Genomic DNA, 57101 nt, shown 5'->3' with positions numbered 1-57101 from the left:
TTTGGCAATATCTTAATTCTTGCCCTAGAAGGTCTTATTGTATTTATTCAATCGCTTAGACTTGAGTATTATGAAATGTTTAGTAAGTATTATAGTGGGGATGGCGTATTATTTAAAGCCGACAAAATTTATTAATAAGGAGTTTAATTATGGAAAAAATTATTATTTTAGGAGTTTTAACTGTATTTTCAATGGTAGTTTCAGGTTTTTATTTTATATATAAGGGGACAGACAAGAACAGAAAGTTTGCTCGTGCCTTTATGAAATTAAACCTCTTTGTTTTCGCACCAGTTTTCGTATTTGGTCTTATATCTCTAGTTCCACAAATGGCATCAGCTGCAGCTGCTCCAACAGGTGGTAACGGACTTGGATTCTTAGCAGCAGGTCTTTCAACTGGTCTTGCTTCACTAGGTGCTGGTGTTGCCGTTTCTAATGTAGGTTCTGCAGCAATTGGAGCTGTATCAGAAGACCCTAACATTCTTGGTAAATCAATGATTTATCTAGGACTTGCAGAAGGTATCGCTATTTATGGTCTTATCATTTCAATTATGATTCTTGGAAGACTATAATGAGATCAATTCTTTTAACATCAAACGACGATATTATTAACGGCCTTCGCCTAGCTGGCGTAAGGTCTGTTAAATGTAATAACAGATCTGAACTTTTAAAAAATTTTAAATCTTACACCAAAGAAGAGGGTATAGGAATAATTATCTTAACTTATTCTTCCTTTAAGGAAATAAAAGAGGAAGTCCTAGACTTTAAATTATCTGGAGCCCTTCCCCTAGTGGTAACTATCCCAGACCTTGATGGCAAGATGGAAGATGACTTTATTTTAAAATATGTCAGAGAATCTGTTGGTGTGAAAGCTGTAGGTGATTAAATGATTTTACTTGAAAACAAAATTGCCATATTCAACAAAATTGTTTTTCTAAAGCAAAAAGAAGAGTGTGAAAAGAGAATTAAGGAAGAAAAAGAAAAGGCAGCTAAGATTCTTGAAGACAAGATAAAATCTCTTGAAGAAGATGAAAAGGCCTATGTTGATAGAAGAGTTAACCTTGCTAAGAGAAGGGGCTATGAACTTATTGCCTCTGTCGAAGAGCAAAAAAGGGTTCTCTTCCTTGAAGAAGATGAAAAACTTTTAAATGAACTTCTAGAAACTCTTTCAGAAAGACTCTTAGAATTTACAAAGACAGATGAATATGTAGAAAAAGAAGCTGAATGCTTTAGAAATATTTTAGATGAAATAGACGAAAAGGCCATCTACCTTTATGTTAAGGACGATGAGAAAAAAGAACTAGTAGACAAGTTTAAAGAAATTGCAAAGGAAAAGGGAGTTGAACTTAAGTTAGACCAGCTATTTGAATACCACTTAGGTGGCTTCATTGTGTCTGATATCAATCGAACTTACAACATCAACCTTTCTCTAAAGAATAAACTTGATGACATGAAATATGAAATTGGATCAACACTACATGAAAAATTAAAGGAAAGGGGTGAAGTCATTGGAAAGAGCAACAATTAAATCAGTTGACGGACCTGTTGTAATTGGTAAGAACATGGCTGACTACAAGATTAGAGAAATGGTCCTAGTTGGCGAAAAGAAATTAATTGGCGAAGTTATTTCTATTGATGGAGACCTTGGAACAGTTCAAGTTTATGAAGAAACTGAAGGTTTAAAACGTGATGAAGATATTATTTCCACTGGAGCACCACTTTCTGTTAAGCTTGGACCTGGTATGATAAGAGGTATCTTTGACGGTATTGAGAGACCTCTTGAAGTTATAAAAGAAAAACACGGTTCCTTTATGCCAGAAGGTATTGGACTTATTTCCCTTGATGAAGAAAAACTTTGGGATGTAAGCTTTAAGGTTAAACTTCACGACAAGGTCCATGGAGGACAAATATTTGCAGAAGTTCCTGAAACTGATATCATAACTCACAAGGTCATGATTCCACCAGAAGTATCTGGTGAAGTTGTAGAGATCCTTGAAGATGGCAAATACAATATTGAAACAGTTCTTTTAAAAGTTAAGGACGAATTTGGAAAGATTAATGAAGTAAAAATGTATCAAAACTGGCCAGTAAGAATTCCAAGACCAGTTAAGGAAAGACTTCCCATTGACAAGTTACTTGTAACAGGTCAAAGGGTCTTCGACGTATTCTTCCCAATTGCAAAGGGAGGAACTACTGCTGTCCCAGGAGGATTTGGTACTGGTAAGACAATGACTCAACACCAAATTGCAAAGTATTGCGATGCCGATATCATTATCTACATTGGTTGTGGTGAACGTGGTAATGAAATGACAGAGGTTTTGGAAGACTTTCCAAAGCTAATTGACCCTAACACTGGCAAGGCTCTTATGGACAGGACAATCCTTATAGCCAACACATCAAACATGCCAGTAGCTGCTCGTGAAGCATCAATTTATACGGGTGTAACTATGGCAGAATACTTTAGAGACATGGGCTATCACGTTGCACTCATGGGGGACTCCACTTCTCGTTGGGCAGAAGCCCTTCGTGAAATCTCTGGTCGTCTTGAAGAAATGCCAGCTGAAGAAGGTTACCCTGCTTATCTTCCTTCAAGAATTGCAGGCTTTTATGAAAGAGCTGGTTATGTAAATACCCTATCAGGAACTGAAGGGTCAGTAACACTTATTGGTGCAGTTTCACCAGCAGGTGGTGACTTCTCTGAACCAGTTACAGAAAACACTAAGAGGTTCGTAAATGTATTCTTGGCACTTGACAAGGAACTAGCCTACTCAAGACACTATCCAGCTATTAACTGGATGAACTCTTACTCAGGTTACATTCCACTTCTTAAAAATTACTACGACATGAGACTTGATGGTGACTTACCAGATTTAAGAATCAAATACCTTGACCTCCTTCACAAGGAAGCCAAGTTAAATGAAATTGTAATGCTTGTTGGTGAAGATGTTCTTCCTGACGAAGAAAGACTTGTCCTAGAAATTTGTCGTGTTGTTAAGGTTGGATTCCTACAACAAAATGCCTTTAACCCAATTGACACCTTTGTGCCACTTGAAAAGCAATTTGAAATGTTAAAGACTATAGACAACTTATATGAAAAGGGAAAGGAAGCCCTAAAGCTAAGGATTCCTATTTCTGTAATCAAGAACGACAAACTTTATGGAAAAGTAATCAACATGAAGTACGATATAGAAAACGAAAACTTAAAGAAATTTGTAAGCTTGAACAATGAAATTAACGACTTCTATGGAGAGCTTGCCTCAACTTATGGTGATGTAGAATGAAAAAAGAATATTTAACACTTGATAGAATTGAAGGATCCCTACTAGAACTTTCAAATCTTCACAGAGTTAGCTACGGTGAAGTTGTAAAAATTATTTCAAAAGACGGCAAGAGATCTGAAATTGGTCAAGTTATAAAAATAGATGAAGACAGGGCAGTTGTCCAAGTATTTGGCAACAACCTTGGTGTATCAACAAAAAATACAAAGGTAGAATTTTCAGCCCATCCTTTTGAAATACCTCTTTCATCAGACATCTTAGGAAGGGTATTTAATGGTACAGCAGTCCCAATTGACAAGGGCGGTGCCATTTATTCAAAGGATGTTTACAACATAAATGGTAGACCAATTAACCCATCAGCAAGAGAGTACCCAAGAAACTTTATCCAAACAGGTATCTCTTCTATTGATGGACTTATGACCCTAATTAGGGGACAAAAACTTCCAATCTTTTCTGGATCAGGACTTCCTCACAACGAAGTTGCTGCTCAAATTGTAAGACAAGCTAAGATAGCAGATGAGGGTGGAAAGGATAACTTTGCCATTGTCTTTGCAGCAATTGGTGTAAAGCATGACGAAGCTGACTTCTTTAGAGAAAGTTTTAAAAACTCTGGTGTAATCGACAAGGTTGTAATGTATATCAACTATGCCGACGACCCAATCATGGAAAGACTTATTGCACCTAAGTGTGCCCTTACTGCTGCAGAATACCTTGCCTTTGAAAAGAATATGCAAGTTCTTGTAATAATGACAGACATCACTTCTTATGCAGAAGCCCTAAGAGAAGTTTCATCTTCAAGAGAAGAAGTTCCATCAAGAAAGGGCTATCCAGGTCACCTTTATTCTGATTTGGCAGCTCTTTATGAAAGAGCAGGTATGATTAAGGACAGCGAAGGATCTGTGACTCTTATCCCAATACTAACAATGCCTAACGATGATATCACCCACCCAATCCCTGACCTTACAGGTTACATCACCGAAGGTCAAATTGTAGTAAGTCGTGACCTCTTCTCCAAGGGAGTTTATCCACCAATTAATGTTCTTCCATCCCTATCAAGACTTATGAAGGACGGCATTGGTGAAGGTTACACAAGGGAGGACCATCCAGACCTATCTTCACAACTTTTTGCATCCTATTCAAAGGTACAAGAGACTAGAGCCCTTGCTCAAATTATTGGTGAAGATGATATATCTGAGGACGAAAAATTAATTTTAAAATTTGGCGACGAGTTTGAAAAGAGATTTTTAAGTCAAGATCAAAATGAAAACAGAGATATTAAAGAAACCCTAGATTTAGGTTGGGAACTACTAAAGATTCTTCCAGCTCAAATGATTGATAGAATTGATCCTAAGTTAAAAGAAAAATATCTAGGTGATAATAATGGCGATTAAGGTAACTCCTACTAAGGCAAATTTAATTGCATCAAAGAATGCCCTTGTTCTTGCTGAGAAGGGTTACGACCTTCTTGACAAGAAGAGGACAGTCCTTATTAAGGAAATGATGGACTTAAATAAAAATGCCAAGGTCTTGCAAGACGAGATAGAAGAAAAGTTTGAAAAGTCTTACTCTGAACTTGTAATGGCAACTATATCCATGGGGGCATTATCCCTCAAGGACATGGGAGAGTCAGCTCCCCTTGAAAATGACTATGAAATTATTTCTCGTTCGGTCATGGGGCTTGAGCTTCCAAAAATAAAATATGAAAAGCCTAGCGCTAGGGCAGACTATTCCCTCCACCAATCTAACGCAGCCTTTGACAGGGCAAAGATAAATATTGCAGAAATTCTTCCTGTTATCTATGAGCTTGCAGAGATAGAAACTTCTGTCTTTAGGCTTGCCAATGAAATCAAGAAGACTGCTAAGAGGGCCAACGCCCTTGACAAGATTCAAATCCCTAGGTACAAGCATATCATTAGGGAGATTGAAGATATCTTGGCAGAAAAGGAAAGGGAAGACTTCTTTAGACTTAAGAAGGTAAAGAATAAAAAGAATAAAAAGAATAAAAAAAATAAAGATAATAAAGAGAACAAATAAAAAGACCCAAGTTGAAAATAAATTCAGCTTGGGTTTTTTGTATGACTTGAAAAAAGTGGATGCCTCAAGGGCATCCTAATTTTTTGAAAATTTTTATAAATCTCTCACTCTTAACTCATTGGAAAGAAAATATTAATTATCTGTGGCAAGAAAACCATCATCACAGTAGCAGTTGGTTGTGTAGCCGCATAGAAAGATGAAACCTTGTCGTCCCCATTAGTAACTTGGAGTAGGGCTCCAAGAGATGGGGCAGAGGTCATTGATCCTGTAGTAGCACCAAGAGCTGCAAAGAGTGGAAGCTTGAAGACCTTGTAGGAAATAAAAAGTGAAATTAAAGCAGGCACAAGTGTTAGGATAACTCCTGCAAAAAATAATTTTATTCCATACTGACTTACAACTTCTACAAAACCTGTTCCAGCACTTACTCCTGATTCCAACAAGAAGAAGGCAAGACCTAGGTCACGAACAAAGGCAAGTCTGTCGTTAGAAACAACTAAGTTAATCCTGCCAAGTCTTCCATAATGACCAAGGACGAGTCCTGCGATAAGAGAGCCGCCACCAGCACCAAGTGAAATGCTAACATTTCCTATGGGAATTTTTATAGAACCAAGTAGAATTCCTAGTGTGGAAGCTAAGGCTATTGCAAAAAGTCCATTCTTTTCAAAATCAATTAAGTTTCCAAAATCTTTTTTTACAGTATTTGCATTATCTTTTGGAAGAATTAATTTTTTATTTTCTTCTTCCACGTCAACCTTTAATAATCGTGGTATAAGTTGAACAATAAGTACAACTCCAACAACACCAAAGGCATAGGCAATCCCGTAGCCAACGCCAGGCAAGTTTGATGTAGTAAGGCTCTTTACAGTTCCAAGCATTGATGTTGAAGTCATAGCTCCAGTTGCAAGTCCCATGGATAGGGCGAGATCAATGTCAAAGAACTTAGAGACTAGGACAATTAAAACTCCTCCAATGGCAACAGTTATAAATGAAATTGCCAAAAAGGAAAGACCGTTTTTCTTTATATTAGCCATAAAGCTTGGACCAGCCATGAGGCCAATAGGTGCAAGGAAAAGTACAAGGCCTAGGCTTGCTAAAAACTTTGGGACTTCAAATCCAAAGTGACCAAAGAAGAGTGCCACAATTAAAATTGCTGATGCACCAAACTTTAATCCGAAAAAGTTAATATGACCAAGGGCATATCCCAAGACCATGATCAAAAATATAATTAATAATTCCTTCATATAATACCTCCTTATATTCTTCCCTTGATAAGGCTCTGAAAATTCAATGTAAAGTAAGCTAATAGAGATAAAATCTGTTTTAAGAAAATTAAAAAAATATTATCATAAACTATCTAAGGAAGAAGATAAAAAAAGTGATACCCAAGATAAAAATTTTTATTTATTAATTTAATAAAAAGTCTTGCAAAAATAAAAGGGCTTGTATATAATAACTAGTGTATTAAGGAGTTGATACAACAATACAAAAAAACAAATCTCTTGTATTGGTAAAAAACTAATTAAGACAAAAGACAAAAGACAAAAGACAAGAGACAAGAGACAAGAGTTTAAGATTAAAATATTAATAAAATTTTACTTAATATAAAATGGATAGGTCGATTAAAAATTATTAATAAGCCAATCCCAGGAGGAGGTAAACATGGAATTTGATAACAACAGACCCATCTACATCCAGCTCCTAGAAGATTTTAAATTAAAAATTTCAAGTGGAGAGTGGAAGAGTGGAGAAAAAATGGAAACTGTTAGAAATCTTGCCCAAAGTTATGGAGTTAATCCCAACACAGTCCAAAGGGCCTTGCAAGAACTTGAGAGAGAGGGTCTTGCCAAGTCAAATAGGACTAGCGGCAGATTTATAACAGATGACGAAGAGCTAATAGAAGAAATTGCAAAGGGTGCCTTTTATAGGTCCTGCGACGACTTAATTGGAGTTGCAGGAGAACTCAAGATGACAAAGGAAAAATCACTGGAACTTTTAGACAAATATTGGAGGGAAGTATGAGCAAGCTAGAGATAAAAAATTTAAATATGGGCTATAAGAACAAGGTCCTTGACGACCTAAACCTAGAACTCGATAAGGGACAAATTGTTGGCCTAGTTGGACCCAATGGTGCAGGTAAGTCAACCCTACTTAGGATCCTTGCAGGATTAGAAAAAACTTACAAGGGAAGTGTGGTAATTGATGGAGAAGAAATTTCTTATAAGACAGCAGAAATTTTATCTTATCAACCAGACAAGTTTGCTCTTAGCGATAAACTTTCTGTAAAGGAAGTTGTTAGAACTTACAAAAAATTCTTCAAGGACTTTGACGAAGAAAAGTTTTATAGGATTTATGAAGAATTTAAACTTCCACAAGGAGCCAAGGTCAAAGAAATGAGTAAGGGTATGAGAGAAAAAATGCAAATTGCTCTTAGTCTTTCAAGAAAGGCAGAGATCTTCCTCTTAGACGAACCAATTTCTGGAGTTGACCCTTCAGCTAGAAAGGCAATCATCCAAACTATTTTAAATAATTTTGAAGAAGATTCTCTAATTATCGTATCGACTCATTTGATAAATCAAATCGAGCCACTACTTGACAGGGTCCTCTTCCTTTCAGAAGGCAAGATTAGTCTTAACAAGACAGTAGATGAAATAAGAAGTGAAAAAAATATGAGTATAGAAGACTACTTTACGGAGGTATTTTAATGGGAAAATTACTTGGACATCAAATAAGAAATCACTTTAGAAATAATTGGTTTATACCAGTTTTACCAGTTGCTCTAATTCTCTTTGGAGTGCTATTTTCAAATGTTAATAATAAAATTGGTGTCAGTGCAGTTGCAATAGGCATGATGGCGCTAATGTTTGGCTACTTTGCAGCAGCTATAACAGTAATAGTTGGCGACTACAATATGTTCTTTGGCGACAGCGCCCTATTTTATGAATCAACACCAATAAGTCCATCAGCAAAAACTTTTTCAAGATTTTTATATTATCTTATAATGTTTACAATCTATTCACTTTATGTGGCATTAATTTGTTTCCTATTTATGACTGCACCTTCTGTTGATGGTGGAGTAATAAATATATCTTGGGCAGATATAAATGAGCTAATAAATGAAGTTGGAGTAAGAAATATATTAATAGGTGTTGCTTGGGTTCTAATTGCTTTATTTAACAATATAATTAGCATAATCTTTGCAGTTACCCTTGGTGGTGGCAAAAAACTTAGAAGATTTGGACTAGGCGGACCGGTCCTTGTATATATAGGACTAGGAATGATAGAAGGAGCAGTTATCTATGTATTAGATAAATTTGACTTGTTTACAAATATAGAACTCTTCCTAAACAATGGAGATGTGTTCATGAGGGGGATGGGAATAGGAATACTAATCCCAATGATTTTAGAAACAATAGCCTTATTCGCTGGAGTTTATTATATGCATAAGAAGAGGATTTCAGTAAGTTAAAGAAAATGGTTCGTGGGCTTCCCACGGGCCTTTTTTTATTACGATAAAGTTTTTATTTTTTTAAAAACAGAATCTAAAAATTTATTTTTCATTAAGGCATAATTAACTTCTAATTAGATGAAAAAATATTCTCAATGAATTATAATTATTTAGAGGTGTTTTATGATTACGAAGAAAGCCCACGCTAAGTTAAACTTGTCTCTCGACGTAACAGGCAAGAGAGAAAATGGCTACCACGACATCAAAACTTTAATGGTGATGACAGACCTTTATGACGAGATGAAATTTTCTAAGAGCGACAAGCTTGAAATTCTTGGAGACTTTGATTTTGATATGAAGGAAAATTTTATCTACAAGGCCTACCTTGCACTAAGAGACTACGTTGCTAAGGACCTTCCCTTTAAAGTTGAAATAGAAAAAAATATTCCCATGGCAGGGGGACTTGCTGGAGGAACTTCTAACGGAGCTGGGACTTTTTACGCCTTAAATGATTTGTACGATTTAAAAATTCCAAAGAAAGATTTAATAAAACTATCATCAAGTCTTGGGGCAGACTTTACATATATGATGACTGGAGGTACTAAGCTTGCCTCTGGTATAGGAGAAATTTTAGAAGAAGTAAGGCCAATTGAACTTGACAATGTCCTAGTAGTCAATCCTGGCTACGGAGTCTCCACTAAGGAAGTCTACGAAAGTATTAAGATAGAGGAAAAGAGAATAGACTTTGATGAAGTTCTACAAGCTCTCTATGATTTAGACATAAAAAGATTAAATAAATTTTTAGAAAACAAGATGGAAAATGTGGTTTTTGAAAAACACAGGGATCTCTTAGAGATAAAAAACAAGATGAGAGAATTTAATTCTGCCTCCCTCATGAGTGGAAGTGGGGCAACAATTTTTGGAATTTTTGAAAATAAAAATGACTTAGAAGATGCCTACAGGCATTTCAAAAAAACTTATGACAAGACCTTTAAGCTGAAAGTGGGTGAGAAATTTGGCAGTTTTTGATACAGGTCCAGGCATAGTTGGACTTTACGAAGTTCATAGGGACTACTTAAATTATTATGTCGATGATAAATTTGAATACTATGGACTTTATAGACGAGAAGCAGTTAATGAAAGGATAGAATTTTTAGAAAAGTCCTTTAAAAAGGCAAAAAAAATAATAGTCATGGACTTCGATGCCATTGACTACTTTAAAAATTCTACAAGAGCCTTTTATGGAGAGGAAGCCTTAAAGAAAAATTTAAAGGATAAAAAAATTCTCTGCCTTGGATCAAAGTTAACTTGCCAGGAAGAGACTTTAAAAATTTTTACAGATTCACCAGTAGAGTATCGTGATGTTCCACTTTTGATTAATGGTGCCAACGACGGAGTTGCTGATGACATCATGATGATGATTTCTGATGAGTACTTTAAAGACTTTGACTTTTCAAAATACCAGATGATTTTTCTTGCCTCAAGTGGGCTCCACTTGAAGAAAAACTTTTTCATAAATTATTTTGCAAAGAAGGTCTTGGAGATAGAAATTTATTCCAATGTCGATGGAATTTTGGAAGATTATACTTATAAGAAGGAAAATTATATTAGGGATTATTTTTATGTGACAGGCTCTAAGAGTGGCTTTTACTCAAGGGCAGAGAAGTATCTCAGGGAAAGAGGACTTCTTAAAGAGAGAGAATTCTTAAATGTTTCGAGACTTTTTAAAAAAGGGCAATAAAAAAAGTCCCATCACTGGGACTAAATATGTAGCCATGCACCCAAAGTCGAAAGTTAACCTCACACGTTACCCTTACAGTTAGCTCAGATTAGGCGACCCTTGCGGCACACAAAAGATCTTGCTTAGTGCTGCTTCGATCAAGATCTGACACGGTTCACAAGTTTCTGTTGCGCAGGACCCAATCGTCAACACCACTTATAAGGGGCAGACTGCAAAATTAAAATCCTCTAATGGGAATTCAGCCCTGCTGTAGCGAATCGCAGGTACAGGACATCGCTAATTTCCCGCTTAGCATGGCGATGGCGGAGAGAGGGGGATTCGAACCCCCGATACACTTTCGTGTATACTCGCTTTCCAGGCGGGCTCCTTCAACCTCTCGGACATCTCTCCACGGTCTAGAAATTTATTGTACAGTAGAAAATTAATAATGTCAAGAATAAGGTGATAAATTGAAAACTAAGGATATTGTATTAAAAGAATTAGAAAGAAATAGGGCATCCTATATTTCAGGTCAAGAATTAGCAGAAAAACTAAATATTTCAAGGACTGCAATTTGGAAGGCTATTAACAATTTAAAGGAAGAGGGATTTCAAATAGAATCACAGACAAAGCTGGGTTACAAGTTAATAAAAAGTGACGACAAACTTTCTGATGAGGGAATAAGAAAGGGACTTAGAGAAGAATTAAAGGACATTGACATTATTGTATTTGACGAAATAGATTCTACAAACACAGAAGCCAAAAGAAGGCTTTACTCCTCAGATGTCAAGGACTTCACAGTAATAGTTTCCGATATGCAAAAGGGCGGAAGAGGAAGAACAGGTAAGTCCTTTGCATCTCCAAGGAGAAGTGGAGTTTACTTTAGTATAGTTCTTCATCCAAGAGACTTTTTTGACTTTTCCTACTTCGATTTAATTACAGTTAAGGCTGCAGTTTCTGTTGCTCAGGGAATCAAAGAAGCCACAGGCAAGCAAGCGGAAATAAAATGGGTCAATGATCTTTTTATTGATGGCAAAAAAATTTGTGGAATCCTATCAGAACTTGATGCGGACTTTGAATCAAGAAGTGTAAAATCTGTTATTGTTGGAATTGGAATAAATGTAAATGAGCCAAAGGACGATAGCTTTAAGGACTTAAAAAATATTGCTGGCTACATTGGAACTGATGTAATAAGAAATGAAATTCTTTCAGCAATTTTAAATGCCTTTTATGAAAATAATTATAATAAGTCCGACGAAGAAATTATAAAATACTATAAAGACCATTCACTTGTCATTGGCAGGGATTTGACCTTTGAACTCAACGGCAAAAAATATTCTGCTGTGGGCTATGACATCAATGAAAAGGGCAACCTAATTGTGGATACAGGAGAGGAAAAAATCACTCTTTCCAGTGGAGAAGTTTCTATAAAGGGAAACTTTTATAAATAGGTCCTAACTTTTAAAGTCTTTGTAATTATAGTATAATTAAGAGAAGTTAGGAGAAGAGATGAAGAGGCCTTTAAGTAAGAAGATAGATGAAGTAAAAAACAAAATATCCTTTGGTATGCCAGGTCATAAGGGAAAAGATTTTTTTGACTTGGATGTAAAAAGAGACTTAACAGAAATTTATGGAACAGATAACTTGCTCAATCCATCGGGAGTCATTGAAGACCTCCACAGAGAAATTAGCAAGCTCTTTGGCTCAAAGGAATCCTTTATTACTACTAATGGGTCAACAGGAGCCCTTCACATTGCCATGGCAATGGCAACTAGACCAGGGGACAAGGTTTTGATTCAAAGAAACACTCACAAGTCTATCTACAATGGTCTTCTTCTTAACGACTTGGACCCAATTTATCTAAATACAATTTACGACAAAGGCCGTGCCATGTATTTTGGCATTGACTTAGATGAACTTAGGGAAAAAATAGAGGAAAATAATATTGCTGCCTGCGTCTTGGTTTCTCCAAACTATTTTGGTGGAATTTTGAGGCTGAGGGAAATAATTGAAATCTTACATGAGAAAGATATTCCAGTAATTGTTGATGAGGCCCACGGTGCCCACCTCTATTTTTCAGACTTGAAAAAATATTCTGCCCTTGATGCAGGTGCAGACCTTGTAATAAATTCAACCCACAAGATGATTCCATCTCTTACTCAGGCTGCCCTTATCCACAGGGGGACAGATAGGTTTTCTCATGAAGACCTCTTGAAGTATGTAAATATTTATAACACAACTTCGCCATCCTACTTGGTCATGCTTTCAATTGAAGCAGGCCTCGACTATATGGATAGGGAAGGAAGAAGCGAATTAATAAAGAGATGTAAAGATATGGAAGGTCTTAAAGACGCAATAAATTATGACCTAGACCTAAGCCATGAGTCCATTGTTGCCAATGATCCCATGAAGTTTTTATTTAGGATACCTGGCATGACTGGAGAAGAAGTGGTTGAGGACTTTATTATAAATAAGGACATAAGGCTTGAGATGGGTGACCTTTATTATGCCCTTGGAATTATTTCTCCCATTAACACAAGTAGGGAGATAGAAGAGCTTAAGGAAGCAATTTTGTCCTATGAAGATGGGGAGTATAAAAAAATTATCCCACAAGATTTTCCTATCCCAGATAAGAAACTCTTGCCAAGAGAGGCCTTCTTAAGCCATGGAGAGAGAATTTCTTATAAGGATGCAAAAGGCAGGATTTCCAAAGAAATTATTGGAGCCTACCCACCGGGAGTACCCTTGGTGTCCTTTGGGGAAGTCATAAGTGAAGAAATAATTAATAAAATAGATGAATTTTTAGCAGAAGGAATAGAAGTCATTGGACTTTTAGAAGATGAGATTGAGGTAGTTAAATGAGCGCTTTTATAACTTTTGAAGGTCCAGACGGATCTGGTAAATCTACAATTTGCAACCTAGTGTATGACGAACTAATAAAAAATAATATAAAAACTATAAAGACTAGGGAGCCAGGTGGAACTAGGATTTCAGAAAAAATTAGAGACATAATTCTGGATAAGGACTTAAAGGAAATGGACATGAGGACAGAAGCCCTACTTTATTCTGCTTCAAGAGCCCAACATACTTACGAAAAAATTATTCCTGCCCTAGAGGATGGAGTGACTGTCCTATGTGAAAGGTATGTCCTTTCATCCCTTGCCTATCAAGGTCATGCAAGAGGGCAAGACCTTGAAGACATTAGGGCAATAAACGACTTTGCAACTGGTGGCAAAAAGCCAGACATTGTCTTTATATTTAGGACTAATAATTCTACTTTGACAAGGAAGGACCAAGCATGCTACGACAGGTTAGAATGTGAGGGAGATGACTTCCACAAGAAGGTCAGGGACTACTATAACAATTTAGAAAAAGAAGAAAATTATTATTTTATAGATGTAAATCAGACTATAGAAGAAGTCTTCGGCGACTGTATGAAGATTCTTAAAGAAAGGAAGATTTTGTGAAACTTGTAATCGCAATTGTCCAAGATGAGGACAGCGAAAATCTAATAAGAAGTCTCAATGAAAATAATTTTAAGGTTACTAAGATTAGTTCCACTGGTGGATTTCTAAAGGCTGGAAATGTCACTATCCTTTCAGGTATAGAAGATGAAGAGCTTGACAAGTTTATGGTAATCCTAGAAGAGAACTCCAAGACAAGAGAAGTTAAGAGGACTATCCAACCAGTAAATATTCCTGGTCAAGCTATGATCCCAGTGCCAATCACAGTTAAGGTTGGGGGAGCGACAATTTTTGTAACTGATGTAGTGGATTTCAAAAGGTTTTAGGTGATAATATGAAAATGATGATTGCAATAGTGCAAGAAAAATACACTGATGCACTTATAGATAGATTTTTAGATGAAGATATTTATGTAACTAGACTTTCTTCAACTGGTGGATTTTTTAAAGCTGGTAACACAACTCTTCTTTTAGGATGTAAAGAAAGTGAAATTGACCAGATTTATGAAATCTTTAAAGAAGAAACAGAAGCCGAAGATGTTCACATGGAAGAAGGGGACTTCAAGGTTTCTGGAGCTACAATTTTTGTAGTTGATTTGGAAGACTCAAAGAGAATTTAATGTTTTTAGAAAATAAGTCCGTAATAAATAGCCTAGAGGGAGACCTTATCAACAAATCCTATAGTCACGCCTATCTTTTCTCTGGCAGCAAGGGTATAGGTAAATTTTCCCACGCCAAAAATTTTGCCAGATCCATCCTAAAGGAGACACCTGAAGGAATAAGATTTTTTAGTGGGATTGATGACTTTGAAGATGCAGACCTCTTTGTGGTGCAAAAAAAGGACACAATTAAGAAACAAGATATAGAAGAGATAATCGAAAATTCATTTTCAAAACCCTTTTCTGGAAGCCACAAGATTGTTATTATTGATGACTTCGACAGGGTTACAGCTGAGGGACAGAATGCTCTCTTAAAGACTTTGGAAGAGCCCATGGACTACTTAATTTTAATTTTAATTTCAAGCAACATGAGAAATATTCTTCCAACAATTATTTCAAGGTGCAGGATTTTAAAATTTCAAGATCTGACACAAGATAGGCTTGAGGAATTTTTACTTTCAAGGAAGCTTTCTCCTAGGAATGCCAAACTTTTCTCTAGGCTTTCTAATGGAGATGTGAGTCTTGCCATAAAATATTCTGAAGATCCTGAACTCCTATCAAAGAGAGAAGATATAATTAATATGACTGATAGGATTATTAGGAAGACAGAATTTATTTTTGATGAAATGAAGTTTTTTAAAGACAAGAAGGATGACTTCAAGGATATTTTAAATTTCATGATAATTTGGTATCTTGACTTAGTTTATATGAAAAGTGGCAGAGAGGATTTTGTTGTGAACATAGATAAGTTAGACCTCTTGAAGCTACAAGACCTTTCCATTGATAGGGCAATTCATTCTTATGATGCACTTATAAATGCCCTGGGACGTAAGGAAAAAAATGTGAATTTCGATTTAAATATAGAAAAGCTTTTAATAGATTTAGGGGGAGTTAGATGATAGAAATAGCTGGAGTAAGGTTCAAGAGAACTGGAAAAATCTATTACTTCGATCCCATTGATATAGATTTAAAAATTGGAGATTATGTAATTGTTGAAACTGTGAGGGGCCTTGAGTTTGGAGCAGTTGAACTTATAAAAGAAGTAGAAGAGGAAAGCATTAAGGGAGAGCTTAAACCTGTGCTTCGTCTTGCAAGTGAAGAAGATAAAAATATCAATGTGGAAAATAGAAATAAGGCCAAGGAAGCAATAATAATCTGCGATCAAAAGGTGGAAGAACATGGACTTGACATGAAGTTAATATCCTGTGAATATACCTTCGACAGGTCCAAATTATTATTTTATTTCACAGCTGATGGAAGGGTTGACTTTAGGGACCTTGTTAGAGACCTTGCGGCAATCTTTAAGACAAGAATAGAACTTAGACAAATTGGAGTTCGTGATGAGGCTAAATTTGTTGGCGGTCTTGGATGTTGTGGCAGACCAACTTGCTGTTCAACTTTCTTAAGTGAGTTCTCGCCAGTTTCAATTAAGATGGCAAAGGACCAAAATTTAAGTCTTAACCCAACAAAAATTTCTGGAATTTGCGGCAGGCTTATGTGTTGCCTAAAATATGAACAAGATGGCTACGAATGTATTAACAAGAGGATGCCAAGACTTGGAGAAATTGTCAAGACAGAAAGAGGAAAGGGTACAGTTGTCTCAACTTATACAATACAAGAACTTGTAAAGGTTATGTTTGAAGTTGATGATGAGAAGGAAACTGTCTATATGGAACTTTCTGAAGTCAAGAGGACTCGTGAGTTTAACAGGTCCTTTATAGATGGATCAAGATCACTTAATGTTGAAGAGTACGACGAAAGAGAATTAGTAGAATTAGAGAGGGATTAGGGATAGGATAAGGTCTTATCCCCTTTGTTATGAAAATAAATAATTTTTTAGTTAAAATTTCAAATAAAATAAATAGTTTTTTTAAGAGACATTTTGGCAGGGCCAATGGCTTTGCTTTTATAATGGTGGCAATAATATCTTTGTTTTCTGCCACCTTTTTTTATTACTATATATCCGATTTTAATATTCCAAAGAGCTTGGCCTTCTTAGGTCTTTCAGTCCTATTTTATCTTGCCTATTTCATTCTTTGGCAACTTTTAAAAATTGGATTCTTACTTATAAAGAGAGTGAGGGCAAAGAACCTTGCCATCTACTCCATACTACTTTGGGGCTTGAAGTATTTTTATGACCAGTGCCTCTACTATGTGGACATGGATTATTTTGAAATAATTTTTATTGCCACAGCTTTTATAGTTCTTGTAACTTTTTCAAAGTCCTTAATTTCTTTTACAAGGAACAAGAAAAAGTTGGCACTTTTATTTTTACTTCCAAGTGGAATAATTTTGGCCGCTGCAATTTATTTTATGGTCTTCCCAGGTTTTAATTCTGGAGAAATTTATAAATTTGATGGTGAAAAAAATAAAATTGCTGGAAGAAGTGAAAAGTATAAGGTTGAAGTAATTGACTATGAAGCCAAGCCAGTAGACTTAAGAGACTTTGTATCCTATTCTGGTAGTACAAAAAAAGTCAGGGACAAGTTCTTTGGCAAGGGGCTTAACAAAACAGAAGTCAAGGGAAGGATCTACGCACCTAAGGACTTAGAAAAGGCTCCAGTTTTATTTGTGGTCCATGGCAACCACAGGTTCACAACAAAAAACTATCTTGGCTACGACTACCTAGGTCATTATCTTGCAAAGAGGGGAATAGCCATGGTCTCTGTTGACATGAATATGTTAAATGGATTTATGAATTTTGGACTTGGCAATGAAAATGATGCAAGAGCAGTCCTCCTACTTGAGAATATGGAAAATATCTTTAAGAGGAATAGGACTAAGGACAGCGTCCTTTACAATAGGTTTGACAAGGATAATATTGCCCTCATGGGTCACTCAAGAGGTGGCGAGGCAGCAGCCATTGCCTACAACTTTAACGAACTTAAACTTCACCCAGACAATGGCAAGCTCACTCACAAGTATGACTTTGACATCAAGGGGATAATTACTGTTGCACCAACCTACAACCAATACCAACCAGGTGGTAAGAATTTAATTTTAAGAGATGTAAATTATTTGACCATTGGGGGAACAAATGATGCCGACGTAGATGGCTTCGAGGGCATGCTCCTTTATGACAATGTAATCTTTTCTGGCGAAAAGGACAATTTCAAGGCTGGAGTTTATGTTGGCTATGCCAACCATGGCAACTTCAACAAGCTTTGGGGAGACTTTGACTCCGACCCAGGCGAAGGATTTTTCTTAAATAGGAAGGAGCTACTCGATGGTAAGAAGCAAAGAGAAATTCTTTCAGCTTACAGCTTTAACTTCTTGGAAAATGTATTTGGCAGAACCTACAACAGAGAAATCTTTAAGGAAGGACCTTATAATTATGGAGACCTTCCAGAGACAAACTACTACACAAGATACATGGATTCCAATTTCATAAAGCTTGCAGACTTTGAAGAGGACTACGACATAACTACAACATCAATTCCTGGTGGAATCGTAAACTTTTCTAACTTGGCAAAAATTTATGAAGACAGTCACGAATATGGAGAAAAAAATTCTAAGACCACAGGAGTTTTTATTGATGCCAATGAAAATTCAAATTATTCTTTGAGGTTCACAGAAAAAATTCCTAGTGGCAGATTTTTACAATTTGATATAGAAAATTTAAACTTCGAAGACATTGAAGGAGATATAGATTTAGAGATCCAAGACACTTGGGGTAATGCTTCTACCCTAAGCCTTAGTGATTATAAAAAGCTTATACCAATGACAAAGTCCTACCTCTATAAAATTGATTATCTTGAGGATGATTACTACAAGAGGTTTGGACCTCAAACCCTTATAATTCCATTAGAGGACTTTAAAAATCAAAATAATAATTTGAATTTAGACGAGATAAACAAGATCGAATTTAAATTCAAGGATAATATAAAAATTTCTATAGACAACCTAGGAATTTTAAAATAAATTGTTTAGGAATCTATTTGTGGGGTAACTTAAAGTTAAGAGCGATGAGCATATAAAGAAAATAAAAAGCTGGGAGGTTTTTAATTATGGAAAGTAAACTAATAAAAGGACTAATTGATCAATACAATTTTGAAGTAGAATCAGGATATATTTATTATTCTATGGCAAACTATGTTAAAGATAAGGGCATGGACGGTTTCGCTCACTTCTTTGACAAACAAGCTGAAGAAGAATTTGAACACGCTGAAAAATTAAGACAATTCTTATTTGCAATTGATGTAAGACCTGATCTTGAAGGTATTAAAAAACCAGAAACTGAATTTGGTACATTTACAGAAACATTCAAGACTGCATTAGAACACGAAAAAGAAGTTACAAAGAGAATTAACAATCTTTACGATCTTTCAGTAAAGGAAAATGACCACAGAGTTACTTCACTTCTACAATGGTATGTTGACGAACAAGTTGAAGAAGAAGATCACTTCAGAGGACTTATCGAAAGACTTGAAAGAATTAACGAAAGCTGGTCTGGACTTTATATCTTCGACGCAGAACTTGGAAGAAGATAATTTAAAATTTATTTTAAGAGATACCCTTAGGGGTATCTTTTTTTTTTTTTTTATAAAAATTTAAATTATCAGCAAATAAGATTTTTAGATTTTGGCTTGAATTCTAGGGCAAAGGAGAAAAAAATAAGGGCACAGAAATAAGGTTAACTATAAAAAATATATAGTTGACAAACGAAAAGCAAAATGTTAACTTATTTAAAGTAATTTATTTACTAATAAAATTTTTGGAGGTTAATGTGAAAAATTTAAAAGCGAGAGACCTAGTTATGTGTTCGCTTTTTGTTGCCCTTATTGTTGTGGGAACTTTTATTAGGGTGCCCATTCCAGTCTTACCCTTTACCCTGCAACTTTTATTTACCATGTTGGCAGGGCTTTTGTTGGGACCAGAGCTTGGTGCAACAGCAGTTGTTGTTTACATAATTTTGGGTCTTATGGGTCTACCAGTCTTTACTGAAGGCGGTGGTCTTGCCTATATATTTAAGCCATCCTTTGGTTACATAATAGGCTTTGCCGTTGGCGCTTATGTCACAGGAAAGATTGCAAACAAGGATAAGAGACCTGACATGAAGAGACTTCTTAAGGCAAATTTTGCTGGCCTTGCCGTAGTTTATAGTCTTGGCATGATTTATTACTATTTAATCAGCAATTTTTATCTTGAATCACCTATTGGAGTTAAGGCAATTATAATTTATTGCTTCTTACTTGCAATCCCAGGGGACATAGTTTTGTGCTTCTTAGGTGCCTTCCTTGGTAAGAGATTAATTCCAATTTTTAACAAGTCCTATAATTAAAGGAGAAGAAATGAGTAAGAATATTTTTGTAACAGGAACAGGAACTGAAATTGGAAAGACCTACGTGGCAGGACTTCTTGTGAAGAAGCTTCACGAGGCAGGAGAAAAATCAGCCTACTACAAGGCTGCCATGAGTGGAAACGACAAGGATGCTGATGGAAATCTCATACCTGGTGATGCAAAATTTGTAAAAGAACTAGCAGGTATAGACCAAAATCTTAATGAGATGTGTCCCTACATTTATGAGAGGGCCTACTCTCCTCACTTGGCAGCTCAAATCGAGGGCAATCCTGTGAATCTTGACTATGTAGTGGAAAAGCTTAGGGACTTAGAGAAAAAGTACGACTACATTACTCTTGAAGGCTCTGGCGGGATTCTTTGTCCACTAAGATTTGATGATGAAGAAATTTATTTAGAGGACTTTGTAAAGAAGGCAAAGCTTTCTTCTATCATTGTTGCCGATGCAGGCCTTGGAACTATAAATAATCTTGTCTTGACGGCCTTTTACATGAAGGAAAAGGGAATGAAGATCAAGGGAATAATTTTTAACAACTTTATCCCAGGAGATGTGATGCAAGAGGACAACATAAAAATGTGCCAGCACATGTCAGGTCTTAAAGTCCTAGCCTGCGTAAAGAAGGGGGACAAGGATTTGGATATAGATATTGATAAGCTGAAAGAGATTTATGAATAGGAGTTACTATATAAAATGATTTGGTATCCATACGAACAGTTAAAGACCATGAAGCCACCCTACAAGGTCGTAGATGCAAAGGGAGTTTATCTTTACACTGAGGACAAGGAAATGATTGACTCAGTTTCATCTTGGTGGTCTACAATTTACGGCTACAAAAATGAAAAAATAAATGAAGCCCTTATAGGTCAAGTGAAGAAGTTTTCTCATGTAATGTTGGGAGGTTTAACTCACGAGCCAGTAGAAAGACTTTCCAACCAATTAAAGGACTTCTTGCCAGGGGACTTGGACTATCCCTTCTTCTCTGACTCGGGATCTGTGGCAGTGGAAGTTGCTCTAAAGATGGCCCTTCAATACTACATGAACAAGGGAGAAGCTGGCAGGACCATGATACTTGCCTTAACTCATGCCTACCATGGGGACACCTTCAAGACTATGGAAGTTGGCGACGATGAAGACTACCATTTTGTCCTAGAAGCCTATGGCAAGAGCAAGTATGTTGTAAATATTCCAACTGAAATACAGGCCCTTGAAGATGCCTTTGAAAAATATGGGGACAAGTTAAACTCCTTTATAGTTGAGCCACTTTTACAAGGTGCTGGTGGAATGAGGATGTATGACATTTCTTTTTTAGAAAGAGCAAGGGAACTTTGCGATGAGCATAATGTCCTACTTATCTTTGACGAAGTCGCAACAGGATTTGGAAGAACTGGTAACAGGTTTGTAGCAGACTTAGTCCTACCAGACATAATATGCTTGGGAAAGGCCCTTACAGGGGGTTACCTTGGCCATGCTGCCACAGTTGCAAACAAGAAGGTCTTTGATGCCTTTTACGATGATAACCCAAGGCATGCCCTCATGCATGGACCAACCTTTATGGGAAATCCCCTAGCCTGTACCGTTGCATCGAAGTGTCTTGAAATCTTCCAAGAAGAGGACTTCATGAGTAAGATAAAGAGGATTGAAGAAATTGAAAGAGAAGAAATGGAAGGCTTCACTCATGACAAGATTGAGGAAGTTAGGATCATGGGAGCTTGCGTCTGCATTGAAGTAAAGGATGGCAAGGACATAGAAGGCTTCCAAGAGTTCGCCTACGAAAGGGGAGTCTTTGCAAGGCCCTTTGTGAAATACATTTACTCTATGGTTCCCTATGTAATTAGTGAAGAGGAACTTAGAAAAGTAATGAGGACTATGAAGGAATGGTTTGAGAATAAATAAAATTTTGCCCTGGTTTCAGGGCTTTTTCTTTTGGAGAATTTTAAGCTATAATTTACTTATAACAATTGGAAAGGAATAAAGATGATAAGGGCAATATTATTTGACAAGGATGGAACCCTCCTCCAGTTTACTGAAGGCTGGGTTGATTCCATTGTGGGATTTTTAGAAGATAAAATTTTAGATGATAATAAGAAGAGGGAAGCCTTTAGGGAAATTGGTATAAGGGAAGATGGTGGAGTGGAAGAAAATTCTATTCTCTCATCGGAGACTGCTATGGACCTGGCAATAATTTTTTCCAAGTATCTTGATGAGGACCTAGATGAAATTTATAGGGATTTAGACGACCACTTATTAAGGTATTTAAAAGAAAATAATAAATTTATTAGGGAGACCTGCGACTTGAGGAAACTTTTTGAAGCTTTAAGAGATAGAGGGATCCTAATAGGGATTTTCACGTCGGATAATTATAGACAGGCCAAGTATTCTATGGAATACTTAGGTCTTGACTCCTTTATAGATTTTTATGCAGCTGCAGATATTTATAAGAAGAAGCCAAACAAGGAGAGCCTAGAAGTTTTTAAAAAGAAATATTCACTTGAGGACCAAGAAATAATTATTGTCGGGGACTCAAGAGTTGATATGGTTTTTGGTGAGGACACAGTAAAGGTTGGTGTCCTATGTGGGACTGGATCAAGAGAAATGCTCTCCAAGTACACAGAAAATATAATAGATGATCCAAGCCAAGTTTTGAAATTATTATAAGCTTGTAAAACATTTCTATCTTAAAAAATTAAAATTAAAAAAGCTCAAGGAATTTGGGCAAAAAAAGAAGGGCTCCAAGAGCCCTTTTATAATATTTAAATTTATTAAATAATTATTCTTCTTCTTTTTCTTCAGTTTCAGAAACAGTAGGAACTTCTGCAGAAACTTCTTCTGCTTCTTCTTCTGGTTCTTTTTCTTCTGTTGGTTCAACAAGAGTTGCAACAGCTTCATCAGCTTCAAGGTGTTCAATCTTAATGTTTTCGTCACCGAAAATGTCAAGGTCAGCAATTGTTTTAGTTTCACCAATTTGCATTTCAACAACATTTACAATAGCTTCTGATGGAAGATATTTTGGAAGACAAGTTACAGTAACTTCGTTTAGTACTTGGATTAATGAAGATGGTTGAACCTTAACTTCGTCTCTACCTTCAAGAACGATAGGTACTTCAACAGAAATTTCTGTGTTCATGTCGATTTCATATAGGTCAAAGTGAACCATAGCATTTTTAATGTGGTGCATTTGAACTTCTTTGAAAAGAACAGAAGTAGTTTCTCCATCGATGTCGATATCGAAAATGTTTGAATAACCTTCTTGGCTATAAGCCTTTAAAAGATCTTTTTCAAGACCGCTTACCATTCTTGCTTCCTTACCCTTTGAGTAAAGAACTCCTGGGATTTCACCATTAGCTCTTAGTTTATCAACCTTGTTTTTACCCTTAGCATCTCTTTTGTTTAAAACTAATTTCATATATACCTCCAAAAATTATTTTATAATACCTGAACCAAGACAAACATCGCCTTGATAAAAAACACACACTTGACCAGGTGTGACACCCTTAAGTGGTTTTTTCAGTTTAACAACATATTTATCATTTTGTTTTTCCAATGTGGCAGCCTGATCACTGGCCCTGTATCTTATTTTAACAGATAAATCCACTGGAAGAGAAGGATTTTCTGTAATCCAGAAAATATCTTCAACTTCAAATTCATCCTTGTAAAGAACTGGGTTGTTAATCCCTTGAGCCACAATTAAAAGATTGTTTTTTAAATCCTTATCGGCAACGAAGAAGGGTTCTCCACTTCCAACGCCACCAATGCCAATTCCACGCCTTTGACCAATAGTGTAGTGCATAAGGCCAGAGTGTTCTCCCAATACCTTGCCCTTTTCGTCCACAATTTTACCAGGCTTAGTAAATAGGAATTGATCTAAAAACTCATTGAAATCTCTTTCGCCAATGAAACAGATTCCAGTAGAATCCTTCTTAGAAGCAGTTGAGAGTTCATATTTTTCTGCGATGCGCCTTACTTCATCCTTAGTTAAATCACCAACAGGGAAGAGAGTTTTTTCAAGTGCTTCCGACTTAACTCTTGATAAAAAGTAGGACTGGTCCTTATTATTATCTAAACCCTTTAAGAGGTAAGTCTTGCCGTGGACTTTTTTAGTCCTGGCGTAGTGACCCATAGCAATATAATCAGCATCAAAATCCATTGCGTAGTCAAGGAAGGCCTTGAATTTTATTTCAGTATTGCACATAACATCTGGATTTGGAGTTCTGCCTTTTTTATATTCACTTAGAAAATAAGAAAAAACCCTATCTCTATACTCTTTTTCAAAGTTGACAGTAAAATATTTAATGCCAAGTTGAGAGCATACAGAGACAACATCTATATAATCTTCTCTAGCAGTGCACATGCCATCATCTTCTGCCCAGTTCCTCATAAAGACTGCTGTAACATCGTAGCCAGCTTCCTTTAAGAGAATTGCGGAAACAGATGAATCCACACCGCCACTCATTCCAAGAATGACTTTTTTCTTTTCTTGCATCAATACCTCCAATCCACTCAATAACAATACATAATTATACAATAGTTGTTTGGAAAAATCCACCTTTATTTAAGAAAATACGAGTTTGTAAGACTTTTGAAGAGAAAATAAAAAATATTTCTTGTAAAAATTTAGTCTATAAAAATTCTTGTCCTCTTTGTAAATTTTTATTAAAAATCTTTTGGAGAAAATTTAAAAATAATGGAGAAATTTTATTGACAAAGTTTTTACTATGGAGTAAAATTATAGATTTATTTGACAGATATAGCTTTTTAATGTATAATAAGTTAATATTAAAGCTCTGGAAGGAATGGGTGTCGAATGAATCAAATGCAAATTATCAAGAGAGAACTTGAGAACCACATTGGAAAGAAAGTTATTGTAAGGGCCAACAAGGGCAGGAAAAAAATTGTAACTAGGAAGGGAATCCTAAAGGCAACTTACCCAAGTCTATTCGTACTTGAGGTTTTTAATGGAGAAGAATTAGTGACTGCAAGCTACACTTATTCTGACGTATTGACATCAACAGTTCAAGTTACAGTTTTAGATGAAGATGTGACATATAAAGATGCAAAGATGATATCATAAAATCTTTTTTATATACTTAGATTTGTGGCAGGTGTTAAGACACCTGTTTTTTTATTGTAGAAATTTAATTAATGCTAAGTAATTATAAAAAGGATTATAATTTTTAGCTTAATAGGTCTCATAAAGTCGTAAATTTTTATGACTTTATAATTTTCTATTAAGATATAAATCTTTGTGAAGTTAGGATTTTTTATAAAGTAATAAAGGCTTGTAACTCTATAGATTTTTATAAAGTAGTAAGCATTTATTAATTTGTAGAAAAATGAAAATTGTAGAAAAGAAATTATAAAATAGATTTAAAAAAAATTTTTGAATTTTAAGAGGATAAAAATTTTATTTAACTAAGATGAAATAAAAGTAGAATTTGTTAAACTAAATTTATAAAAAACAAAGTTATAAGTTTGAATTAGATATTAAATATGTAAGAAGTGAATAAACATAAAAGAAGCCACCCCTAAGGGTGGCAAAATTTTTATATATTATTCAGTTGCAAAGTTGTCGAAGTAACCTTGGATAAAGATGACTGGAGTACCCTTGTCACCTGATCCACTTGTAAGGTCGCAAAGACTTCCAAGTAAGTCAGTGATTCTTCTAGGAGTAGTTCCTAGTGTTTCGTCTTTTCCAACAAGGTCTTTTTGCTTGTGAGAAATTTTTTCTTTCATTGCAGCAGTTGCGTGTTCAGTGTCCATATCCTTTAGGTCAGTGTCTGCAATGTATTTGATTTTAAGTTCGCTTGGTTGACCAGCAAGTCCATCTGTGTGAGCAGGTGATACAACTGGGTCTGCAAGTTCCCAAATTTTTCCAACTGGATCTTTGAAGGCACCATCGCCATAAATCATAACTTCAACTTGCTTGTTGTATTTTTCAATTAGTTTCTTTTGAACTTCCTTTACAAAAACTTCTCCATCTCTAGGGAAAAGTTTTAATCTAGTGTCAGATGCGAAGTTTGATCCAAGTAGACCGAATTCTTCGTTGTAGCCACTTCCATTAATGGATTCGTTTAATATATCGTCAAGACCAAGAACAACTTTTGCTCCTTCGTCTTTTAAAAGTCTTTTTATTGAAAATCTTGTGTGAGTTGATCCAATAAGAACTTCGTCTGTGTAATTTAGAATAGTCTTAGGATCATTTGAGAAGTGGATTTCACAATTGCCACCACAAATTTCTTTGTAAAGAGTTACATAATCAATTCCTGTGAATTCATGCTTAACTTCTTCGCCAAAGATTCTTCTATAATCTTTTTCTTCTAGGACATCTGCAAATGGATTTATTTTTGCTTCGTAAAGAAGGCTTGGATCCATTAGTGAATTTCCAACTTCATCAGATGGGTAGGAGAAGAGAAAATGTATTTTCTTTCCTGATTTTGCAATACCCCTTAGGATTGTTGAAAATCTGTTACGGCTAAGAATTGGGAATACTATTCCAATTTCCTTGTCGAACTTTTTGTTAATGTCTTCTGCTATGTCATCAATAGTAACATAGTTGTTTTGAGCTCTTGCAACTAAAGATTCTGTTACTGCAACAATATCCTTGTCCCTCACAGAAATATTTTCTGATTCGAGAGCCTTACCTAGGGAATCAACGACAATATCAACTAGATTGTCTCCACTTTTTACAATAGGTGTACGGATTCCACGTACTACTGTACCAATGTATCTTTGCATAATTCCTCCTACATTTAAATAAATTACTTTTTTACTTCAAAATTATACACGAAGGCTATAAAAATGTAAATTATTTTTTTAAAAAATTTTACAAATTTGTAATTAGCCTTTAAAAATATTACTATATCAAGGGTTTATTGGGAAAATTAATAAATTCACTGTACATTTGTAACCACTTTGTAATATAATTGATTAAGATTATAGAAAGGTGTTTTTATGATAAAATTTGAAAATGTTTATAAAGAATACAACAATGGCGTAGCTGCACTTTCAAATATAAATATTGAAGTGCCTCGCGGCGATTTTGTTTTCTTAGTTGGCCCATCTGGGGCTGGTAAGTCTACAATGATTAAGCTTCTAATAAGAGAAGAGAGGGCTAATCGTGGTAAGATTTTTATCGGCGATGATGAAATAACTAAAATTTCAAAATATATGATTCCTAAACTTAGGAGAAATATATCTGTTGTCTTCCAAGACTTTAGACTTTTAGAAAAAAAGACTGTCTTCGAGAATGTGGCATTTGCCCTAGAAATTCTTGGAGAATCAAAAAAAGAAATAAATAAAAAAGTTGAGTATGCTCTCGACCTTGTTAACTTAAGTGACAAGGTAAAGGACTATCCTTCAGAGCTATCTGGTGGAGAGTCACAAAGGGTTGCCATTGCAAGGGCAATTGTAAATGATGCTCCTTATCTAGTTTGTGATGAGCCAACAGGTAATCTTGACGAGTCTACTGCTTGGGACATTATGTCTGCCCTAAAAAATATTAACGATGCAGGCAAGACAATTATAATGGCAACTCACGCAGTTAATATTGTAGACAAGTTTAACAAAAGGGTAGTTACCCTAGACAATGGTTCCATTGTTTCAGATATAAGAGAAGGAGGTTACTATGAAGGTAATAAGACAGCTCTCTAATCTTGTGAGAGAAGCCTTCTCAAGCTTGTGGAGAAACAAGACCATGTCCTTTACTTCTGTAATTTCCATTACAGCTATGCTTACACTTTTTGGTGTAGTTATGCTTATGGTTTTGAATTTAAACGGAATGGTATTTCAAACTGGAGAGAAGTTAGACAAGGTTGTATTTTTCTTAAAGGACGATGCAAAGCCTAAGGATGTAAACGCCTTTATTGATGAGCTTGATGAAAACAAAAAGGTAAAAAAAGTTGCCTATGTTTCTAAGGAAGAAGCCCTAGAGGAATTCAAAGAAGGTTTTGGAGAAAACTCCTCAATCCTAGATAATATTCCTGGTGGAAATCCACTTCCAGCTTCTATAACTGTTGAAATGAAAGAACTTTCCTATGGAAAGGAAATTGAAGACAAGTACAAGGATCTTCCAATTGTTGAGGACCACAATTATTACTATGACTTTGTAACTCAAATGATGAAAATTCAAAATGGAGTTAAGTATGTGGGAGCCGCAATTGTTTTAATCTTAGTTTTGATTTCTGTTTTAATTATTCACAACACAATTAAGATTGCCATTTCAAACAAGGAAAAGGAAATAAACATAATGAAGTATGTTGGAGCAACTAATACTTATATAAGGGGACCCTTCTTAATAAATGGAATTATTTTTGGAATTCTTGGTTCAGCCATATCAGGTTTCTTGACGCTGAGACTTTATGGAATAATTTTTGATAGGTTAAATCCACAACTCCATGAGATCACAGGAGTGGATATGTTAACTGCAGCATCTGTTAGGACAGACTTATATATTGTGTTTTTATGCATTGGTGTTGGAATTGGATTTTTTGGATCCCTATTCTCAACTAAGAAGTTTTTAGATGTGTAGGTGAAAGAATGTATAGTAAGAAAAAGATTCTTGCAATTTGCCTGGCTGCCATAATGGCTGCTCCAAGTGCAAGTTTTGCAAAGTCTTCTAAGACTCTAACTATTGAAAAAAATAAAAAAATTCAACAAAAAAAACAAATCAATTCAAAAATGAAGGAGCAAAAGACTAATATTTCTAATACAGAAACAGAGAAGAAATCTGTTTCTGATGAAATAGAAACTCTAGATGCCAAGATTCTAGAGAAGTCTAACAAGATTCAATCTCTTGAAAAAGAAATAAATAAACTAAACCAAGATATTGCAGAGAATCAAAGAAAGTTGCAAGAAGCTCAGGAAAATCTTGAGGCCAATACAAAGTCCCTAAGATCAAGACTAAGGGAAATGTATAAGAGAGGTAATATCACCTACATTGAAGTTTTGTTAAATTCTAAGGATATTGAAGAATTACTTAGAAATAACGCAATTATTTCTTCTATCGCAAGGGCTGATAGGGAATTAATTGAGTACATCAAAACACAAATCGACACAATAAAAAAGACAGAAGAAAAATTAAAGATAGATAGGGAAAGACTTTCTGTTAGCAAGGCTGCTGTTGAGTCTGAAAGACAAGGATATCAAGATGCAGTTAATGCAAAGAATGAGTACATGAAAGTTCTTGAAAAAAATATTGATGCCTATAAAATAGAGTTTGAAAAAGCTCAATCAGATTGGCAAAACCTAGATATAGAAATTTTAAAACTTCAAAAGGAAATTGAAGTTCAAAAGAAAAAGGAAGAAGAAGCAAAGGCAAGAGCTCAAAGGGCTTCAGCTAATAGGACAAATAGGGTTAATAGCAACATAAGTGTTGCATCAAGGCCAAGAGATGGACAAGCTTACACTTGGCCAGTGCCAGGTCACTATTCAATATCTTCACCTTTTGGATACAGGACTCACCCAATCCTAGGTTATTCTAAGTTCCACTCAGGTATTGATATACCAGCACCAAGTGGAACACCTATAGTTGCAGCTAAGTCAGGTACAGTAATTTTATCAAGACTTATGAGTGGTTATGGAAATGTAATAATGATAGATCACGGCGATACAGTAACAGTTTACGCTCACTGTTCAGCACTTAACAAGTCAGTAGGCGACTCCGTATCAGCAGGAGATGTTGTAGCCTTTATTGGTACAACAGGTTTATCAACAGGACCGCACCTTCACTTTGAAGTTAGGGTTAATGGATCACCAGTAAATCCATTGGGATATGTATAATGAAAAATAATAAATTATTAAAAGTAGCAGCAGTTGTTATCTTAATATTGACAACTGCTGTTGTTACGAGAATATACACAGTAAAAAGTATTTTAGCTACAAATGAAAATTTTGGTAAGGTAGTCTTACTTGAAAAGTATTTAAAAGAAAACTATCTCTACAATAAGGACATAAAAGAAGAAAAACTTGAAGAAGGAATCCTAAAGGGTTTAGTTGCAGGACTTGAAGATCCTTATTCGCAATATCTCACAAAAGATGAGATGAAAAAATTGTCAGAGCAAACCACAGGCAAGTTCCAAGGTATTGGAGTTATAATTTCTCCTGCAGAAGATGGAACTGTAACTGTAGTATCTCCAATAAAGGGTTCACCAGCTGATAGGGCTGGCATTGAGTCTGGCGACAAGATTTTAAAAATCAATGGTAAGGACTTCTCTGCAGATAAAATTGACCAAGCATCAAAGGAGATGCGTGGAGAATCAGGAACAAGTGTAAAGATTTTAATTTTAAAAAAGAAAAATCTAAAGACAAAAGAAGTTGAGATTAAAAGAGAAGAGATAAAAATCGATTCTGTCTTAAAAAATAAAATTGGAGACTATGGCTACATTGGCATAACAATGTTTGACGAAGAGACAGGTAAGGACTTCAAAAAAGTTTTAAGAGAACTCACCGATGAAGGAGTTAAGGGAATAGTCCTAGACATGAGGGGAAACCCTGGTGGAGTTGTAGACTCCTCTTATGAGATTGGAGATGAAATCCTTCCAAAGGCAAGCTTTGTAACCTTGAAGAACAACAAGGGAGAAGTCATAGAAGACTACAAAACTGACGACAAGTACAACGACATCAAGATGGTAGTCCTCGTTAATGAAGGGTCAGCTTCAGCATCAGAAATTTTGGCAGGAGCAATAAGCGACCTTCACAGGGCAAAAATTGTTGGCAAGAAAACCTATGGCAAGGGAGTAGTTCAAAATGTAATAGCCTTGCCAGAAGGAGACGGATTAAAACTCACAACGTCAGAATACTTCACACCAAGTGGCGACTCAATAAATAAATTGGGAATAAAACCCGACGTAGAAGTAGACCTTTCAGAAAATGTGAAGGGGATTGGAGTGGACTATCTCAAAACAGACACACAACTTCAAAAAGCCCTAGAGATTTTAAAAGAAAAATAAAACTTATTAAGAAATTAAAGCAGCCGAGAGAAGGGCTGCTTTTTTCATGAAAATTATTATAAAAAGGTTTTTATAATTTTATATTTTTTGATAAAGTTTTATTTTTAGATTAGCTTTTGTAAAGCAGAGCTTTACGAAACGATATTGGAGGGGCTTAGGGGCATCGTGAGGCCCCTTGCCCCTCCAAACCACCCCTTCACCCCACGTACGTTGAGTCCAAAAAAATCGGTCATGCTAAATTTTCAAAACTCATTCGCTTCGCGAATTCAAACAGTTGAAAATTTTTAACGCATAACCGATTTTTTTGCTCATTAGATGCACTCGATTAGCTCACGGCTTATGGAATAAGTTGTAATTCTTTATGAAGTGATTGCATCTTATAACCTCGAAACTAAGTATGAAGTTGTAGTTCCTTATGAAGCTATGAAAAGTTACAAGTTCACAAATAAATAGAAACTTTTAAAAAGAAAAAGCTTAATCTTCACTAATTAAGTTTTTTTGATGTAAAAGTTTTAATTTGTTGTTAGGTATTATTAAGTAAACTAACATAAGTTTGAAATTCTGTAGAGGTAAAATCGTAGACTAAGGTTGAAAAACCCCGTAAGGCAAGACAGCCGTTAAGAAATTCAACTGTTTGAGTTAAGCGATTGAGTGCATGAGTAATTAAGACGTGATTTTATTGGGTTAATAATTTTTTAAATTTTAAAAGTGTAGCTTAACGAGTTTTGAATTTTAGGCTGTCTGCCGCTCGGGGTTGTTGGCAAAGGCCCCTGCCAGGTCGTTGAAGGTGTTGGGGGAGGCCCGGAGGGGGAAGGACCAATCGAAAGGTCCTAACCCCCTCCGGATAAAGAATAGTAAAGCATAGCTTTACAAAAACTAACTAAAGACAAAAACTTTTTAATCCTCTATTGAAGATCTAAAAGAGGATATCAATTCTCTTTTTCTTTTCCCATCTTTCAATGATATAATTAACTTAGTATTTAATTGAGGTGTTCTATGTTATTTGATATAAATGAAAATTTGGGAGATTTTTTCTACGATGAGCCTATGAAGAACCACACTTCTTTTTGTGTTGGTGGTCCTGCTAAGCTTCTCATTAAGCCTAGGGATGAAGAGGCTCTTGTGGAAATTTTAAAATCTATTAGAAAAAATAATTACAAGTATTATATTCTTGGTAACTGCACTAACATCATCGTAAGGGACAAGGGCTTTGACGGTATTATCATCAAGCTTAAAAACAAGTTAAATGATGTTAAAAAAGTTTCTAACAAGGAAATTTATGCAGGTACTGGGGCAAGCATGAAAAAAATCAGCGAGTTCGCCATGGAAAACTCTCTTACTGGTCTTGAGTTTGCTCACGGCATTCCAGGTTCTCTCGGTGGTGCAATTGTTATGAATGCTGGCGCCTACGATGGGGAAATAAAAAATGTTGTAAAGAGCGTCAGACTTCTTGATGAAAATCTAAGTGTCATTGAAGTTCCTGGCGATGAGATGAATTTTTCTTACAGGCATTCTCTTGTCCAAGAGAGGGACTTAATTGTACTTGGAGCTACCTTCTCTCTTGAAGATGGAGATAAGAATGAAATAAGAGAAAAGTACGAGGACTTTGACCAAAGAAGGGCTGACAAGCAACCTCTTGATATGCCTTCTGCTGGATCCACTTTTAAGAGACCTACAGGTTATTTTGCAGGGAAGTTAATTGATGATTCTGGACTAAGAGGCTTTACTCACAAGGGAGCAGGCATTAGCGAAAAACACTGTGGCTTCGTTGTAAACAAGAACAAGGCTTCAGCCCAAGATGTACTTGAAACTATTGAAATAGTTCAAAAAGTTGTTCACGATAAGTTTGACGTGACTTTGGAGAGAGAAGTTAAAATTATTGGTGACTAAGTTTCTTTAAGTTGGTGATGAAATGGAAATTATAATTATTACTGGAATGAGTGGATCGGGTAAGTCTTACGCCCTTGATGTCTTTGAGGACCTTGGCTACTATGCCATGGATAATCTTGCACCAGCCCTTTTGCCGAAGTTTTGTAACATTGCCCTTGATGCTAAGAGTAAAAATTTTGAAAAGGTAGCTGCTGTTGTAGACATGAGGAGTGGTGAGCTCTTTAATGACTTTTATTCTGCCTACGAAGAACTAAAGGGGATGAATTTAAAGATCAGGCTCTTGTTCCTCTATGCTGATATGGAAACTATTATTGCAAGATACAAGGAACTTAGAAGGCCCCACCCTATGAATAGGTCCATTGTTGATGGTTATAATTTTGAGGAAGCAACTCTTTCAAAGATTAAGGAGAGTGCCGACTTCGTCATTGACACCACTGGGCTTTCCACAAAAAATTTGAGGAAGCAACTCATGGCCTTTGTTTCTTATGACGAGAAGGACAACTTTGCCATTGAGGTCACAAGTTTTGGTTTTAAGTCTGGAATTTTAAAGGACGCTGATCTTGTCTTTGATGTGAGGTTTTTGCCAAATCCTTTTTATATTAAGGAACTTAAAGATTTAAATGGAAATACCGAGGAAGTAAAGTCCTTTGTAATGAAGTGGGATGTCACAAGAGAATTTATAGATAAGACTGTAGACCTCTTGAAGTTTTTGATTCCCAACTACATGGCAGAGCAAAAGAGAGTCCTTACAATTGGGATAGGTTGCACTGGAGGCTTCCACAGGTCTGTTGCAATAGCTGAAGAGATAGGAAGGATACTTAAGGAAGAGTACAAGTCCACCTATGTAACCCACAGGGATATGGAGAAAAATTTATGGAAAAAAAGATAGCAGTCCTAGGTGGAGGTACAGGCATCTCCACTATTTTGCGTGGACTAAAAGATTTTACTACAAACATTTCTGCTGTTGTCTCCATGTCTGATGATGGTGGTGGAAGTGGAATCCTAAGAGAAGAACTAAATATTCTTCCACCAGGTGATGTGAGAAGGTGCCTCATTGCCCTTTCCAACACCGACAAGACTATGAGGGACTTGTTGAGCTACAGGTTTAAGTCAGGATCCTTAAAGGATCAAAATGTGGGAAATATTTTGATTGCAGCCCTCACTGATATTTTTGGGTCCTTTGACAAGGCCCTTCTTGAAATGTCTAGTGTCTTTAATGTAACGGGCAAGGTAATTCCAGTGACTCTCGATGAAACTCATCTTGTTGCAGAGTTCGAGTCCAAGGACAAGGTTGTGGGAGAGTCCTACATTCCAAAAATGTGCTACAGGTTAAATACAAAAATTGAGAAGATGTCTATGATTCCTCACTATCCGAGAGCAAATGAAGATGCTCTTGAAGCAATCCTATCATCTGACGTGGTTATAATTGGACCAGGCTCTTTATACACTTCTATTATTCCAAACTTTTTAGTTGGGGGAGTTAATGAAGCCTTAAGAGATACTAAGGCTAGAGTAATTTACATTGCCAATGCCATGACACAAAAGGGCGAGACAAAAAATTATTCCTTGAAGGACCACTTTGAGGCGATCTTAAGACACTCCAACTATGAGTTTATTGATGAAGTCATAGCCAATGACCTTAGGGCAACAGATGAAATTTATAAGTACTACTACAACAAGGATGAATCCACACCAATCTTTGCCACTGAAGAAGATAAAAAATATTTTAAAGAAAAAAATGTCCTGCTCACAGAGGGCGAGTTTATAGAAATTAAGGACGGCTTTATAAGACATGACGGTGACAAGATAGGGGCCAGCATTTTTAGAAGTCCTTTCTTGTAAAAAAAATTTAAAGATGATATTATTTATTTGTTATAAAGGAGTATGAAATGAGGAAATATAGAAAGACAGAACATATAGAAAACTTCCTTCGCTCAACCTATGTTGGCGACCCGCTTTTCTCTAATATCTTTTTGTATAATGACTCTCTTCCAGAGATAAATTATGATGAAATTGATACAAGTCTTAATTTTTTAAATAAAAAAGTAAAGTTTCCATTGATGATTAACGCCATGACTGGTGGATCTGATCTTTCAGAGGAAATAAATAGGTCTCTTGCAAATGTAGCAGCAGAATATGACCTACCCATGGCAGTTGGATCACAAACCATTGCCCTAGAAGACAAGGACTCAAGAAAGTCCTTTGAAATTGTAAGAGAAATAATAAAAGATGGAATTGTAATCTCGAACCTATCTGGATTTGCTAGCACTGAAGATGCAAAGTTAGCAGTTGACCTCTTGAGGGCAGATGCAATTCAAATCCACTTAAACCCAGCCCAAGAACTTGTTCAAGTTGAAGGCGAAAGAAACTTTTGTGGCATCTTAAATAATATAGAAAAAATTGTAAATACTTCTGAAGTGCCTGTAATAGTAAAAGAAGTTGGCTTTGGAATGTCACAAAAAACTGTGAAGAAGCTTCACGATGTTGGAGTTAAGTATGTAGACATATCAGGCTTCGGTGGTTCAAACTTTTTTGAAATTGAAAACCTAAGAGAACCCAATGCCGACATCTCAGATTTATTTTCTTGGGGAATTCCAACAGCCTTAAGTCTTATTGAAGCAAAGAAGCTTGCCTACGATGACATGCATATAATAGCATCAGGCGGAATAAAAACTTCTGTTGACATAGTAAAGAGCCTTTGCATAGGAGCAGACATGACTGCTATTAGCGGCGAAATTCTTTCCTACATCGTTCGTGGTGGATATGAATACACCTTAAGATACATTGACGGACTAATGGAAAAGACAAAGATGCTAATGATGTTAAATGGAGCAAAAAATATTTCTGAACTTCAAAAAGTTGACTACAAGGTGACTGGAAAACTAAGAGAATTATTGGAGGACTAAATGAAATTTATAAAAAAAGAAGAATTTAAAGATTCAAATTGGTCTGCAGGAGTTACTACAGAAGTTTTTATCTACCCAGAAGGAGCAAGTGTTGGCGAAAAGAACTTTGACTTTAGGATTTCTACAGCAACTTGCAAGGATAAGGAATCAGTTTACACACCCTACACAGGTTTTTACAGATATATCACACCAATTGACAATGTGATGAATATTGAAAGTGATGGGAATAAATTCACATTAGATCCCTTTGAAGTTTTATTTTTTGACGGAGACCACTCCACAAAATCATCAGGCGATGTGAGAGACTTCAACTTAATTTATAAAAAGGGACAAGAAGCCAAGATGTTTTCCTTAAATATAAATAACTTTGATTTTAAGGCAGACAAGAGGGCAGTAATCTTTAATTACGATTCAGAACTTAAAGTTCAAGACAAGAACTTTGAAAAATTCTCAGCCATCTATCTTGAAGAAGAAAAAATAAATATAGAAGGCAAGGGAAGAATAATAATTTGCGAATTTTAAAAATTTAGAAAAAAAGAAACTGTGAGTAAAATCACAGTTTTTTTAATGCAAATTTTTATTTAGTTTCTTACTAGTAAGTGGTCGCCTACTAAGGCAGTCCTAAAAGTCTTGTAAAAGTCCTCGTCGAGGTAGATTTCGTATGTCTTGTCATCAAGTTTTTGACAAATGCTTTTTACATTTTCATATTTAAGTCCAAAGCCAAGAGCTAGCAGGAAGTCTTCTTCATTTAATCTTCTTCCAGCCCTTAATCCTTCTTCAACTTTTTCTAATTCTCTAAATTTTTTGTTTCCAAGGTCTGTCATCTTGGAGAAGGATTTTATTAAGGATGCGTAAAAGAATAGTGAGAAGACTATGCTTGCAATTCCAAAAAATTTTTCGTTATAAACTGTTACGATCCCCACAAAAAATAAAATTGAAAAAATCACAAAGGATATAAAAATCTTTAGGGTATTTTTTTCTATTGTGAAAAGTTTTTTCTTCACCATTTCATCTTCTAGGAAGTAGATAAAGTCATTGAACTTCTTGTTGTAGTTATCTGCTTCAGTCCTTCTCAGCTTATCCATTTGTCTTGTGGAAATTGAATCTCCATCTCCAAGAGAAAAAAGAGTTTCAAAAAGTTTTCTTTCTCCATTATCAAGTCTTGATGAATTTAAGTTTTTTAATATATATTCGACTTTATCCTCTCCTATTTTGTTCGTGTAAATATTTTTTTCCATTTCAATATCCCCATGAGCCTTGGCCTTTAGAATCATAGCAATGATGGGGTTGTAGATAAAGTTTGGGCCCTTGTAAAGGTAGGCCTTTTCATAATAATTTAAATCGACGTCTTTATCATTCTCATATGTTTTTTTCTTATTGAGTAGGTAAAACATAAAGAAGGATAGGACAAAAATCAAAACATTTATAATAAAAAAGTATGTAGTTGAGAAGTTCATTTTTAATTCCATTTAATCACCTATCTCTATTATATACAAAAATATATTTTTGGGTATAATAAGAATTGGAGGGATAGAATGTACGATATTATAATAATTGGTGGAGGTCCAGCAGGTTTAACTGCAGGTCTTTATGCAGCAAGAAGTAAAAAGAAAACTTTAATCATAGAAAAGGGCATTGAAGGCGGCCAAATCGCCGAAACTACTCAGGTGGAAAACTATCCAGGCATTGATTCCATAGATGGTGTTGAACTTGGCAAGAGAATGGCAGACCAAGCTAAGAAGTTTGGTGCAGAAATCATCATGGACCAAGTTGAAGATATGGAACTTGATGGAGAAGTGAAAAAGATCAAGGGCTATGTTGATTCTTATGAAGCCAAGGCTGTCATTATTGCAACTGGTGCATCTCCAAGAGAGATTGGTGCACCTGGAGAAAAGGAATACAAGGGACGTGGCGTAAGCTATTGTTCAACTTGTGATGCAGCTTTTTATGAAGATGAAACTGTTTATGTAGTTGGCGGCGGCGACTCTGCTGTTCAAGAAGCACTTTTCATTACAAACTTTGCAAAGAAAGTTTACATTATCCACAGAAGAGACGAGCTAAGGGCATCAAAGGTTCTTCAAGAGCAAGCCTTTAACAACGACAAAATTGATTTCATCTGGAACACAACTGTTAAGGAAATCAAGGGAGACAAGATTGTCAATGAAATGATCCTTCATGATACTAAGACAGGTGAAGATAGGTCAATTAAATCTGATGAACCTTTTGGAATTTTTGTATTCATTGGTTATATCCCAAGCACTGAAATGTTTGAAGGTAAGGTTGAACTTACAGAGGATAAATACATTAAGACTGATGATGAAATGAGGACTAATGTACCAGGCGTTTTTGCAGCTGGAGACATTAGGAAGAAAAGTGTTCGTCAAGTTGTTAACGCAGCAGGCGATGGTGCAGTTGCAGCAATGAATGCTCAAAAATATATTGACGAAGTTGAAGGAAATCTTTACGAAGGTTTTAAAGAAAACTAAAAATTATCATGCAATAAAAAAGCATTGGTTGAGAAAGTTCAATCAATGCTTTTATTTTATGAAATTTTATTTTCTCCAATCCAGTCAACCTTTATGGTGTAGCCAACCATTAAGACGACACCAATAAGCCAGGAGATGGGGTAAAGTCTGTAGACATTTTCTATAGTGTGATAATGTGGGATGACAAACTTTGCTGCCATTATCCTAAATAAACAAAGTGACAACAAAAGAATTATCATTGGTGGAACAGTTTTGCCAGTCCCCCTCACTGTGCCAGCAAGTGAATGCAAGATGGCAAGAAGGAAGTAGAAGGGACACAAGAATCTACTTGCAAGAACACCAGCTTCTATTACTTTTAAATCCTTTGTGAAGAGGCCAATTAGTTTTGGTGCAAAATGGTAAAGAAGGCTGCCGCTTATGAGAGTGTAGAGGACTGTCATTATAAGTGTAGTCCACATGCCCTTCTTAATCCTTTCCATTTGTCCTCCTCCATAATTTTGTCCAACAAAAGTTGTAATTGCCATGCTAAGACTTAAGACAGGCAAGATGTTAAAGCCGTCGATTTTTATAAAGGCACCAAAGCCTGCCATGGGTAGGGCGCCAAAGACATTGACAGAGGACTGCATGATTACGTTGGAAAGAGAAATAACTGTGTTTTGAATAGCAGTTGGAATTCCAACTTTTAAAATCCTCATCGCCATGTCTTTGTGAATTTTTAATTTTGAAAGACGGACCCTGTAAATCTCTGGAACCCTAATTAAAAATAAGAGGGCAAGTAGGGCTGAAAGGGCCTGACTAATATTTGTCGCAATGGCAGCTCCCTCAACACCAAGTCCAAATTCTTTAATAAATAAAAAGTCCAAGACCACATTAGTTGCAGAGGCAATACCGAGATACAAGAGGGACCTCTTTGAATTTCCTACAGCGTTTAAGATTCCAGCTTCCATATTGTAAATAATATTGAAGACAAGTCCAAAGGAAAAAATTCTAAGATAAGTAATGGATTCTTCCATAACTTCTGCTGGCGTATCCATTTGCTCCAAGAGCCAAGGGGCAAAGACGTATCCCATAAGAGAAATTAAAAGTCCAAGGATTATTGCTATAGCAAGAGAAGTGTGTACGGCAAGCTTCATTTCCTTTTGATTGGCTCCACCCATAGATTGAGAAACTAAAATTCCACAGCCCACAGCAATCCCCTGACTAAAAGAAATCAAAAGATTAATAAGAGGGGTGCTAGATCCAACTGCTGCTAAGGCATACCTTCCAAGGTAATTACCAACAATCATTGAGTCAATGGTGTTGTAGGTTTGTTGGAGAATATTTCCAAGAATTAGGGGAAGGGCGAAGAGCAAGATGGTCCTCCAAATAGATCCCGAAGTCATTAAATTTTTTTCAACATTTGATATTGATTTACTTTTCAATTTTAAATCATCCCAATTAATTTTCTTTATAGTTATAAGTTCATTAATAAATAATATTGTACTTTATATAGGAAGAAATTACAAAATTGGATTAAAATGGAGAAAAGAATTATAATTTTATATGTAATATTTATAAGCAAAATAAAAAATGATAAGTAATGGGATAGAAAAATAAAATTTTTCGCAAGTCTGTCAAAATTTTTAAGCTTGATATATTAACTGTAAGTATTATAATAGATTGTGAACTTTTTAACTAAGATGTGATTATATGAATAAAACTTTAAATATTTGTGAACAATTTTATAAGACTAAGGAGATTTCCTTTGAAGATTTTTCTTACCTGATGAAATTAGATGGCGAAGAGGCTGAAGTCCTCCATGCTTTTGCCAGGGACCTGGCTGTGAAAAATTTTGGTAAGGAGATTTACATCAGGGGCTTAATCGAGGTCTCCACTTATTGTAAAAATAATTGCTATTATTGTGGACTTAGGTTTGCCAATAATAATGCCAAACGAGTTAGGCTTAGCAAGGAAGAAATCTTGGACCTTGCAAAGCACTCAGTAGACCTGGGAATAAAAACTATTGTTATGCAGGGTGGCGAAGATGATTTCTATAGCCTTGAATACCTGAAGGAGATTATTGGCGAAATCAAAGAAAAATTTTCTGATGTCGCCATAACACTCTCTCTTGGTGAAAGAGATTTTAAGGATTTTGAAGTTCTGAAAAATATGGGGGCTGACAGGTATCTCTTGCGTCATGAAACTTATTCTAAGTCTCACTATGAAAGACTTCATCCAAGCTCGATGAGTTTTCAACACAGGATAGATTCAATTTTAAAATTAAAAGAGCTTGGTTTTCAAACTGGTTGTGGCATGATGGTGGGCTCTCCCTATCAAGAACTTGAAAATTTATATGAAGATTTAAAATTTATCTTAAAGTTAAAGCCTGAGATGGTGGGGATTGGTCCCTTTATACCTCAGCATGACACTCCCTTTAGGGACTTTGAAGCTGGTAAGCTAAGAGATGTTCTGAATATTTTATCTATTGTAAGGATTGCAGACGAGAAACTTCTCTTGCCATCAACGACGGCTCTTGGGAGTATTGATGACTTTGGACGAGAAAAGGGGATCTTGGCAGGGGCCAATGTGCTTATGCCTAATGTTGGTGCAGAGAAACTTAGAAAGAACTATAAGCTTTACGACAATAAAATCGGTACAGAGTTACAAAACTCGGACGACTTTATGGGACTAGAGAAAAAACTAGAGAAGATTGGATATAAGATTTCCAGATCTAGAGGAGATTATAAGTAAGGATAAAGGAAGAAGGAAGAAAATGTACAAGGTAGATTCAAAAATTGCAGAAGAATTTATAAACCATCAAGAGATTTTAGATACTCTTGACTATGCAGAAGAAAATAAAAATAACAAGGAACTCTTAGACGATGTTCTTGAAAAGGCAAAGAAGGAAAAGGGACTAGGCCACAGGGAGGCTGCCCTACTTTTGTTAGCTGAAGATAAGCATTACCAAGAAGAAATTTATAAGCTTGCAAAGAAAATCAAAGAAGACCACTATGGCAATAGGATAGTTTTATTTGCACCACTTTATCTTTCTAACTACTGCATAAATGGTTGTGTTTATTGCCCTTATCATGCAAAGAATAAATCCATAAGAAGGAAAAAATTAACTCAAGAAGAAATTAGGAATGAAGTAATTGCCCTTCAAGACATGGGCCACAAGAGACTTGCTCTTGAACTGGGAGAAGACCCAGTAAACAATACAATGGAGTATATCTTAGAATCAATTAAGACAATTTATTCTATTAAGCATGAAAATGGACAAATAAGAAGGGTCAACATTAACATTGCCGCAACAACAGTGGAAAATTATAAAAAATTAAAGGATGCAGAAATTGGGACCTACATCCTCTTCCAAGAAACCTACAACAAGAAGTCCTATGAAGAACTGCACCCAACAGGACCAAAGCACAATTACGCCTACCATACTGAAGCTATGGACAGGGCAATGGAAGCAGGCATCGACGATGTTGGGATTGGAGTTTTGTTTGGACTTGAAACTTATAAGTATGAATTAGTTGGACTCTTAATGCACGCAGAACATTTGGAAGCAAGATTTGGAGTTGGACCTCACACAATTTCTGTTCCTAGGATCCAACCTGCAGATGATATTGATCCAGGCGACTTTAAAAATGAACTTGCTGATGATATTTTTGAAAAACTTATTGCCCTAATTAGGGTTTCAGTACCTTACACTGGCATGATTATTTCAACAAGAGAGTCACAAAAAGTTAGGGAACGTGCCTTAGAGCTTGGTGTAAGTCAAATTTCTGGTGGTTCAAGAACTTCTGTTGGTGGTTACGTTGAAGAAGAAAAGGAAGAAGACAACTCTGCCCAATTTGATGTCGCAGACCACAGGACTCTTGAAGAAGTTATTGACTGGCTAATAGAACTAGGTTACATCCCAAGTTTTTGCACAGCGTGTTATAGGGAAGGAAGGACTGGCGACAGGTTCATGCAACTTTGCAAGTCAGGACAAATTTTAAATTGTTGTCAACCCAATGCCCTTATGACTTTGAAGGAGTACATGTTAGATTATGGGAATGAAAAGACAAGAGAACTTAGCGAAGATTTAATTGCAAGAGAGCTTGAAAAAATTCCCAATGAAATTGTAAAGAAGAAGGCAAAAGAATATATCTACGAAATGGAAAAAGTTGGAAAGAGAGATTTTAGATTTTAATGGAACTTAACAAAACGAATTCTGGTAACAGGATACACATTGGATTTTTTGGCAAGGTGAATTCGGGCAAGAGCTCAATAATAAATGAATTTTCAGGCCGAGACATCTCCATTGTTTCAAATCAAGAGGGGACTACAACAGACCCAGTTTACAAGTCCATGGAGATAAAAAGCTTGGGACCTTGCCTTTTAATGGACACGCCAGGCATAGGCGACGAAACAGTTCTTGGACAAAAGAGGATGAAGAGGACCGATGAAGTAATTTCGAAAACTGACATCGGAGTCCTAGTTGTATCAGATACTAACACAGAGCCTGAAAGGGAAATGTTAAAAAAATTTAAGGACACTCCCATTCTTGTTTTAATAAATAAAATTGATATCTTGTCAGAAGATGAAATTAAAAAAATAAGAGAGGACTTTTCTTCTTATAAAGTAATAGAAGTTTCTGCCTTAGAAAAAATTGGTTTTGATAAACTCTTAGAAGAACTTTTGAAGTTCACACCAAAGAAAGAAGAAAGACTTTTTGATGGAATGGTGGAAGGAAAAGACCTAGTTTTATTAGTAATACCACAAGATATTGCTGCACCAAAAAATAGGCTCATCCTTCCACAAGTTCAAGCAATTCGTGAACTCCTCGATAGGAATGCCCTAGTTTCCATGGTTAAGCTTGAAGAACTTACTGACATCCTAGGACTTTTAAATAAAAAACCAGACCTAATAGTTGCAGACTCATCTGTCTTCTTAGAAGTTTATGAAAAAATCCCAAGAGACGTTAAGCTTACATCTTTTTCAGTCTTGTTTGCAAAACTAAAGGGCGACATTGATGAATATGTTAGGGGAGTAGAAGCTCTTAAAAAAATAAATGAAAATTCAAAAATATTAATAGCAGAGTGCTGCACCCATGCCCCAGCAGAAGAAGACATTGGAAGGATAAAAATTCCCAACATGATAAGAAAGAAGGTTGGCCAAGGCTTGCAAGTTGACGTGAGCTCAGGATCAGTCTTCCCAGAAAACATTTCGGACTACGACCTCATAATTCAATGCGGCGGCTGCATGCTAAATGCAAAAAATATTAGAAGTAGAATAGAAGACGCAAAAGGAAAAAGCATCCCAATAACAAACTACGGAATAGTTATAGCATATTTCAAGGGGATTCTGGATAAAATAAATTATTAAAAATTGAATATGAATTATAAAGGAGCTGTGTCACCACAGCTTTTTTATTTGCTTTTATAAGCTAGATATCGAAAAATTTAATTTATTGAGTTATAATATAAATAGAGTCAACAGTCTATTCATGATTCTTTCTCAATGAGGGCTTAAGCTTTTAAGCTCGTCTAAAACTTTTCTTGCGGTTTCGCAAATTTTTCATTTATTTTAATTTTGGATACTTGTCTTTATTTTTATAGGTAAGAGATATTTATCTGTAGTTAGCTACAAAAAATTATTTATTTTTAAGTTCATTTTTAACTTAATAAAGAAACATCTTAAAACAAATAACTTATGAATATTTAAGGAGTTTTAATTTTGAAAAAAGATTTAAAAAGCATTTTGGAGAATGCGTTTAAAGACAAATTCTATTATTTACCAGATGATAATAGGTATGCAAAAATTGGCCATGGATATTTTTGGATTAATGAAGGTGAAGTTGAGCAGCATCAACCATATATTGATATCGACTTTGGTGATATCTATGCCATAGAAATAAGTGAAGAAGACTTTAATGAAGCCTTAGAAAAAAGCAGGAGGAAAGTTAAGGGGTACAAGTGATGATTGATTTACTAAGGGCATTATTTATCGCAGCAAGAGCTCACAAGGGTCAAAAAGATAAAGGTGGCAAATCCTACATTTTTCATCCTATAAATGTTTCCTTGAATGTTAAGGGAAAAGACGAAAAGATTGTCGCCCTTCTTCACGACGTAATTGAAGACACATCCTATACTATTGATGATTTGAAATTTTTGACAAAAGACCAGAAAGAGGCTCTTTTGCTTTTAACTCATGATAAAGAAACGCCCTACATGACGTACATTGAGTTCATCAAGAAAAATAAAATTGCAAGCAGGGTCAAACTTGCTGATCTTGATCAAAACATGAATTTAAACAGACTTAAGATAGTTACGGAAAAAGATTTGGAGAGGTTGGAAAAGTACAAGAAGGCTAGAGACTTATTAAGGGAAGGATTGGTAAAAAATGAATAGGGAATATCTTTTAATTAGAATTGCATGTGGAGACACAAGTGCTGAGGCAAATAATATTGTCCTAACTCCAGAAGACAAAAAAGCTATTGAATGGTATAGAGATGAAGCTGAGAAGGCAAAAGAAGAAGGAAGAAGTATTGTCTTTTACGCACCCGATGAGGATTGATTATAATGAAATAAAAAGAGAAAAATTATTTTAAAAGAACCCCAGACTTAGGTCTGGGGTTTTCTCATCTTATTTTGCGATTTAATTTTCTTCTTTCAACTTGTCTTTTTCGAAATCCCATTCACCGCTTATGTCTGCGTACCTAACAAAGATAGATGCTATGGCAAAGAGGGCGAGGATGCCTTGATACCACAAGAAGGGGATTAGTTCCATTGGCGAAACAGCGTTGGCGCCGAGCTCTTTAGTGAGTCCTGCTGCAATTAGGATTTGTGCTCCGTAAGGTATTATCCCTTGCATGACACATGAGAAGGTATCTAAGAGGGCAGCCGATCTTCTTGGGTCAATCTTAAAGTCATTTGAAATTTCCTTTGCCACTGGTCCATCGATTATTATTGCAACTGTGTTGTTGGCAGTTGCAGAGTCAGTCAATAGGGTTAGGAGGGCAATAGAAACTTCTGCAGATTTTTGTCCTTTTGCAAAACCTCTTATCTTTTGAACTAGCCATTCTATTCCACCATTTTTGGAAACCATATAAGAAAGTCCACCTGTAAGCATTGACAATAAAAATATTTCAAACATGCCCGAAAAACCTGTGAAGATGTTTTGAGCAAAGGTCATGAGGTCAAGTCCTCCTATTGCTATTCCGATTATTCCCGATAAAATTATTCCACTTGTTAGAACTAAGAACACATTCATACCTGCAATTGCTGAAATAAGTACAAATAGGTAGGGGATAATTAAGATTGGGTTGTAGGGACGATCTTCTAGTGCAGGTAGAACTTCTGGCTTTCCAACGATTAACAAAATTACAAAAGTTATTATTGCTGCAGGTAGGGCCATCTTTATGTTGGCTCTAAACTTGTCCTTCATATCTACATTTTGAGTTCTTGTGGCAGCTATTGTTGTATCAGAAATAACTGAAAGGTTGTCGCCAAACATTGCACCACCAACGAGTGATCCCAAGACTAAGGCCATTGGGAGGTTTCCTTTTTGAGCAAGTCCAACTGCTATGGGTCCAACTGTTGAGATAGTTCCTACAGAAGTTCCTGTCGATATCGAAATGAAGCAGCCTATTAAGAAAATTCCACCTGTTATAAATTGAAGGGGAATTATTGATAGGGCAAAGTTTACAACTGAGTCAACACCACCTGATTCCTTGGAAACTGTTGCAAAGGCTCCAGCCAAGATATAGATGAGGCACATGATAATAATATTTTCATTGCCACAGCCTCTTACGAAGTCTGTGAACTTGTCGTCGACGCTACCCTTAAACATAAGAAAGGCGAGTATAATTGCCGGTAAGATGCAAACTGGTGCTGGCACTTGGTAGAATGCCATTTCAACTCCCAGTGAATTTAAAATGATCCCTGTTGCCATGTAGACTATGACAAAGACAAGGAAGGGAAGAAGTGCAGCCCCAGATGGACTAGGCTTATGATTTTGATTTTCCATTTTTCCTCCTAAGATTTTATGTAAACTACATAATTCATATAAATTAAACAAGGCTATTATATTATTAATAAATTCTTTTGTGAAGTCCTAAGCTCTATTTTAAAAATCTTTAAAAGTTGAAAAATAAAAGCTAAGCCATAAACTTTTTTTAATTTATAGAATCCTATATAATAGAAAATATTGAAAATCTTATACTAAATTTGTAAGTAAAGTAGAGGGAAGAAGAATTGAAGAAAAATAAAAATTTAAAAGTTATAGGTGTCCTTGTTCTTACCCTAGTTGGAGTTTTATTTGGATACGAAAGCCTTCAAGATTTTGACAACAATTACAAGGCTTCGCCCTTAGACAAAATAGAAAACTTCTTATCAATTTTTTATAATCCCTATGAGCTTACGGAATCAAGTATTTATTATGAGATAGATAAAAACCCTCCTCAATTTACTGAAGAAGATTTAAAGATGGGGCCTGACTTCGCCCACTATTCAAACTTAGATTATTTAAACAGAGTTGGACCTGCCAATGCACTTTTGAGTCCTGACTCAATGCCCAAGAAGCCAAGGGGTGACATCTCAAAAGTGTATCCTTCAGGTTGGCATCAAAAGTTTTATGACTTTGTTGAAGGTGGTGCAGTTTATAATAGATGCCACCTTATCGCCTACCAGTTAACTGGGGAGAATGACAACTGGAAAAATCTTATGACAGGGACTAGGTCCTTTAACACAAAGGGTATGCTGCCCTTTGAAGAAGCTGTTGCTTCTTATATAAAAGATACAGGTAAGAAAGTTAGGTACAGGGTGACACCAGTTTTCAAAGATGATGAACTTGTTGCAAGAGGAGTTATTATTGAAGCTTATAGCATAGAAGATGCTGGCAAAAAAATTAACTTTAGGGTCTTCGCCAAGAATATAGAAAAGGGAGTAGACATAGATTACAAAACTGGAAGGACCAGACTGACAAAGAATAAGTGAGATATTAAAAATTAATAAAGAGCAAGAAGATAAATTTTAAAAGCCAAACCTATGTAGGGATGGCTTTTTCTTTTGCAAAAAATTAAATTTATTAAAAGAAAATATAAATCATGTTGACACTAAGTTAGCTTGTGTTATAATTCCATAGAACAAAAAGGAGAATGAAAATGAGACTTAGAAAAAAACATTTTGCAATACCTGAAATGGCTGAGAACCCTTATGTTTTTTTTAATGGACAAGAGAACAAGGGCAAATGGAAAGAAGTCTTTGGCGACGACAATCCAATTTACTTAGAAATCGGTGCCGGCAAGGGAACTTTTACCATTGAGTCAGCTAAAAGAAATAAAAATATAAATTATATAATGGTAGATATAGAAACTAATGCACTAATTTATGCAACAAGAAAAATAATAGATGAAGAACTTACCAATGTAAGAGCTATGCCAATCAACGCAGAAAACATCTTAGACTACTTTGACAAGGATGAACTAGATAGGATCTATATAAACTTTTGTAACCCTTGGCCAAAGTTAAGACATAAGAAGAGAAGGTTAACTTATCCAAGATACTTAGAAAAATATAAAATTATCTTAAAACCAAAATCACAAATTTACTTCAAGACAGACGACCTTGAACTCTTTGAAGAGAGCCTAGATTATTTTAAAGACGAAGGCTTCTCAACTCTTATAGAAGACTTTGACATGAAGCTTGAAGATTACCCCCAAAATATTGTGACAGAATACGAAAGCAAATTTAGAGGTCTGGGAGAAAAAATCAAATTTGGAGTCTTTGAGCATTACGTTAACTAAAAATTAAAACTGATTGACAATAAAACTCCTGAAATATATAATATTTTTCAGGAGTTGAAGAGATGGATATAAATAACTTAAAAGAGAAAATAAAAAATGGATACGTTATAAAGAGAGAAGAAGCAATAGAAGTCTACAATGGTGACTATGAAAGTTTAACTGCAGCAGCAGATGAACTTAGAGAATACTTTTGCGGCAATGACTTTGATGTTTGCACTATTATAAATGCAAAAAGTGGTAAGTGTTCAGAAAATTGTAAATTCTGTGCTCAATCTGCCCACTATCACACAAATGTAAAAGAATACGACCTCTTAGACGAAGAGATAATAGTAAAAGATGCTTTAGACAAATACAATAGAGGGATCCCTAGATACTCAATGGTAGCAAGTGGTAAGGGACTTACACCTAAAGATATAGATAAGATTTGCAGCATCACAAAAAAGATATACGAAGAAGCACCAGATATAAAAGTATGTATATCAGGTGGAATAATATCAGAAGAATCCTTTGAGAAATTAAAGGAAGCTGGTATAACAAGAATTCACAACAATCTTGAAACATCAAGAAACTTCTTTCCAGAAATATGTACAACACATACTTATGATCAAAAGATTAATACAATAAAAGCAGCACAAGAAGCTGGAATGGAAATCTGTTCAGGTGGACTAATAGGACTAGGAGAAGATTTCACAGATAGGATTGACATGGCACTAGAACTAAGAGACCTAGATGTTCACTCAGTACCAATTAACCTACTAAATCCTATAAAGAACACACCGCTTGAAAACAACGAACCCCTAACAATGGAAGAAGTAAATAGAACTTGCGCAACTTTTAGATTTATAATGCCAAAGGCCCTTATAAGATTAGCTGGAGGAAGATCTCTTATGGAAGAGTTTGGCGCATCAGCATTCAAGTCAGGAGCCAATGCAGCGATATCAGGAGTACTTCTAACAACAAAGGGCATAAGCATAGAAGACGATATGAGGAGAATCAAAGAATTAAACTACCAAGTAAAGGCAGTGTAAAATATTTAATTAACTTTTTACAAAATACTTGACAAAGAAAAATATTAATAGTAATATAAAACAGCTGTAAGAAATGCAGCTGTTTTCTTTTATAAAAAAGATTAAAAAAAGAATAAAAAACAGTTGACAGATGATTTTCTAGATGCTAGTATATAGAAGTTGTCACTTAAAGACAGCAAAAAAAAGCTACTGGTTAGTTAAGTAAAAACAAAATAAAAACTTTGTAAAAATTACTTGACAAAGAAAAAACACGGTAGTATAATAAACAAGCTACTTCAAAAAGGTAGCAAATGAAACATGATAATTAAATAGTGTGAAGATAAACAAATTCGTGATAGAATCACAGATTCTTGTCAAAGAATCAAAAAGCAAACCAGATATTCGTTTAGTTTTGAGAAAACTAATGAGTCATACAAATTTTTAATTGAGAGTTTGATCCTGGCTCAGGACGAACGCTGGCGGCGCGCTTAACACATGCAAGTCGAGCGATGAAATTTCGACAGATCCCTTCGGGGTGAAGATGAAATGGATTAGCGGCGGACGGGTGAGTAACACGTGAGTAACCTGCCTTAGACATTGGGATAGCCTCGGGAAACCGGGATTAATACCAAATGAAATCACATATGCACATGCATAAATGATCAAAGCTCCGGCGGTCTAAGATGGACTCGCGTCCCATTAGCTAGTTGGTGAGGTAACGGCCCACCAAGGCGACGATGGGTAGCCGGCCTGAGAGGGTGAACGGCCACATTGGAACTGAGAAACGGTCCAAACTCCTACGGGAGGCAGCAGTGGGGAATATTGCACAATGGAGGGAACTCTGATGCAGCGACGCCGCGTGAACGAAGAAGGCTTTCGAGTCGTAAAGTTCTTTTATATGGGAAGATAATGACGGTACCATAAGAAAAAGCCCCGGCTAACTACGTGCCAGCAGCCGCGGTAATACGTAGGGGGCTAGCGTTGTCCGGAATCACTGGGCGTAAAGGGTTCGCAGGCGGAAATGCAAGTCAGGTGTAAAAGGCAGTAGCTTAACTACTGTAAGCATTTGAAACTGCATATCTTGAGAAGAGTAGAGGTAAGTGGAATTTTTAGTGTAGCGGTGAAATGCGTAGATATTAAAAAGAATACCGGTGGCGAAGGCGACTTACTGGGCTCATTCTGACGCTGAGGAACGAAAGCGTGGGTAGCAAACAGGATTAGATACCCTGGTAGTCCACGCTGTAAACGATGAGTGCTAGGTATCGGAATAATTCGGTGCCGCAGTTAACACATTAAGCACTCCGCCTGGGGAGTACGTGCGCAAGCATGAAACTCAAAGGAATTGACGGGGACCCGCACAAGCAGCGGAGCATGTGGTTTAATTCGAAGCAACGCGAAGAACCTTACCAGGGCTTGACATACTGAGGACCGGTATAGAGATATACCCTCTTCTTCGGAAGCCTCAATACAGGTGGTGCATGGTTGTCGTCAGCTCGTGTCGTGAGATGTTCAGTTAAGTCTGGCAACGAGCGCAACCCCTATCTTTAGTTACCAGCATTTCGGATGGGGACTCTAAAGAGACTGCCGATGATAAATCGGAGGAAGGTGGGGATGACGTCAAATCATCATGCCCTATATGCCCTGGGCTACACACGTGCTACAATGGAAGATACAAAGGGAAGCGAAATAGTGATATTAAGCAAACCTCAAAAAGTCTTTCCCAGTTCGGATTGTACTCTGCAACTCGAGTACATGAAGATGGAGTTGCTAGTAATCGCAGATCAGAATGCTGCGGTGAATGCGTTCCCGGGTCTTGTACACACCGCCCGTCACACCATGGAAGCTTGTAATACCCGAAGCCTGCGAGCAAACCGTAAGGAAGCAGCAGTCGAAGGTAGGATAGGTGACTGGGGTGAAGTCGTAACAAGGTAGCCGTATCGGAAGGTGCGGCTGGATCACCTCCTTTCTAAGGAAAATAAATCTTCACACTATTTTAATTATATATATGGGGGTATAGCTCAGTTGGGAGAGCGCCTGCCTTGCAAGCAGGAGGTCAGGAGTTCGAATCTCCTTATCTCCACCAAGATCACATAAGTGGTCAAAAGCTTCTTGAAAAAGAAGAGAACCATAACAACTTAAAAACTAATCAAAATTTCTTAAACAAAACAATTAAACTGGAAATAAACAGAAATGTTTATTAACAAAGGTCAAGTTAAAAAGAGCACTAGGTGAATGCCTAGGCACCAAGAGGCGACGAAGGACGTGACAAGCTGCGAAAAGCTACGGAGAGGAGCAAATATCCATTGACCCGTAGATATCCGAATGGGGAAACCCACCGCAAGGTATCCTATAGCCAATTCATAACTATAGGAAGCGAACCAGGTGAACTGAAACATCTAAGTAACCTGAGGAAAAGAAAGAAAACTCGATTCCCTGAGTAGCGGCGAGCGAACGGGGAAGAGCCCAAAGTGTAAAAAGAGACAATAGCCAGCCAAATAATCTGGGAAGATTAACCAAAGAAGGTAAGAGTCCTGTAGGCGAAAGCGAAGATATCCGACACAAAAGAGTACCACGGAACACGAGAAATTCAGTGGGAACATGGGGGGACCACCCCCTAAGGCTAAATACTACTTGGTGACCGATAGCGAACAAGTACCGTGAGGGAAAGGTGAAAAGAACCCCGAGAGGGGAGTGAAATAGAATCTGAAACCTAGTGTTTACAAGCAGCGAAAGTGGCATACGCCACGATCGTGTACTTTTTGTAGAACGGGCCAGCGAGTTACGATTACTAGCAAGGTTAAGCATTACAGATGCGGAGCCGAAGCGAAAGCGAGTCTAAATAGGGCGAAAGTTAGTGGTTGTAGACCCGAAACCGTGTGATCTATCCATGAGCAGAGTGAAGTTGAAGTAAAATTCAATGGAGGCTCGAACCGGGTAACGTTTAAAAGTTATCGGATGACTTGTGGATAGGGGTGAAAAGCCAAACGAACACGGAGATAGCTGGTTCTCCTCGAAATAGCTTTAGGGCTAGCCTCTAGTAAGACATGAAAAGGGGGTAGAGCACTGATTGGTTGCGGGGCATGCATATGTTACCAAAACCTATCAAACTCCGAATACCATATCATGCACTAGGGAGTCAGACTATGTGGGATGAGCTTCATAGTCGAAAGGGAAAGAGCCCAGACCATCAGCTAAGGTCCCAAAATTATAGTTAAGTGGGAAAGGATGTGGAGTTACTGAGACAACTAGGATGTTGGCTTAGAAGCAGCCACTCATTTAAAGAGTGCGTAATAGCTCACTAGTCAAGTGACTCTGCGCCGAAGATAACCGGGGCTAAACTATATACCGAAGCTATGGAACGTTAAACGTTGGTAGAGGAGCAATGTATGAAGGACGAAGCATAAGCCGTAAGGCAGTGTGGACATCATACAAGAGAGAATGCTGGCATGAGTAGCGAGAGGTGAGTGAGAATCTCACCCGTCGAAAACCCAAGGATTCCTGAGCAAGGCTCGTCCACTCAGGGTAAGTCGGGACCTAAGGCGAGGCTGAAAAGCGTAGTCGATGGACAACAGGTTGAAATTCCTGTACCGATACAATCGTTAAAGGAAGTGGGGACGCAGGAGGATAATAAGAGCGCCCAGTTGGTGAGGCGTGCAAGCGCAAAGTCTGGAGAGTAGGCAAATCCGCTCTCCGAAAAGGATGAAGCGTAATGCGGATCGAAAACAAGTAGAGAAGCTTATGACTCCACACTGCCAAGAAAAGCCACTACAAGAGAAGTATCGCCCGTACCGTAAACCGACACAGGTAGGTGAGGAGAGAATCCTAAGACGAGCGGAAAAACCTTTGTTAAGGAACTCGGCAAAATGACCCCGTAACTTCGGGAGAAGGGGAGCCCCTGTAACAGGGGGCCGCAGTGAAAAGGCCCAAGCGACTGTTTACCAAAAACACAAGTTTCTGCTAAGTCGAAAGACGAAGTATAGGAGCTGACACCTGCCCGGTGCTGGAAGGTTAAGGGAAAAAGTTAGCGCAAGCGAAGCTTAGAACTGAAGCCCCAGTAAACGGCGGCCGTAACTATAACGGTCCTAAGGTAGCGAAATTCCTTGTCGGGTAAGTTCCGACCCGCACGAAAGGTGTAACGATTTGGGCACTGTCTCAACAAAGGATCCGGTGAAATTGTAGTAGCGGTAAAGATGCCGCTTACCCACGACAGGACGGAAAGACCCCGTGGAGCTTTACTGTAGGCTGAGATTGAATTTTGGGATTAAATGTACAGAATAGGTGGGAGGCAAAGAATTAGGTACGCCAGTATCTAAGGAGCCACCGTTGGGATACCACTCTTTTAATGCTAGAATTCTAACCTAACCCCATGAATCTGGGGAAGGGACACTCTCAGTTGGACAGTTTGACTGGGGCGGTCGCCTCCGAAAGAGTAACGGAGGCGTTCAAAGGTTCCCTCAGCACGGATGGAAATCGTGCGCAGAGTATAAAGGCAGAAGGGAGCTTAACTGCGAGACCAACAAGTCGAGCAGATGCGAAAGCAGGACTTAGTGATCCGGTGGTACCGAGTGGAAGGGCCATCGCTCAACGGATAAAAGCTACCCCGGGGATAACAGGCTTATCTCCCCCAAGAGTCCACATCGACGGGGAGGTTTGGCACCTCGATGTCGGCTCGTCTCATCCTGGGGCTGAAGTAGGTCCCAAGGGTTGGGCTGTTCGCCCATTAAAGAGGCACGCGAGCTGGGTTCAGAACGTCGCGAGACAGTTCGGTCCCTATCCGTCGTGGGCGTAGGAAATTTGAGAGGAGCTGTCCTTAGTACGAGAGGACCGGGATGGACAAACCTCTGGTGCACCAGTTGTACTGCCAAGTGCATAGCTGGGAAGCTAAGTTTGGAAGGGATAAGAGCTGAAGGCATCTAAGCCCGAAGCCCCCCTCGAGATGAGATTTCCCTCGAAAGATAAGACCCCTAGAAGAAAATTAGGTAGATAGGCTCAAGGTGTAAGTGTAGCAATACATTCAGCTAGCGAGTACTAATAGGTCGAAGACTTGACCAAAGAGTTAAGGGTGAGATTAGTTTTTAAGTTAATCTGGTGAGAATAGGACAATGGACACACCTGTACCCATACCGAACACAGAAGTTAAGCATTAGTCCGCTGATGGTACTTGGTTGGCAACGACCTGGGAGAGTAAGTTATCGCCAGAAAGGGACAAAAGTCCCCAATAGTCTTAGGTAGCTCAATGGTGGAGCAACCGGCTGTTAACCGGTAGGCTGTGGGTTCGAGTCCCACCCTGAGAGCCATTAAAAAAGATAAGCCGGGGTGGCGGAAATGGCAGACGCACAGGACTTAAAATCCTGCGGTGGTTAAACACCGTATCGGTTCGATTCCGATTCTCGGCACCAAAAAGAAATAGTAGCCGGGTAAAAATGACGCGGGATGGAGCAGCATGGTAGCTCGTCGGGCTCATAACCCGAAGGTCGGAGGTTCAAATCCTTCTCCCGCTACCATAAAAATATATGGCGGCGTAGCTCAGTTGGCTAGAGCATACGGTTCATACCCGTAGTGTCAGGAGTTCAAATCTCTTCGCCGCTACCATTTTCAAAATAACGGTTTGTGATTTATAAACCGCCACCATATTAGGCCCTGTGGTCAAGCGGTTAAGACACCACCCTTTCACGGTGGTATCCCGGGTTCGATTCCCGGCAGGGTCACCAAGATGGACGCATAGCTCAGTTGGGAGAGCATCTGCCTTACAAGCAGGGGGTCATAGGTTCGAGCCCTATTGTGTCCACCAAAATTGGGCCTGGTAGTTCAGTTGGTTAGAATGCCAGCCTGTCACGCTGGAGGTCGTCGGTTCGAGCCCGATCCAGGTCGCCAATTAAAATATTGTAATTTTATTTTTAATAAGAGATGCTGGTGTAGCTCAATTGGTAGAGCAACTGACTTGTAATCAGTAGGTTAGGGGTTCAAGTCCTCCCACCAGCTCCAAAAAATCTTATTAGGGACTTACATGGAGGAGTTCCCGAGTTGGCCAAAGGGGACGGACTGTAAATCCGTTAGTTTAACTTTCAGTGGTTCAAATCCACTCTCCTCCACCAAAAATTTTATATAAGTTTTATTCATGCGGGTGTAGCTCAGTGGTAGAGCCCCAGCCTTCCAAGCTGGTTGCGAGGGTTCGATTCCCTTCACCCGCTCCATATTAAGCACCTATAGCTCAGTTGGATAGAGCAACGGACTTCTAATCCGTGTGCCGGGGGTTCGAATCCTCCTAGGTGCGCCAAATAAATATTGGGGTGTAGCCAAGTCGGTAAGGCACCAGACTTTGACTCTGGCATGCGTAGGTTCGAGTCCTGCCACCCCAGCCAAGTGAGACCCATTAGCTCAGTCGGTAGAGCACTTGACTTTTAATCAAGGTGTCGCGCGTTCGAATCGCGCATGGGTCACCATTTTTTAATTTAATATTTGTGGAGAGGTACCGAAGTGGTCATAACGGGGCGGTCTTGAAAACCGTTAGGGTGCAAGCCCACAAGGGTTCGAATCCCTTCCTCTCCGCCATTTTTAATCTGTGGTTGACACAGATTTTTTATTGAAACTTAATAAGACCCATTAGCTCAGTCGGTAGAGCACTTGACTTTTAATCAAGGTGTCGCGCGTTCGAATCGCGCATGGGTCACCAAGTTAGCTGTGAATTTGTCACAGCTTTTTTATTATAATTTTTTAGATTTTAGAATAAGATTTAATTAAAATAGTAAATTTTATTCTGTTTGCAAGGGTATTAGAAATTAAAAATCAAAAAACTTTCTTAAATAGCTTGTATGAATTTAAGTAAAAATTTTTTGGGTTTTATTAATAGATTCTAGAGAAATAGGGAGATACTATTCTTGAAGTTGTTTCTTATTCGAGCTAGAGCTTATTATTTTATTTTAAATTTATTTGAGCTAAAACTTATTATTTCACTCTAAAAATTTTTTAAAAATTAAGATAATTAAGATTTCTTAACCTTATCTTTACACCCTTAATGCTATACTACTTGTGAGGTGAAAACATGAAGGATTTTGCAGAAAAAAAGTTATCATATCTTATGTTACTCTTGTCTATTGCCTTTGTTATCTATGGAGCTTATAGACATGAAGTGGATACAGTGCTTTCTAAGGCAATAAGAATTTGTTTGGAGTGCGTTGGAATTGGCTAATTTAATAAATCTTCTAAAAAATATTGGTAAAAAACGAAATTTATTTCAAGGAACATTTGCCCTTCTTACAAACTTACATATTCCAAACTTCATCAAGGGAACTATCTACACAGGTAAGACTAAGAGCCTTTGTGTTCCAGGACTTAATTGTTATTCTTGTCCGGGAGCTGCCTTCTCTTGTCCAATAGGATCCTTTCAAGCACTAGTTGGCTCGTCTAAATTTAATTTTGCCTACTATGTGACGGGACTAATGCTTTTCTTTGGAACTCTATTTGGAAGGCTTATCTGTGGTTTCATGTGTCCCTTTGGTTTTTTTCAGGATCTCTTGTATAAGATTCCTACAAAAAAGTTCTCTACAAGAAAATTTTCATTTTTAAAATACCTGAAGTATTTGATTTTAATTTTTGTAGTCTTTCTTTTTGGAATATTCTTAACTGACGAACTTGGAGGAGCTTCTCCATACTTCTGTCAGTATATTTGCCCACAAGGTATACTGGAAGGAGGAATACCTCTTTCTATTGCCAACAAATCTATAAGAGGAGCCTTGGGAAATTTATTTAAGTTAAAGTTTGCAATTCTCACACTAATAACTTTGCTTTCAATATTTTTCTACAGGCCTTTCTGCAAATACCTTTGCCCTCTAGGTGCTTTTTATGCCATAACTAATAAGTTTTCATTTTACAAGTACCATGTGGATGATTCTTGTATTTCCTGTGGCAAGTGTAAGAGAGTTTGTAAGATGGATGTAGACATGTCAAAGAACCAAAACGCTCTAGAATGTATAAGGTGTGGGGACTGCCTAAGGGCTTGTCCGACTTCTGCAATTTCCACCTCTATTAATAAAAATAAAGTTGACGAAGGAGTAAGTTATGAATAAAGTTTTTAATAAGATAAGTAAGTTATTTGTCCTTATGATTCTATTGGTATCTATGACTGCCTGCACAAGTAAGGCACCAGAAGCAAGTGATATTTCAGGGGGAGATTCTTTCCCAAAGTTTGATGCAGTAGACTTTAA

55 protein-coding genes, 17 tRNA genes, 3 rRNA genes and 1 other RNA gene (2 of these 76 running past the window's edge) are annotated in these 57101 nt (G+C 36.9%); 67 read left to right on the top strand and 9 right to left on the bottom strand.

Annotated features, from left to right (window positions below; translation table 11 throughout):
* The 7 genes in view from M9426_RS02985 to M9426_RS02955 are tightly spaced (at most 14 nt apart) and all read left to right on the top strand, a layout consistent with a single transcriptional unit that may run on beyond the window.
* Positions 1-135, top strand: partial view of a V-type ATP synthase subunit I gene (locus tag M9426_RS02985; protein WP_082705813.1) — the 3' portion only. Its footprint begins 1773 nt before the window's first position; 135 of the gene's 1908 nt are visible here — the last part of the coding sequence; the start codon falls outside the window, past its left edge; it ends in the stop codon at positions 133-135.
* A gap of 14 nt (positions 136-149) precedes the next feature.
* Positions 150-569, top strand: a complete 420-nt coding sequence (locus tag M9426_RS02980) for an ATP synthase subunit C (RefSeq protein ID WP_005953789.1) — start codon at positions 150-152, stop codon at positions 567-569.
* Positions 569-883, top strand: coding sequence for a V-type ATP synthase subunit F (locus tag M9426_RS02975; protein WP_005953787.1), 315 nt, complete (start codon positions 569-571; stop codon positions 881-883). Before M9426_RS02980 ends, M9426_RS02975 begins: the two co-directional genes overlap by 1 nt.
* Positions 884-1525 carry a hypothetical protein gene (locus M9426_RS02970; RefSeq protein WP_005953902.1) on the top strand — a complete coding sequence of 214 codons (642 nt, stop codon included), beginning with the start codon at positions 884-886 and terminating at the stop codon, positions 1523-1525.
* Complete coding sequence (locus M9426_RS02965; RefSeq protein WP_005953829.1) at positions 1506-3278, top strand: V-type ATP synthase subunit A; 1773 nt, start codon at positions 1506-1508, stop codon at positions 3276-3278. Before M9426_RS02970 ends, M9426_RS02965 begins: the two co-directional genes overlap by 20 nt.
* Positions 3275-4666, top strand: coding sequence for a V-type ATP synthase subunit B (locus M9426_RS02960; RefSeq protein ID WP_005953871.1), 1392 nt, complete (start codon positions 3275-3277; stop codon positions 4664-4666). The genes M9426_RS02965 and M9426_RS02960 overlap by 4 nt, the downstream gene beginning before the upstream one ends.
* The gene (locus M9426_RS02955; protein WP_250342398.1) at positions 4656-5309 is read left to right on the top strand and encodes a V-type ATP synthase subunit D; all 654 of its coding nucleotides are present in this window, start codon (positions 4656-4658) and stop codon (positions 5307-5309) included. Before M9426_RS02960 ends, M9426_RS02955 begins: the two co-directional genes overlap by 11 nt.
* A 110-nt stretch (positions 5310-5419) precedes the next feature.
* Here the strand turns inward: M9426_RS02955 and M9426_RS02950 are convergent, their stop codons facing one another.
* Positions 5420-6550, bottom strand: coding sequence for an aspartate-alanine antiporter-like transporter (locus M9426_RS02950; protein ID WP_250342397.1), 1131 nt, complete (start codon positions 6548-6550; stop codon positions 5420-5422).
* A 418-nt stretch (positions 6551-6968) separates the two neighbouring features.
* Between M9426_RS02950 and M9426_RS02945 the strand changes: the two genes are divergently transcribed.
* The 5 genes from M9426_RS02945 (at position 6969) to M9426_RS02925 (ending at position 10495) form a co-directional block, all read left to right on the top strand.
* Positions 6969-7328 carry a GntR family transcriptional regulator gene (locus tag M9426_RS02945; RefSeq protein WP_005953798.1) on the top strand — a complete coding sequence of 120 codons (360 nt, stop codon included), beginning with the start codon at positions 6969-6971 and terminating at the stop codon, positions 7326-7328.
* Positions 7325-8011 (top strand): ABC transporter ATP-binding protein, encoded by a 687-nt coding sequence (locus M9426_RS02940; protein ID WP_005953841.1) that lies wholly within the window; start codon positions 7325-7327, stop codon positions 8009-8011. The genes M9426_RS02945 and M9426_RS02940 overlap by 4 nt, the downstream gene beginning before the upstream one ends.
* A complete protein-coding gene (locus M9426_RS02935; RefSeq protein ID WP_250342396.1) occupies positions 8011-8775 on the top strand; it encodes a hypothetical protein in 765 nt (254 codons plus the stop codon). Before M9426_RS02940 ends, M9426_RS02935 begins: the two co-directional genes overlap by 1 nt.
* A gap of 162 nt (positions 8776-8937) precedes the next feature.
* The gene (gene ispE, locus M9426_RS02930) at positions 8938-9783 is read left to right on the top strand and encodes a 4-(cytidine 5'-diphospho)-2-C-methyl-D-erythritol kinase (protein ID WP_250342395.1); all 846 of its coding nucleotides are present in this window, start codon (positions 8938-8940) and stop codon (positions 9781-9783) included.
* Entirely contained in the window at positions 9770-10495 is a 726-nt protein-coding gene (locus M9426_RS02925) for a hypothetical protein (protein ID WP_250342394.1), read from the top strand. Before ispE ends, M9426_RS02925 begins: the two co-directional genes overlap by 14 nt.
* A gap of 32 nt (positions 10496-10527) precedes the next feature.
* On the opposite strand, the gene ffs is transcribed toward M9426_RS02925, so the two are convergent.
* Together ffs and M9426_RS02915 are read right to left on the bottom strand one after the other, a co-directional pair.
* Positions 10528-10792, bottom strand: an RNA gene (ffs, locus tag M9426_RS02920) — signal recognition particle sRNA large type.
* Positions 10793-10795: 3 nt separating this feature from the next.
* A tRNA-Ser gene (locus M9426_RS02915) sits at positions 10796-10885 on the bottom strand.
* Between the two features lie 59 nt (positions 10886-10944).
* Here M9426_RS02915 and M9426_RS02910 point away from each other — a divergent pair.
* The 13 genes from M9426_RS02910 (at position 10945) to M9426_RS02850 (ending at position 22551) form a co-directional block, all read left to right on the top strand.
* Positions 10945-11925, top strand: coding sequence for a biotin--[acetyl-CoA-carboxylase] ligase (locus M9426_RS02910; protein WP_250342393.1), 981 nt, complete (start codon positions 10945-10947; stop codon positions 11923-11925).
* A 58-nt stretch (positions 11926-11983) separates the two neighbouring features.
* Positions 11984-13336 (top strand): aminotransferase class I/II-fold pyridoxal phosphate-dependent enzyme, encoded by a 1353-nt coding sequence (locus M9426_RS02905; protein ID WP_250342392.1) that lies wholly within the window; start codon positions 11984-11986, stop codon positions 13334-13336.
* Entirely contained in the window at positions 13333-13941 is a 609-nt protein-coding gene (gene tmk / locus M9426_RS02900) for a dTMP kinase (protein ID WP_148466343.1), read from the top strand. The genes M9426_RS02905 and tmk overlap by 4 nt, the downstream gene beginning before the upstream one ends.
* Positions 13938-14264: a cyclic-di-AMP receptor gene (locus M9426_RS02895; RefSeq protein WP_005953778.1), complete on the top strand. Its 327-nt coding sequence runs from the start codon at positions 13938-13940 to the stop codon at positions 14262-14264. The genes tmk and M9426_RS02895 overlap by 4 nt, the downstream gene beginning before the upstream one ends.
* Positions 14265-14272: 8 nt before the next feature.
* Positions 14273-14557 (top strand): cyclic-di-AMP receptor, encoded by a 285-nt coding sequence (locus M9426_RS02890; RefSeq protein ID WP_040541191.1) that lies wholly within the window; start codon positions 14273-14275, stop codon positions 14555-14557.
* Positions 14557-15495 (top strand): DNA polymerase III subunit, encoded by a 939-nt coding sequence (locus M9426_RS02885; protein ID WP_148466345.1) that lies wholly within the window; start codon positions 14557-14559, stop codon positions 15493-15495. The genes M9426_RS02890 and M9426_RS02885 overlap by 1 nt, the downstream gene beginning before the upstream one ends.
* Entirely contained in the window at positions 15492-16385 is an 894-nt protein-coding gene (locus tag M9426_RS02880) for a PSP1 domain-containing protein (RefSeq protein WP_250342391.1), read from the top strand. The genes M9426_RS02885 and M9426_RS02880 overlap by 4 nt, the downstream gene beginning before the upstream one ends.
* Positions 16386-16525: 140 nt before the next feature.
* The gene (locus tag M9426_RS02875; protein ID WP_250342390.1) at positions 16526-18517 is read left to right on the top strand and encodes an alpha/beta hydrolase family protein; all 1992 of its coding nucleotides are present in this window, start codon (positions 16526-16528) and stop codon (positions 18515-18517) included.
* Between the two features lie 86 nt (positions 18518-18603).
* On the top strand, positions 18604-19086 hold the full coding sequence (locus M9426_RS02870) for a ferritin (protein WP_005953759.1): 483 nt from the start codon (positions 18604-18606) through the stop codon (positions 19084-19086).
* Positions 19087-19322: 236 nt separating this feature from the next.
* Positions 19323-19877, top strand: coding sequence for a biotin transporter BioY (locus M9426_RS02865; RefSeq protein WP_250342389.1), 555 nt, complete (start codon positions 19323-19325; stop codon positions 19875-19877).
* 10 nt (positions 19878-19887) lie between these two features.
* Positions 19888-20571: a dethiobiotin synthase gene (gene bioD, locus M9426_RS02860; RefSeq protein ID WP_250342388.1), complete on the top strand. Its 684-nt coding sequence runs from the start codon at positions 19888-19890 to the stop codon at positions 20569-20571.
* A 15-nt stretch (positions 20572-20586) separates the two neighbouring features.
* Positions 20587-21789, top strand: coding sequence for an adenosylmethionine--8-amino-7-oxononanoate transaminase (gene bioA / locus M9426_RS02855; protein WP_250342387.1), 1203 nt, complete (start codon positions 20587-20589; stop codon positions 21787-21789).
* An 81-nt stretch (positions 21790-21870) separates the two neighbouring features.
* The gene (locus M9426_RS02850; RefSeq protein ID WP_250342386.1) at positions 21871-22551 is read left to right on the top strand and encodes an HAD family hydrolase; all 681 of its coding nucleotides are present in this window, start codon (positions 21871-21873) and stop codon (positions 22549-22551) included.
* Between the two features lie 112 nt (positions 22552-22663).
* Here the strand turns inward: M9426_RS02850 and M9426_RS02845 are convergent, their stop codons facing one another.
* Complete coding sequence (locus M9426_RS02845) at positions 22664-23299, bottom strand: 50S ribosomal protein L25 (protein WP_250342385.1); 636 nt, start codon at positions 23297-23299, stop codon at positions 22664-22666.
* 15 nt (positions 23300-23314) lie between these two features.
* A complete protein-coding gene (gene mnmA, locus M9426_RS02840; RefSeq protein ID WP_005953774.1) occupies positions 23315-24376 on the bottom strand; it encodes a tRNA 2-thiouridine(34) synthase MnmA in 1062 nt (353 codons plus the stop codon).
* Between the two features lie 321 nt (positions 24377-24697).
* Between mnmA and M9426_RS02835 the strand changes: the two genes are divergently transcribed.
* Positions 24698-24964 (top strand): Veg family protein, encoded by a 267-nt coding sequence (locus tag M9426_RS02835; protein WP_005953776.1) that lies wholly within the window; start codon positions 24698-24700, stop codon positions 24962-24964.
* Between the two features lie 479 nt (positions 24965-25443).
* Here the strand turns inward: M9426_RS02835 and M9426_RS02830 are convergent, their stop codons facing one another.
* Complete coding sequence (locus tag M9426_RS02830) at positions 25444-26628, bottom strand: coenzyme F420-0:L-glutamate ligase (protein ID WP_250342384.1); 1185 nt, start codon at positions 26626-26628, stop codon at positions 25444-25446.
* Positions 26629-26844: 216 nt separating this feature from the next.
* Here M9426_RS02830 and ftsE point away from each other — a divergent pair, with 216 nt between their 5' ends.
* The 9 genes from ftsE to M9426_RS02785 all read left to right on the top strand — a co-directional run bounded on the left by ftsE (position 26845) and on the right by M9426_RS02785 (position 36157).
* Positions 26845-27543, top strand: a complete 699-nt coding sequence (gene ftsE / locus M9426_RS02825) for a cell division ATP-binding protein FtsE (RefSeq protein WP_250342383.1) — start codon at positions 26845-26847, stop codon at positions 27541-27543.
* Complete coding sequence (ftsX, locus tag M9426_RS02820) at positions 27518-28420, top strand: permease-like cell division protein FtsX (RefSeq protein ID WP_005953815.1); 903 nt, start codon at positions 27518-27520, stop codon at positions 28418-28420. The genes ftsE and ftsX overlap by 26 nt, the downstream gene beginning before the upstream one ends.
* 8 nt (positions 28421-28428) lie before the next feature.
* Positions 28429-29670 (top strand): murein hydrolase activator EnvC family protein, encoded by a 1242-nt coding sequence (locus tag M9426_RS02815; protein ID WP_250342382.1) that lies wholly within the window; start codon positions 28429-28431, stop codon positions 29668-29670.
* Positions 29670-30839 carry a S41 family peptidase gene (locus M9426_RS02810; RefSeq protein ID WP_250342381.1) on the top strand — a complete coding sequence of 390 codons (1170 nt, stop codon included), beginning with the start codon at positions 29670-29672 and terminating at the stop codon, positions 30837-30839. Before M9426_RS02815 ends, M9426_RS02810 begins: the two co-directional genes overlap by 1 nt.
* A gap of 996 nt (positions 30840-31835) precedes the next feature.
* The gene (gene murB, locus M9426_RS02805) at positions 31836-32729 is read left to right on the top strand and encodes a UDP-N-acetylmuramate dehydrogenase (RefSeq protein WP_250342380.1); all 894 of its coding nucleotides are present in this window, start codon (positions 31836-31838) and stop codon (positions 32727-32729) included.
* 22 nt (positions 32730-32751) lie between these two features.
* Positions 32752-33618 (top strand): RNase adapter RapZ, encoded by an 867-nt coding sequence (gene rapZ, locus M9426_RS02800; RefSeq protein WP_060800709.1) that lies wholly within the window; start codon positions 32752-32754, stop codon positions 33616-33618.
* Positions 33603-34571, top strand: a complete 969-nt coding sequence (locus tag M9426_RS02795; protein WP_250342379.1) for a gluconeogenesis factor YvcK family protein — start codon at positions 33603-33605, stop codon at positions 34569-34571. Before rapZ ends, M9426_RS02795 begins: the two co-directional genes overlap by 16 nt.
* A 47-nt stretch (positions 34572-34618) precedes the next feature.
* Entirely contained in the window at positions 34619-35635 is a 1017-nt protein-coding gene (gene fni / locus M9426_RS02790; protein WP_250342378.1) for a type 2 isopentenyl-diphosphate Delta-isomerase, read from the top strand.
* Complete coding sequence (locus M9426_RS02785; protein ID WP_250342377.1) at positions 35636-36157, top strand: HutD family protein; 522 nt, start codon at positions 35636-35638, stop codon at positions 36155-36157.
* 59 nt (positions 36158-36216) lie between these two features.
* Here the strand turns inward: M9426_RS02785 and M9426_RS02780 are convergent, their stop codons facing one another.
* Positions 36217-37104, bottom strand: coding sequence for a DUF2207 family protein (locus M9426_RS02780; RefSeq protein WP_250342376.1), 888 nt, complete (start codon positions 37102-37104; stop codon positions 36217-36219).
* A 66-nt stretch (positions 37105-37170) separates the two neighbouring features.
* On the opposite strand from M9426_RS02780, the gene trxB reads away from it, so the two are divergent.
* Entirely contained in the window at positions 37171-38121 is a 951-nt protein-coding gene (gene trxB / locus M9426_RS02775) for a thioredoxin-disulfide reductase (protein WP_250342375.1), read from the top strand.
* A gap of 56 nt (positions 38122-38177) precedes the next feature.
* Here trxB and M9426_RS02770 read toward each other — a convergent pair whose 3' ends face one another.
* Complete coding sequence (locus tag M9426_RS02770) at positions 38178-39542, bottom strand: MATE family efflux transporter (protein WP_250342374.1); 1365 nt, start codon at positions 39540-39542, stop codon at positions 38178-38180.
* A gap of 268 nt (positions 39543-39810) precedes the next feature.
* Here M9426_RS02770 and hydE point away from each other — a divergent pair, with 268 nt between their 5' ends.
* The 6 genes from hydE (at position 39811) to M9426_RS02740 (ending at position 44661) form a co-directional block, all read left to right on the top strand.
* Positions 39811-40851, top strand: a complete 1041-nt coding sequence (hydE, locus tag M9426_RS02765) for a [FeFe] hydrogenase H-cluster radical SAM maturase HydE (RefSeq protein WP_250342373.1) — start codon at positions 39811-39813, stop codon at positions 40849-40851.
* Between the two features lie 22 nt (positions 40852-40873).
* Positions 40874-42295: a [FeFe] hydrogenase H-cluster radical SAM maturase HydG gene (gene hydG, locus M9426_RS02760; RefSeq protein ID WP_250342372.1), complete on the top strand. Its 1422-nt coding sequence runs from the start codon at positions 40874-40876 to the stop codon at positions 42293-42295.
* Complete coding sequence (hydF, locus tag M9426_RS02755; RefSeq protein WP_250342371.1) at positions 42295-43470, top strand: [FeFe] hydrogenase H-cluster maturation GTPase HydF; 1176 nt, start codon at positions 42295-42297, stop codon at positions 43468-43470. The genes hydG and hydF overlap by 1 nt, the downstream gene beginning before the upstream one ends.
* A gap of 351 nt (positions 43471-43821) precedes the next feature.
* Positions 43822-44064, top strand: a complete 243-nt coding sequence (locus tag M9426_RS02750) for a hypothetical protein (protein WP_250342370.1) — start codon at positions 43822-43824, stop codon at positions 44062-44064.
* Positions 44064-44495 (top strand): GTP pyrophosphokinase, encoded by a 432-nt coding sequence (locus M9426_RS02745; RefSeq protein WP_250342369.1) that lies wholly within the window; start codon positions 44064-44066, stop codon positions 44493-44495. The genes M9426_RS02750 and M9426_RS02745 overlap by 1 nt, the downstream gene beginning before the upstream one ends.
* Positions 44488-44661: a hypothetical protein gene (locus M9426_RS02740; RefSeq protein WP_250342368.1), complete on the top strand. Its 174-nt coding sequence runs from the start codon at positions 44488-44490 to the stop codon at positions 44659-44661. The genes M9426_RS02745 and M9426_RS02740 overlap by 8 nt, the downstream gene beginning before the upstream one ends.
* Positions 44662-44742: 81 nt before the next feature.
* Here M9426_RS02740 and M9426_RS02735 read toward each other — a convergent pair whose 3' ends face one another.
* Positions 44743-46113, bottom strand: coding sequence for a Na+/H+ antiporter NhaC family protein (locus M9426_RS02735; RefSeq protein WP_005958039.1), 1371 nt, complete (start codon positions 46111-46113; stop codon positions 44743-44745).
* 227 nt (positions 46114-46340) lie between these two features.
* Here M9426_RS02735 and M9426_RS02730 point away from each other — a divergent pair, with 227 nt between their 5' ends.
* The 25 genes from M9426_RS02730 to M9426_RS02610 form a co-directional block, all read left to right on the top strand.
* On the top strand, positions 46341-47081 hold the full coding sequence (locus M9426_RS02730) for a DNA/RNA non-specific endonuclease (protein ID WP_250342367.1): 741 nt from the start codon (positions 46341-46343) through the stop codon (positions 47079-47081).
* A gap of 167 nt (positions 47082-47248) precedes the next feature.
* Positions 47249-47890 carry a tRNA (guanosine(46)-N7)-methyltransferase TrmB gene (gene trmB / locus M9426_RS02725; protein ID WP_250342366.1) on the top strand — a complete coding sequence of 214 codons (642 nt, stop codon included), beginning with the start codon at positions 47249-47251 and terminating at the stop codon, positions 47888-47890.
* A gap of 62 nt (positions 47891-47952) precedes the next feature.
* Positions 47953-48918, top strand: coding sequence for a biotin synthase BioB (bioB, locus tag M9426_RS02720; protein ID WP_250342365.1), 966 nt, complete (start codon positions 47953-47955; stop codon positions 48916-48918).
* A gap of 420 nt (positions 48919-49338) precedes the next feature.
* Positions 49339-50863, top strand: a 16S ribosomal RNA gene (locus M9426_RS02715).
* A 41-nt stretch (positions 50864-50904) separates the two neighbouring features.
* A tRNA-Ala gene (locus tag M9426_RS02710) sits at positions 50905-50980 on the top strand.
* Positions 50981-51102: 122 nt separating this feature from the next.
* Positions 51103-53949, top strand: a 23S ribosomal RNA gene (locus M9426_RS02705).
* Between the two features lie 32 nt (positions 53950-53981).
* Positions 53982-54098, top strand: a 5S ribosomal RNA gene (rrf, locus tag M9426_RS02700).
* The 16S, 23S and 5S rRNA genes sit together here with 16 tRNA genes alongside, the layout of an rRNA operon.
* Positions 54099-54119: 21 nt before the next feature.
* Positions 54120-54194: transfer RNA gene (locus tag M9426_RS02695), tRNA-Asn, on the top strand.
* 13 nt (positions 54195-54207) lie between these two features.
* Positions 54208-54296 (top strand) — tRNA-Leu (locus M9426_RS02690).
* Positions 54297-54324: 28 nt separating this feature from the next.
* Positions 54325-54401 (top strand) — tRNA-Met (locus tag M9426_RS02685).
* An 11-nt stretch (positions 54402-54412) separates the two neighbouring features.
* Positions 54413-54489, top strand: a tRNA-Met gene (locus tag M9426_RS02680).
* 44 nt (positions 54490-54533) lie between these two features.
* Positions 54534-54608: transfer RNA gene (locus tag M9426_RS02675), tRNA-Glu, on the top strand.
* Between the two features lie 4 nt (positions 54609-54612).
* Positions 54613-54688: transfer RNA gene (locus tag M9426_RS02670), tRNA-Val, on the top strand.
* A 6-nt stretch (positions 54689-54694) separates the two neighbouring features.
* Positions 54695-54771: transfer RNA gene (locus M9426_RS02665), tRNA-Asp, on the top strand.
* 35 nt (positions 54772-54806) lie between these two features.
* A tRNA-Thr gene (locus M9426_RS02660) sits at positions 54807-54882 on the top strand.
* A 24-nt stretch (positions 54883-54906) separates the two neighbouring features.
* Positions 54907-54992 (top strand) — tRNA-Tyr (locus M9426_RS02655).
* A gap of 25 nt (positions 54993-55017) precedes the next feature.
* Positions 55018-55091 (top strand) — tRNA-Gly (locus tag M9426_RS02650).
* Between the two features lie 6 nt (positions 55092-55097).
* Positions 55098-55174: transfer RNA gene (locus M9426_RS02645), tRNA-Arg, on the top strand.
* A 9-nt stretch (positions 55175-55183) separates the two neighbouring features.
* Positions 55184-55259 (top strand) — tRNA-Gln (locus tag M9426_RS02640).
* A gap of 5 nt (positions 55260-55264) precedes the next feature.
* Positions 55265-55340 (top strand) — tRNA-Lys (locus tag M9426_RS02635).
* Between the two features lie 20 nt (positions 55341-55360).
* Positions 55361-55449, top strand: a tRNA-Ser gene (locus M9426_RS02630).
* 45 nt (positions 55450-55494) lie between these two features.
* A tRNA-Lys gene (locus tag M9426_RS02625) sits at positions 55495-55570 on the top strand.
* A gap of 369 nt (positions 55571-55939) precedes the next feature.
* A complete protein-coding gene (locus tag M9426_RS02620) occupies positions 55940-56086 on the top strand; it encodes a CD1871A family CXXC motif-containing protein (RefSeq protein WP_197407902.1) in 147 nt (48 codons plus the stop codon).
* Positions 56079-56963: a 4Fe-4S binding protein gene (locus tag M9426_RS02615; RefSeq protein ID WP_005957338.1), complete on the top strand. Its 885-nt coding sequence runs from the start codon at positions 56079-56081 to the stop codon at positions 56961-56963. The genes M9426_RS02620 and M9426_RS02615 overlap by 8 nt, the downstream gene beginning before the upstream one ends.
* A protein-coding gene (locus M9426_RS02610; RefSeq protein ID WP_148465639.1) for a TlpA family protein disulfide reductase crosses the window boundary here: on the top strand, positions 56956-57101 show its 5' end (the start). The gene runs 424 nt beyond the window's last position; the window shows 146 of its 570 coding nt (coding positions 1-146); its start codon is at positions 56956-56958; its stop codon lies beyond the right edge, outside the window. Before M9426_RS02615 ends, M9426_RS02610 begins: the two co-directional genes overlap by 8 nt.

It is taken from the genome of Peptoniphilus genitalis (assembly GCF_023614525.1).
Classification (GTDB): domain Bacteria; phylum Bacillota; class Clostridia; order Tissierellales; family Peptoniphilaceae; genus Peptoniphilus_A; species Peptoniphilus_A genitalis.
The sequence above is the reverse complement of the archived record's forward strand: the minus strand, read 5'-3'. Positions and strand labels throughout refer to the sequence as shown.

Bases quoted from the DNA above. Each gene is read 5' to 3' on its own strand.
- M9426_RS02815 (WP_250342382.1), top strand. From the start codon at position 28,429: ATGTATAGTAAGAAAAAGATTCTTGCAATTTGCCTGGCTGCCATAATG.
- bioA (WP_250342387.1), top strand. From the start codon at position 20,587: ATGATTTGGTATCCATACGAACAGTTAAAGACCATGAAGCCACCCTAC.
- M9426_RS02885 (WP_148466345.1), top strand. From the start codon at position 14,557: ATGTTTTTAGAAAATAAGTCCGTAATAAATAGCCTAGAGGGAGACCTT.
- ftsX (WP_005953815.1), top strand. From the start codon at position 27,518: ATGAAGGTAATAAGACAGCTCTCTAATCTTGTGAGAGAAGCCTTCTCA.
- M9426_RS02935 (WP_250342396.1), top strand. From the start codon at position 8,011: ATGGGAAAATTACTTGGACATCAAATAAGAAATCACTTTAGAAATAAT.
- M9426_RS02795 (WP_250342379.1), top strand. From the start codon at position 33,603: ATGGAAAAAAAGATAGCAGTCCTAGGTGGAGGTACAGGCATCTCCACT.
- M9426_RS02890 (WP_040541191.1), top strand. From the start codon at position 14,273: ATGAAAATGATGATTGCAATAGTGCAAGAAAAATACACTGATGCACTT.
- hydE (WP_250342373.1), top strand. From the start codon at position 39,811: ATGAATAAAACTTTAAATATTTGTGAACAATTTTATAAGACTAAGGAG.
- M9426_RS02835 (WP_005953776.1), top strand. From the start codon at position 24,698: ATGAATCAAATGCAAATTATCAAGAGAGAACTTGAGAACCACATTGGA.
- hydF (WP_250342371.1), top strand. From the start codon at position 42,295: ATGGAACTTAACAAAACGAATTCTGGTAACAGGATACACATTGGATTT.
- fni (WP_250342378.1), top strand. From the start codon at position 34,619: ATGAGGAAATATAGAAAGACAGAACATATAGAAAACTTCCTTCGCTCA.
- M9426_RS02940 (WP_005953841.1), top strand. From the start codon at position 7,325: ATGAGCAAGCTAGAGATAAAAAATTTAAATATGGGCTATAAGAACAAG.
- M9426_RS02785 (WP_250342377.1), top strand. From the start codon at position 35,636: ATGAAATTTATAAAAAAAGAAGAATTTAAAGATTCAAATTGGTCTGCA.
- tmk (WP_148466343.1), top strand. From the start codon at position 13,333: ATGAGCGCTTTTATAACTTTTGAAGGTCCAGACGGATCTGGTAAATCT.
- bioD (WP_250342388.1), top strand. From the start codon at position 19,888: ATGAGTAAGAATATTTTTGTAACAGGAACAGGAACTGAAATTGGAAAG.
- ispE (WP_250342395.1), top strand. From the start codon at position 8,938: ATGATTACGAAGAAAGCCCACGCTAAGTTAAACTTGTCTCTCGACGTA.
- M9426_RS02870 (WP_005953759.1), top strand. From the start codon at position 18,604: ATGGAAAGTAAACTAATAAAAGGACTAATTGATCAATACAATTTTGAA.
- M9426_RS02845 (WP_250342385.1), bottom strand. From the start codon at position 23,299: ATGAAATTAGTTTTAAACAAAAGAGATGCTAAGGGTAAAAACAAGGTT.
- hydG (WP_250342372.1), top strand. From the start codon at position 40,874: ATGTACAAGGTAGATTCAAAAATTGCAGAAGAATTTATAAACCATCAA.
- rapZ (WP_060800709.1), top strand. From the start codon at position 32,752: ATGGAAATTATAATTATTACTGGAATGAGTGGATCGGGTAAGTCTTAC.
- M9426_RS02850 (WP_250342386.1), top strand. From the start codon at position 21,871: ATGATAAGGGCAATATTATTTGACAAGGATGGAACCCTCCTCCAGTTT.
- M9426_RS02950 (WP_250342397.1), bottom strand. From the start codon at position 6,550: ATGAAGGAATTATTAATTATATTTTTGATCATGGTCTTGGGATATGCC.
- M9426_RS02620 (WP_197407902.1), top strand. From the start codon at position 55,940: ATGAAGGATTTTGCAGAAAAAAAGTTATCATATCTTATGTTACTCTTG.
- M9426_RS02955 (WP_250342398.1), top strand. From the start codon at position 4,656: ATGGCGATTAAGGTAACTCCTACTAAGGCAAATTTAATTGCATCAAAG.
- trxB (WP_250342375.1), top strand. From the start codon at position 37,171: ATGTACGATATTATAATAATTGGTGGAGGTCCAGCAGGTTTAACTGCA.
- murB (WP_250342380.1), top strand. From the start codon at position 31,836: ATGTTATTTGATATAAATGAAAATTTGGGAGATTTTTTCTACGATGAG.
- M9426_RS02980 (WP_005953789.1), top strand. From the start codon at position 150: ATGGAAAAAATTATTATTTTAGGAGTTTTAACTGTATTTTCAATGGTA.
- ftsE (WP_250342383.1), top strand. From the start codon at position 26,845: ATGATAAAATTTGAAAATGTTTATAAAGAATACAACAATGGCGTAGCT.
- M9426_RS02810 (WP_250342381.1), top strand. From the start codon at position 29,670: ATGAAAAATAATAAATTATTAAAAGTAGCAGCAGTTGTTATCTTAATA.
- bioB (WP_250342365.1), top strand. From the start codon at position 47,953: ATGGATATAAATAACTTAAAAGAGAAAATAAAAAATGGATACGTTATA.
- M9426_RS02735 (WP_005958039.1), bottom strand. From the start codon at position 46,113: ATGGAAAATCAAAATCATAAGCCTAGTCCATCTGGGGCTGCACTTCTT.
- M9426_RS02740 (WP_250342368.1), top strand. From the start codon at position 44,488: ATGAATAGGGAATATCTTTTAATTAGAATTGCATGTGGAGACACAAGT.
- M9426_RS02780 (WP_250342376.1), bottom strand. From the start codon at position 37,104: ATGGAATTAAAAATGAACTTCTCAACTACATACTTTTTTATTATAAAT.
- M9426_RS02970 (WP_005953902.1), top strand. From the start codon at position 884: ATGATTTTACTTGAAAACAAAATTGCCATATTCAACAAAATTGTTTTT.
- M9426_RS02945 (WP_005953798.1), top strand. From the start codon at position 6,969: ATGGAATTTGATAACAACAGACCCATCTACATCCAGCTCCTAGAAGAT.
- M9426_RS02975 (WP_005953787.1), top strand. From the start codon at position 569: ATGAGATCAATTCTTTTAACATCAAACGACGATATTATTAACGGCCTT.
- trmB (WP_250342366.1), top strand. From the start codon at position 47,249: ATGAGACTTAGAAAAAAACATTTTGCAATACCTGAAATGGCTGAGAAC.
- M9426_RS02960 (WP_005953871.1), top strand. From the start codon at position 3,275: ATGAAAAAAGAATATTTAACACTTGATAGAATTGAAGGATCCCTACTA.
- mnmA (WP_005953774.1), bottom strand. From the start codon at position 24,376: ATGCAAGAAAAGAAAAAAGTCATTCTTGGAATGAGTGGCGGTGTGGAT.
- M9426_RS02745 (WP_250342369.1), top strand. From the start codon at position 44,064: ATGATTGATTTACTAAGGGCATTATTTATCGCAGCAAGAGCTCACAAG.
- M9426_RS02880 (WP_250342391.1), top strand. From the start codon at position 15,492: ATGATAGAAATAGCTGGAGTAAGGTTCAAGAGAACTGGAAAAATCTAT.
- M9426_RS02905 (WP_250342392.1), top strand. From the start codon at position 11,984: ATGAAGAGGCCTTTAAGTAAGAAGATAGATGAAGTAAAAAACAAAATA.
- M9426_RS02830 (WP_250342384.1), bottom strand. From the start codon at position 26,628: ATGCAAAGATACATTGGTACAGTAGTACGTGGAATCCGTACACCTATT.